This window comes from Lagierella sp. ICN-221743, from assembly GCF_037890055.1.
Taxonomy (GTDB): Bacteria; Bacillota; Clostridia; order Tissierellales; family Peptoniphilaceae; genus Mediannikoviicoccus.
In genome coordinates, this window is record NZ_JBBKBD010000011.1 from 1 (window position 1) to 57,671 (window position 57,671).

Sequence of the window (57,671 nt, forward strand, 5' to 3'; positions counted from 1 at the left end):
AGCAGAGGATATCCTATGCTTTAAATAATTTTATTTCTTTCTCCTTACTAGAAAAGTAAAGCCTAGTATTGTCATGTTGAGCGAGCGACAGTGAGTTCTTGACCTAACAGAAGACGAAGTCTTCGTTGTAGGTCAAATGTCGATCTCGTTTCACTTTTCGACAGAAAAGTGTCAGAAGGCGACCTCAAAAAGCGAAAGCTTTTTTGTTCATCTTTTCTAACTTCTAACTTCTCACTTCTTATCACTTACATAATTCTAATTAAAACCATATACAAAGTCGTCCCCAATATAATACTTAAAATCATATTCTTTTTCCACAAGTGCACACCAAACACAACCGCTGCGGACAACAATTCTGGAACTACATTTCTAAAGGAAGAGTAGTCATAGTCTTTAAAGCAATACACAACTAACATTCCCATAATTGCCGCTGGCAGAACCTTTTCCAAATAAGTTATAACAGGAGGCATTTTGGCTTCATCTCTGAAAATAATAAATGGCATCGCCCTAGTCACTTGAACGGAAATAGCCAGTATAATAATCGCAATTATCATTTCTTTATTATTCATTGTCAAATACCCTCCTTCCTAAAATAAGTGTAAATAAAATTAAAATCATGGATGCAATGGCCATGTTGTCCTTGCCAAACACCAAAAGTGCAAAAACAGAAAGTATTATTCCCGTTATTCCACTCATCTTTCCCGATTTGTTTTTAGATTGCTCTATTAACATCACTATAAAAAGAGCCGTTAGTGCAAAGTCCAGTCCAAAGAGGTCTGCGGTTATTAATTTCCCGCTAACAGCTCCTAAAAAAGTTCCCAAATTCCAATAAAAATATCCAAACATTGTTACATAGATACAATACCTTTTATTTTTTTCAGGATTATTCATATTGGCAGATTGAATTGAAAACACTTCATCAGTTAGACCAAAGATTAAAAACCGCCTTGCCTTCCCCATGTTTTGATACCTTCTTAGTAGTGGTATGCCATAGAATAAATGCCTTGCATTTAGCATAACTCCAATAAAAAATAATCCTAAAGGATCAAAGGGAAGTAATAGTAGTGGCACCGCCGCAAACTCAAGCACCGCAGAATAAATTAAAATACTCATAACAATTGGACACCATATTGGGTAGCCCTCTTCAATCATCAAAATCCCAAATGCAAATCCAATAAAAACATATCCCGCCATTATGGGAATAGTGTCCCTAAAGGCCAGGTTAAACTCATGTCTATTAAATCCAGAATCTTTTTTCCTGCTATTCATATGTATCCCCTCACTTAATCTATCTTATAAAAAAGCCCCTGAAAAATTTCAAGGCAAGATTAAAAAAATAATTTAAATATATTCTATCATATTTTTGATGTGTTACTGCATTAAAATATGCAAGCTGCACAAGCTTTACAAATTAAAAAATTATAATACACTTAATTAAATTTCATAAAGTATTCGAGTTTAAGTTTATAATTAAGGTAGTACTTGGAGGAAATTATGAGTAGAGAAATGGATAATAATAAAAATCAAAATAAAAAAGAGCTTCAAATTAGGTCATCCACTGCTGAATACTTGACCTTTATTGCAGCTAACGGTGATGAAAAAGAAGCTATTGAAATTAGATATGAAGATGAAAATATTTGGCTAACTCAAAAGATGATGGCAGCACCTTTTGATGTAAGTGTGGCTATAATAAATGAACATCTAAAAAAAATCTATGCCGACAGTGAATTACAAGAAAAAGCAACTATTAGGAAATTCCTAATAGTTCAAAAAGAAGGTTCCAGAAATGTTTCAAGACAAACAAAGCACTATAACCTACAAGCAATTATTGCAGTAGGCTTTAAAGTAAATAACGAAAGAGCCGTCCAATTTAGAAAGTGGGCAAACCAAATTGTAAAAGATTTTTTAAATGCTTACAAAATAAATTGCACTAAAACAAAACGCATACTAAGTTGTGCTTAATATGCGCTGTTATATTATTTTAATTCCAAATCAATCTAATCTCAATTCAAGGTATTCATACTTATTTTCTTTCAACAACTTGTTTTGTCGCTTCGATTTTTTTATCTGCCCATATTACTACATCTTTTATAACAAGTTTCTTAACAACTTTTATAAACTTTTTCATAAATTTATAATCCACAACTGTATTGAAAAATGGTATTTCTACTTCGGTATTCTTTAATCCTATCTTAGTAGCTTTTGCATTATAATCAAATCTTTCTGTTATTGATTTTCTAATACATGACATTATATATAATGCAACATCTAAGTCCATATTCTCATTTTGTAATACACTAGTAGCTCCATGACCATCTTTTAAATAAAATGGTGTTTGTAGATAAACAACATTTTGATTGTTTGAATGAACCAATATAGTTGGCAAAGCATTTTTATTATTTAAAACTTCTGCCTTTAATGATTCATAACTTATTATTCCGTTGTTATCAGTAGCTTGACCATAAAATGGATATTTTTCAGATGTTTTATCGTATAATTCATTTAATTTCAACGGATCTATCTCTGAAATACCAGTTTGCCATATTAATAAATCTTCTAATCTAATCCGGTCTGTCTGTCTTTCTGTCTGTCTATCTAAAGAATTATCTGACATTTTTTCAAAGTAATCAAGTATTTTCTGATCTTCTTTTGTCAATTTATAATCTTTAAGTCCAGTTACCATTAAATACGCTTCGAGTTCCTCGATGCGTTCCGCTTCGAGTTCCTCGATAAATTTTTCCATATAGGAAAAATTTATCTTGCCATTTAAAAATGGCAAATCTAGTTTTAAATTATTCAACTTTTTTGCAGAAACTGTGTTTGTATATCCATATATAACCATATGTTTCTTCATTAAACTACAAATAAATAATCCTATTCGTTTATTTTTTATTAGTGGAATTTTTTCTTCTAATATAAGTACTCCATCGGTTGTTATGAATTCTTCTGGCTGATAATAAATAACCCCTGTCTGTCTGCCGATAATTATAGAATTACCTTTAAATTTCCTATAATTATTATTGCTAACTTTATATACATAGCCATTATTTATATCGTTTTGTGCAACAAACGAAACTCCAACATCATTTCTTTTAAGAGCTTTTTGATTTTGAATATCTCCTCGTGCAACATTAAAGAGTTTATCAAAATCAAATTCTCTCCATTCGCCCCCGTTTTCTAAAAACCCTCTTTCTAATTTTTCCAAACGAGGGCTTAGGCTTTTTTTGATGATTTGTCCTCACTTTTTAAGATATTAGATACTTCCCAAGCTAGATAATCAGCAACTGTATTTTTAAAATCTTCTATCTTAGGTTTAGTATCTATTATCTTGTGTTGTTCAAAATTCCAGTCATTCCCAGCATCTGTAATAAAATCTTCTATATAAATTTCATCAATATCCCAAAGATTTTCATTTACTTTTGCACTTTTTCCTGCTTTATAAAGTTTTATTATATCTTGATATCTTTCAGTAGGACTATCAATTTCATTTAATCCTCTTTTAGTTCTTTTGTATCCGTCATTTCTAAAGTCTATAAATTTTACTGTTTTTTCATAGTCATGTGGTGTTCCTGCTTCAAATACATAGATACTTGTTTGAACACCTGCCATTGGAATAAATAAATCTACTGGCATCTTTATACTTGCAAGTAGAGTATTGTTTTTTAAAATTTCTTGATTACTGGATACAGCTCTTCCACTTCCTGCACTATCTTGTATGATTATTGCTGCCAGACCTCCTTTTTCCATTTTTGATAAACCAAATCTTATAAATGGCATACCATTTTCTTCAAATGAAAAAGGTGGGTTTAAAAGAAGTCTATTTGCCTTAAAGTTTGTATATAATTCCTCTGGAGTTCTAAATGTGTTCCCTTTTCTAATATTACTTGAACCATCTCCTCTAAGAATCATATTTGTTGCAGCTAGTGTAAACATTTCAGCATTAAGTTCAACTCCTAAAAGTTGTTCTTTTTTTATTTCTTCTATTTTTTTATTTGCCTTGCTAGTATCTTTTCCAAAAGTTTTATTAGCATCGTCAATCATTATTTCCATAGAACTTATTAAAAATCCTGCCGAGCCTGTAGCTAAATCCATGGTTCTTGAATCTTTATTTACATTTAAAATTTCAGCCATCATTTTTGTTACATATGGAGGAGTAAGAACTATTCCTATTTCTTTTCCATCACCTAAAGCATATTTTAAAAATTCAGAATACATTTCCCCCATAATATCTAAGTGTCCAGCCATACCATCAATAGACATATAAATATTATTAAAAATATAAGAAAAGATTTGTTTATTTGTACTCGCTTCTTTTTCTAAAAGTTTTCCAACTAGCTTGTCTAAATCTGTTGGTTCATCTCTTTGATTATCCTTTGAAATTTCAGTAAAAGACGAAAGCATTAACTCTACTTTCTCTTGTCTTATTTGTTTTTGCTTTAAATATTCTTTTATCTGATTTGTAATTATTATACCATCTCTTTTAGTATCAGTTTTTGCTCCTAAGAGGTCTTCTGGTATAAGTCCTCTTTGCACTAAATTTCCATCTTCATCTACTATATCCTGCATAGATAAAAGCATACCCGATACATAAAGGACCCTTTGTGGTGCTGTTATATTATGATTATGCATAAGTTTGTTAAGTTCGCGTGCATATTTTTGCAAAAGTGTTCTGCTAGTAATTAATATTTCATGTTTTTCTTCTTCTGTTAAAACACAATCATTATAAAAATTAGAGAAAGTCTTTTCATTTTCTAAAAAATCAATACTTGTGTAATTTTCCATCTTTTTAATTGATTTAAACGATGAACCAAAAACATAATAAATATCAAATACTACATTTCCCTTATGATCTCCTGCAACACCAATAGCTACTGCCTCTTTATACTTACCACTAGCTATTATTTGAGTAGCATAATGTATTGCACCATTAGTTGCAAAATTTTGAATTGATTTCTCATCATCTTTTATACCATCTTTATTTTTAGCAATTAACTTTTTAATACCTAACTTATCTTCAAATATTACTGGTATATCATATTTTTCGACATGAAAATCAGGTTTCCCAAAATTTGTTTTTGTCTTTGTTTTTGCAGAACCTTTTAAAGCATCTTTCATGTATTCAGACATAGAAGATTCCACATTATAATCTTTTAATTTTTTGAAACCTATTTCTGAAAATTTATTTTTTACATAATCATTTACATCGTCTTCAAGTTTCCACTTTTCAATCATATACTAATCCTCGTCTTCAAACTTTTCATCAAAATTAATAATATCACTACAGGTACAAGATAAAGCCTTACATATTCTTTCTAAATTCTTAAATATGATTAGTTTATCTTTTTCCCATTTGTGCCATAACATTTGTTGTAAGTCTTGTCATGGCTATTACATCTGCTTTTTAATCCCTTTTTGTTAGCTTTATCTATAATGGTTTATCATTAATATCCATAATAACGCTCTCTTTATCCTTATTAGATTTATTTAATTATAGCATTAATATTGATTCCATCAAAATCTTACATATTTACACACAAACCCCTAGTCAAATCAAATCCAACTAGGGGTGCTCTAATTTTTTTACATATCTTGTCAACAAATCGCAACTAAACTCATCATCTTTCCCATAACTCACAATTTAAAGATTTCAACTGCCAAGTTTTGACCTTTTCAACTGCAAAGTTTTGTTACAGTAATAACAGCCCTCTCTAAGTGCTAAATTAAATCATTTTTCTCTCTCCTACTTCTCCAGATCTTCAATCTCATCTTCCAGTCTTATATATAATTTCTCTATTCCATTTCTAAATTCTCGCAGCTCTCTCATGGTACTTTTTATTTCTCCTTGGACTCTAAGGTCGGTAAAGATATTGTCGAACCAAATGTCGAAGAACCTATCGCCCACGGTGTCGCTGATTTCTCCTGGTAGGACCATGTCCACGTCTTTTAGTTCTCTTTCCAGGTCTTTTACTGAATCTGTAACGTCCTTGATGTATTCGTTAGCTTCTTCTATTTTATTTCTCTTTTTCCAGCTTGAGAAAAACTCTCCTCCGAACATGTCCCACATTCCCCAAAATTCTGCACTGTCTAGGGTGTCCAGCGCTCTGTCTATTTTTTCTATAACTATGACTGCTTGGTCTTTTGCTTCTTTAAGTTCTTTTAGTCTATCCATATCTGTCTCCTTGATTTTTTATAGCTTTGAGTCTTTCTTCTAGTATATAAAAAAGACCACGGTGCTACCATGGTCTTTTGATATTATTTCTTTTTTCTTAATGTTATTGCATCTTGTGCGTCGTCTTGAAGAATTTGTTCGTTGTAGAACGTTGAGTTTTTCTTTAATTCATCGTTAAACTGTTTGTAACCCATTTTTTCTGAAAGTGTCTTCTTTCCTGAGTATAGGTTTGTTCCTAGTCCCATTCTGTCTCCTTCTATCTGAATGCCTAGGCTTGCTAAGATAGTTGGATACATGTCCATTGTTGTGGAAATTCTATTTTTATTGTGTGCTGCTGGTAATGCAGAGTTTATAAATGTGTTATAAACTGATCTGTCATAACCTTTAACCATATTGTCGTAATACCATTTGTCTTGCATTCCCAAGTGGTCTCCAACTATTACTATGGTCGTGTTGTCATAGAAATCCTGTTGTTTTACCCAGTCTACAAATTCTCCAATTTGTTTTGATGATTGGGCGTGAACATTTTCGTATTGTGTTGGGAACTTTTGTACGTCCCCTGGTTCTAGGTAACCATCTGTAAAGTGTGTATTTACTGTTTCAATTACAAAGTTAAATGGTTCGTTTTTTTCTGCGAGTTTTGTAATTTCTTCTTTTGACCACTTAAATAGCTTGCTGTCTTGGTAGCCCCACCAAACTCTGTCTTCGTAGGTCATATATCCATTTGCAATTGCGTGGTAAAGGTCGAAGATATCATAGTCTCCGTGGTTTTTGAAGAATTCTCTCTTACCACCAAATTCTGATTTACTTCCCATTATTACTTCGTTGTTGTAGCCTTCTTTTTTTAGGATTTCTCCCAGTGAGTAGGCTCCATTCAAGAAGTTTGTTGATTTGTATTGGTTGTTTACAAAGCCTTTTATTGGAAGTCCTGTTTGGCTTGCTGTTATTCCTGCAATACTCCATGAAGCTCCTTCTGTTTGGTAGAAGCCTCCCATTTTGTCTGTGTTTGAAAAGTATGTGTTATCTTGTGCAAGTTTTTCAAGTTCTGGCATTATGGAGTATTCCCATCCACCGCCTATGTTCTTGTTCATAACTGTACTTTCTATGGACTCTGCATAGATTAGGATAAGATTTCTCTTCTTTTCTGGAAATGTTAATTTTACATTTTCAGGTCTAACATAGTTTTCTTCTATCATTGTGGAATCTTGAAACACTGCTTTTAGATAGTCTGGTCCATCTAGGAAGATGTAAAATGCCAAGCATGAAACTATAAATACTCCTGCTGGGTAAAATGCTTTTATTCTTCTAGATCTTTTTGTATTGAATCCTGTCTTCTTCCAAACTATCCATATTGGTACAAGTAGCGCTGCCATAATACCTATAAATGGTAATATGTTTGCAAGTATTACGCCCCATACCACTCCGGGAGCAGTTCCGCCAACTCCACCTTTAATTTGAAATATTAAGTCTTTAATTCCTTTGTTCCTAAAGTTTAAGGTCAAATAAAGAGTTGTAAGTATAAGTAAGGTGGACAGCATCATAATAATAACCACAAATGTCAAATTTGCTTTTTTACTTTTATTGTCTTTCATTCTTTCCCCTCATTTCATATCTAACGAAAATATATTTTAACACAATTTTGATGTTTTTTTAATATTTTCAAGAAAATTTTTACAAATTTTTCCTTTTAATTTAACATTTAATCGTTAGTACTATTATACACCAAATTCCGGGATAAAATATTACAAAATTCTTACAAAATCAACTTTTTATTAGTTAATTTTCTCTATTTGACGATATTTTTTGTTTTTCTTCTTGTTCTATCTCTTTAATTCTCTTTTCTGCATGCTTTATAAATTCTTTTAAGACTTTTATTCTTGCATACTTTTTGTCGTTTCCTGCAACTACAATCCATGGTGCATAGTCCACGTCGGTTCTGTCTAGCATTTCGTTCATGGCGGTTATATATTCATCCCATTTATTTCTATTTCGCCAGTCTTCCTCTGTAATCTTATATTGTTTGTCCGGTTCTTCTTCCCTTGCTTTAAACCTTTCTAGTTGGGTGTCTTTGTCTATAACCACAAAGTATTTTAATATTAGTCCGTTTGAGTCATAGAATTGTTTTTCCATGTCCAACATTTCATAAAAGGCTCTTTCCCATTCATTGTCCTGTGCAAAGCCTTCTACTCTTTCCACCATAACACGTCCATACCAAGATCTGGAAAATATTCCCATGTAGCCTTTGGCTGGTATCTTGTTGTAAAATCTCCAAAGGTAGTTATAGGAGTTTTCTGTTTCGTCTGGCGCAGAGATGGCGTGAACTGTGTAGAGTCTAGGATCCATTCTCTTAACAAGTCGTTTTATGGCTCCGTCTTTTCCTGCAGCGTCCACTCCTTCAAACACCAGCATTGTAGGGATGCCTTTAACATACATCTCGGCAGATAGTGAGCTTGCCTGTTTTTGTAAGTCTTTTAAAACTTCGTCATATTCTTCTTCACTTAGTGACTTGTCCATGTCCAGGTCGTCCAGTGGTTTATTTTTTGCTTCGTAACTTCTTTTAAGTCTTACGCCTTCTTCTCTCTTGGTTGAAACTCTTTCTATTCCTTTTTCTAGTTCTTCTATTACTAGTCCCAACACATCTTTTGAGGCAAGTTTTCTATCGGTGGAGTCTACGATATTCCATGGGGCAAAGTCAAAGTTTGTCTGTTCTAGAACATATTTAATATGTTCTTTGTACTTGTCGTAGTTTTTGTTTTGTTCAAGGTCAATTTTGTCAACGTAAAAAGCGTTATATTCTGAGTCTAAATATTTTTCTATTGTTTCTTTTTGAGTCTCTTGAGAAATGTTTAAAAATACTTTTACAATAACCGTATAGTCGTCATAGAGATTTTTTTCTATGCCACTAATGCTTTCTAGTATTTGTCTAGTCTTTTTCTTAGACATGTTTGGGTCACTCATAACGTCAAAGTAGAAGGACCTGTCGAAGACTTTTGTGTGGCCCTTTTGTGGAATCTTCTTCCAAAATCTTGTTATAAATGGATAAAGATTTTCTTCTTCTGACGCTTTGTCAAACACGTCCACATCATAGAACTTTGGGTTTAACTCTTTTACTAAGTCGTTAATTACATAGCCTTTTCCTGAGGACTCAAAGCCGTCAATGATTACTAGTACGGGAATCTTTTCTGTTTCTGCTATTCTCATTAACCTTGCCAGTCTTTGGCCCAGTTCTTTTTTGCTAAAATCTTTATATTTTTTTAAATCTCTAACATTAAGTCCGTCCATTATTTCATGTTCTCCTCAAATAGTTTCTTGTATATATTGAAATCGCCTTCGCTAAATGTAACAAATATTACTTTTATGTCTGTTGTGCTGTTCTTTAGAAAAGATAATACCGATTCTATTGCAATTTGAGCTGCGTCTTCCTTTGGATATCCATATACTCCCGTGGAAATTCCTGGAAACGCAATTGAGCTTAAATTGTTTTCTATGGCAAGCTTAAGGCTATTGGTATAACAATCGGAAAGTAACTTTTCTACATTTCTATCGGTGTTGTAGATTGGCCCAACGGTATGAATAACATTTTTTGCCGGCAAGTTATATCCCTTTGTAATCTTTGCCTCTCCCGTTCTACAGCCTCCCAAGGTCTTACACTCCGCAAGTAGCTCTGGACCGGAAGCTTCATGAATTGCTCCGTCAACTCCACCTCCACCAAGGAGTGTTTCGTTGGCGGCATTAACAATGGCGTCCACTTCTACTTTCGTAATGTCTACAAGGTTTAAAATAATATTTCCCTTTGCATACTCTCTCTTTAATATTTCTTTTAACTCTTTGGATAAAAAGTTTTCCATACTTACCTCCATTCTAAAAAAAGAGCCCTTAGGCTCTCATTGACTTAAGTATTTATTCTAATTTACCCGAAGTTTTAAAAAATTAAACTTGCTTCTTTGCTTTTTTTCTATACTTGTCAGCATTTTTATTTGAAAAAATAACTAAAACTAGATAGTCGAATAGAAATATGGCAAGGAGTATTAATGCAATTCCTGCAAGTAGTCTAAATCCATCTTTATATATAGACCTTAAAACCAAAAATATTCCAAGCAAAACAAATAGCAGTGATGCAATGTATTTTTTATTTATTGACTTATACTCATCGCTTAGATGCTTATAATTATTTTCTGGATTTTCTGGCTTAGACTTTGGCGACTCAATTATTAAAACTTCTCTATTTTTTGTGGAGAATGTGCTTTCTAGTTTCTCCGCCTGTTTACTAAAAGGTCGTAAGAAACCTAGGTCGCCAGTTATTAAACCACCTTGGTCCAGTGGAATGTGAAAATATCTCTTGCCTTGACTCTGTAAATACTTTTTATAACCGTCAAGCTGTTTTATTTCATAATCTCCCACATATATGGTTTCGTATAAAACTTCTCTATCTTCTTCTTTAAAAATATATGAATACTTATCTACATTGGCTAAGGTGTACCCTATGCTTTCCCATTTATTTAACCAGGGGGCTACTTGACTTATTGGATCTAAAAAAAACTTTAACTTTCTCATATAACCTCCAAATTTTATGATTTTGCTATTTCCATTATAAATAAAAAGTTTCTAAATTACAAAAGAAACAGAAAAAGGCCTACGTAAATAGACCTATATGTAACATCACTAAGTTTAAATATCGTTTATAAAAGTTATAAGGCAGTCGAGAGCGTCTACTTCGTCATGTCCTTCGCATGAAATAACGATTTCATCTCCTTTAAAACCTGCCATACTAAGTATTGATAAAATACTTTTGCCGTCATATGATTTTCCGTCTTTTGTTAAAGTTATTTGGGATTTAAATTTAACTGCATTTTGCAAAAACTTTGCAGCCGTTCTTGCGTATAAACCTTCGTCATTTTTCAAGATAACCTTTTCCTTAACCAACTTCTCCCCTCCTATAAATAAATTCAGAGGGAAGCTAAGCTTCCCTAGAATTTAGTACTCAACAAATGCTGCTTTCTTTGTGCCACAGATTGGGCATTTATCTTCTTCACCTGTTAGTGATACGAATCCACATACAGGACATAGGTAAATTTTTCCATCGCCTAAGTCTTTTCCAGAATCAACTACTTCTTTAGCTTCTCCGAATAACTTAGCGTGAACTTTTTCTGCTGCTACTGCAAATCTCATTGCTCTAACAGCTGCTTCTTCGCCTTGCATTTCTGCTACTTCAATATAAGCTGGATACATTTCTGTATATTCAAAAACTTCTCCACCTTTAGCAGCTTCTAAGTTTTCAGAAGTTGTTCCGATACCGAATCCTGCCATGCTTGCTACTAGGAAGTCCCCTTTTACATCCTTCATAGCTTTGAAGTGTAGGTTTGCGTGAACCTTTTCCGCATCAGCAGTACAGTGGAATAATCTTCCTACATTTGGAAAACCATCTTTAGTTGCAACATCTCCCCAGATGTCGTATCTATTTCTCGCTTGTGATTCTCCGCCAAATGCTGATCTTAAATTAGCTTGAGTCATCTCTTTCATTTACAAAACACCCCTTATTAAATTTTTGTACAATTATATACTAGCATAAAAATTTTTATAATACTAGTATTTAGTCCAACTTTGTAATGATTACATACTTCTGTACTTTATTGCTCTATACTGCTAATTTCATTCTATCACTAAAGAATGGAAATATCTATGTTTAAAAGAATCTTTTTATTATTCTGTTTAATTAGCTGTCCCTTTTAAGCCTTTCTTCAATGGCTTTCTTTCTCATAGACTCTTCGCCCATTTCGCTGGAGTCTAACTTTTCAATCCAGTTAAGTGACTTGCCCGTTCCCCTTACAACGGCAAGTATAGGGTTTTCTGCTATTTGAACCTTTATTCCAATTCTATCTTCAATCCTCTTGTCCAGTCCATTTATTAGTGAGCTGCCTCCAGTCATTATGGCTCCTCTTTCAAATAGGTCTGCTGCAAGTTCTGGCGGTGTCTGTTCAAGCACCGAATGAACTGTTTCCACAATTTGAGTAAGTGGTTTGTTTAAAGCTTCTGCAATGTCGCTTGATGTTACAAACACATGCATTGGAAGTCCATTAATAAGGTTTCTACCCTTTACTTCAAACAAGTCGTTGTCGTTTGGGGAGTTTGCCTTTGCCACATTTATCTTAATGTCTTCGGCGGTTCTTTCGCCAATAATCATATTGTATTTTTTCTTTATATAGTTTGAAATTGCCTTGTCGCATTCGTCTCCTGCAACTGGGATGGATTTATTTATTATAATTCCACCAAGGGCAATAACTGCAACGTCAGTGGTTCCTCCACCAATGTCGATAATCATATTACCACCGGAGTCAGATATATCGACCCCTGCACCAATAGCAGCTGCCAGTGGCTCTTCTATAAGGTAGGTGTTGTTGGCGCCGGCAAATCTTGAAGCTTGAATAACGGCACGCCTTTGCACCTGGGTTATCTGTGAAGGCACACATATGACCACATTGGGTTTAAAGAAAGTTTTTCCAATGGCCTTCTCGATAAAATATTTTAGCATCTTTTCAGTTGTGTTGAAGTCAGCAATAACACCGTCCTTCATAGGCCTTGTGGCTATGATGTTACCTGGAGTTCTTCCAAGCATCTTCTTGGCTTCTCTGCCTACAGATATAACCTTGCCAGTGTAGCTGTCCATTGCAACAACTGAAGGCTCGTTTATTACGACTCCCTTTCCCCTCATAAAGACTAAAACGGAAGCCGTGCCAAGGTCTATTGCTATATTTTTTCTTAAATCTGCCATTCTTTTTTTCCCTTTCTAAATACTAGTTTAAATATATCATAAAATGGCCATTAGTTTAAGAGGATATTTCTTTTTACAAAAGAAAAACACTTCATCACTTGGACGAAGTGTTATTTTTAATTCATTTCCAAATCTACATTTACACTATTAATGACAAATCGATGTTCCCCTGTACCAAACTTTCTATTCATATCACCCATGCCGTCGCTTGATCCCTGTGGACTTTCAAAATCAAATTGAACTGCATTGATGTTGACATCAAAGTTATTATTTTTAACATTGATTTCAGCATCAACATTTGTGCCATCTATGTCTATGTCAAAGGAATTTTCAGAACTACTTTCAACATCAATTTCCATACCAGCTATATCTAATGATCTTAAGTCTATGTTGTTACTTAGGCTGATATTGGTTCCATTTAAAGTAAGATTAACTTTGCCTGGGTTATTAGTGTAGATTTCAACTTCCATAAGGTCATTGTTCTTTGTGCTTAATGAAATGGAATTGTTACTAATATTTTCCTTAAAATTTTCATTTTTTGCCACTAATTTCATATTGTTTTTATCCGACTTTATAACTTCCACATCAATGGAATTTCCATCAAGGGCTATGTTTTCAATTCCAGTTAGGTCATAATCTTTTTCAATTCTATTATCGTCATGGGATGAACCTACAGATGTATTAATAGAAAATTCTCCATCTTTATACTTAATCTTTCCATTGTTATTTTTTAAGTTTATATAAAAACCATCTCCATCTTTATACTTATAACTTTCTGCCATTACATTTTGAAAGTCAAAAATAAAGAAGGATATTATTGAAAGGCCTAGCAATACAAAAAATATAATGGCTAATTTCGCATTTGAGCCTAAATTTTTAAATTTTTTCATTGTCTGCTCCTTTTCCATTTATATGTTTGGTATTTGTCTCCTATCTTGCCACCTAAAAATGCAATTAGACTTATGGTTAGTTTTATTACAAGCACACCTAACACAAGGGCTGTCAGTGAAGAAAGCGTTCTTGTAATAGGACTTAACACCGTAAAGCTCGGTCCCACATCTACAAATGGCAAAAATGGAAATAGTGTTGCAACTAAAACTGCAACTCCCGCCGCTATGGCAGAAATCCCAATTGCACCTACAGTAACAATAATCGCAAAAATTGTAGCAGCAAGGGCAATTACAATTGAGCCCCAAAATGGTGATAGAACAATTAAAAGTAGTATCAGTGCCCAGTTTAAATTGCCCGCACCGTCTCTAAAAAATCCCTTTGACTTTTTTGAAGTACTAGAGCTTGAAACCTTTGGTTTTCTGCTTTCATAATTTAAATACTCATGGGCAATAGTCTTTGGCGAACCGAGATCTTTAGAAATTTCCTCTTCAGTCTTGCCATGTGCCATGCCCTCTTGAAAATGTAAATTGTATTCTTCTAAAATTTCATCCACCACCGTTTTAGGCAGTTCTGATAAATAATACCTTAATAGGTCCATAAATTCGACCCTTTTCATACTAACCTCCCTAATAATTCTTCTACGCCTTTTATAAAATCATTCCACTGATTAATCTGTACTTTGAAATTTTCCTTGCCCTCTTCCGTAAGCCTATAATACTTTCTCGGTGGTCCCGACTCCGACTCTCTCAAGTAGGACTCCACCAATCCACCATTACTAAAACGTCTTAGAAGGGGGTATATGGTACCTTCAGAAATATCCACATACTTGGAAATCTCTTCCACTAGCTCATAACCATAACAGTCCCTGTCGTTGAGGAGAGCAAGTACTAAAAGTTCAAGTACACCTTTTTTGAATTGTATATTCATCCCTACCTCCTATGTACATTATAATGCATGCTACTATGTAATGCAAGATAGCGTGTAAGAAATTATAGTTAAAATTCAAAAACTTTCAATTAAAAGTTTATTTTTGTCTTGTAGGGATATGTACTGCGAGGCATTATGTCTCTATTTAATGTTATGCTTAGTATGTCGAAGCATTCTTGACCTAACAGAATATGAAGTCTTTGTTGCAGTTTATATGTCGATATCGTTTCACTTTTCAAAAAAAAGAGTCATAAGGTGACCCGTTAGATAGAGGTTAGATATTAGTTGAATGAGGTTAGTAAAGATGGAATAAAAAAAGGAGTGCAGTGCACTCCCTATACTATAAATATTTTTTTAATTCTTCTGCCTTGTCTACTTCTTCCCATGGGAAGCCTTCGTCATTTCTACCGAAGTGACCGTAGCTTGCAGTCTTTTTGTAAATTGGTCTTCTTAGGTTTAAGTTTTCTATTATTGCCGCTGGTCTTGTATCAAAGTTATCTCTAATTATTTCTGCTAGTTTTTCATCTGATACCTTTCCTGTTTCGAAACTATCTACGAAGATTGAAACTGGTTTTGCAACTCCAATTGCATATGCAAGGCCCACTTCTACTTTGTCACATAGTCCTGATGCAACAAGGTTTTTTGCGATGTATCTTGCCATGTAAGCACCAGATCTATCTACCTTTGTTGGGTCTTTGCCAGAGAATGCTCCGCCGCCATGTTTTGAAAAACCACCGTATGTGTCAACGATAATCTTTCTTCCTGTTAGTCCTGCATCTCCCATTGGTCCACCAATTTCAAATCTGCCTGTTGGGTTGATGTAGAATTTTGTGTTTTCGTCTATAAGTTCCTGTGGAATTGTCTTTAGGATTAATTTTTCCTTAATGTCTTTTCTTAAGTCCTCTGTTGTTACATTTGGGTCGTGTTGTGATGATACTACCACTGCGTCTACTCTAGTTGGCTTTCCATTTTCGTATTCAACTGTCACTTGTGACTTGCCATCTGGTCTTAAATAGTCTAATACTTTATCTTTTCTAAGTTTTGTAAGGTTTTTACAAAGCTTGTGTGAAAGTGAAAGTGGAAGTGGAATTAATTCTTTTGTTTCGTTACAAGCATAACCAAACACCATTCCTTGGTCCCCTGCTCCAATTTTATCGAATTTATCTTCGTCTCCCTCTTTTGCTTCCATGGAGTTGTCAACGCCAAGGGCAATGTCCTTTGACTGTTCATTTATTGAAGTGAATACTGCACATGTGTCGCAGTCGAATCCATACTTACCTCTATCGTATCCTATTTCTCTAACGGTTTCTCTAACTATTGTCGGTATGTCCACATATGTGTTTGTGGAAATTTCTCCAGCTACTATTACTGCGCCTGTTGTTGTTAGGGTTTCACATGCAACACGAGCGTTTTTGTCATTTTCTAATATTGAATCCAGTATTGCGTCTGAAATTTGATCACAAATTTTATCTGGATGACCTTCTGTTACTGATTCTGATGTGAATAATTTTTTTGTCATTTTTCCTCCTTCATAAAAAAAACCTCGCTGAAAAGCAAGGTTCTAAAATCTTATTTTTCAGATAAACTGCAGGACTTAGCACCTAATTTAATAGGTTGCCGGGTTTCATAGGGCCTTTCCCTCCACCACTCTTAATAAGTAAGTATTCAATTCGTAATTTCATTGTAGCATTTTATATCTTACAATTCAACTATTTTTCTTCTAAAAGTACCACCGCATAGCAAGTTATGCCTTCGCCTCTTCCTTCGAAGCCCATCTTTTCTGTAGTGCTTGCCTTTATGGAAATATTTTTTACATCTGTTTTTAAAACTTTTGCAATATTTTCTCTCATGTCCATAGTATGTGGAGATATCTTTGGCATTTCACAAGCAATGGTGGAGTCGATATTTCCAATTTTGTATCCCTCTTTGTCCATAACTTGAACGACTCTCTCTAAAAGCACCATGGAGTCTATGTCTTTGTACTGCATGTCAGTGTCTGGAAATAATTTTCCAATGTCTCCCATGGCAAGGGCCCCAAGTACTCCGTCCATAATGGCGTGCACCAACACATCTGCATCGGAGTGGCCAAGAAGTCCTTTTTCAAATTCTATTTTCTTTCCTCCAAGGATTAAGTCTCTTCCTTCCACAAGTTTATGCACATCGTATCCAAATCCAATTCTCAATTTTCGTCCTCCATCTTTGCAAGAATTTCTCCAATGATTAAATCTTCTTTAGTTGTGATCTTAATATTGTCGTATTCGCCAATATATATTTTTACCTTTTGTCCAATAACTTCCATTAGTGACGAGTCGTCGGTAACTTTTATATTTTCTTTAAAGGCTTTTTCATATCCCTTTACTAGGGCGTCCTTGTAAAAAATCTGTGGTGTTTGGGCGTTGTAAAGCTCTTCCCTGTTGGGAGTGTAAGCTATGTAGCCCGCCTTTGCATTTTTTATGGTGTCCTTCATAGGAACGCATACTACCACAGCTTCGTTTTCCCTCACTTCTTTTAATGCGCCAATAATGGTGTCTTTCTTTACAAATGGCCTTACGCCGTCATGTGTAATTACGATTTCTGAATCCTTAGACACCTGGCTTAACCCATTAAAGGTAGACTCTTCCCTTGTGGCACCGCCCTTTGCAAATTTTAGTTTCGATGAATAGTCCTTTAATATTTCAGAACATCTATCAATTTCCGTTTCTGAAACCACAATAATTATTTCACGTACAAAGGGAAGGTGGAAAAATTTTCCAACGGTTCTGTGAATTATCTCTCGATTATTAAGTTTTAAAAATTGTTTTGGCAATTCTGTCCCCATTCTAGTTCCACTGCCTGCTGCAGTAATAATAACGGAGATGCCTTTATTTAAAATCTTATCGTCCATATGAAAATTATACCATATAACTACCTATGCTCCTGCAATCATGTATCCAATTGACATAATTATAAAAAATGAAATTATAAGTAGAAAATTTAGAAACATAAATACATAGTCCCTTTGACTCCTTGCACATAGTAGTCCTATTATTCCAATGGTTGGACAAATAAATACAGTAGCAAGTCCTATGGGTCTTACGCCTCCCAGAAAGGAAAGTTTTGCGTCTTTAAATACAAATGCAATAATTAAAATCAAAATTCCAACTAGAAATATAAATCTTGAAATGTTTTTTTCTGTTAACATGTCTCCTCCTAATATTAAAAAGGACCCAAAAGGTCCTAGTTAATTCTTACAAATATCATTTTGCCCGCCGCAGTTTGAAGAACTGATGTAACTGTTGCATCAACAGTTTGGCCAATGTATTTCTTACCATCTTCCACGACTACCATGGTGCCGTCTATTAGGTATGCAATACCTTGGTTGGACTCCTTGCCGTCTTTGATTATGGTAACTGTCATCTGTTCGCCAGGTATAACTATGGACTTCATTGCATTTGCCAGTTCGTTTATGTTTAACACTTCAACATTCCTAACTGCTGCAACCTTGTTTAAGTTGTAGTCGTTGGTTACAAGTTTTCCACCAACGTCCAGCGCCATCTGTAGAAGTTTTGAATCAACTTCCTTAATTTCACGATATCTCTTATGGGACACTTCCACCGGTAGACTTGAATCGTTTTGGATCATACGAAGAATGTCTAAGCCTCTTCGTCCCTTCTTTCTTCTCAAGTCGTTGTCAGAATCTGCAATATGTTGTAACTCTTCCAATACAAATATTGGTATTACAATCTTTCCGTCTAAAAATCCAGTGTCTATTATGTCTTTGATTCTACCGTCAATGATTACCGAGGTATCAAGTATTTTTATAAGGCCGTCTGCAGTTTCCTTTGCAGGTCTATCGATGCCCGCTCTTATCTTTTCTAAAATACTTCCAGTCTCTTTAAACCACTGCATACCAAGTCTCATTCCAATGTAGCCCAGGGTAATGTAAATTATTATTGAAAGTATAATAAATGGAACATTGCCAACAACAGGTAATTTGATTTGGATAATTAACATGGAGATTAAAAACGCCACGAAAATTCCTAAAATCGTTCCCACTGCTGTGCTAATAAGTTCCTGAACGGAGAGTTTCTTCATATATGTTGAAGCTCTTTCCGCAGATTTTTCCAATCCATTTAACATCTTTGGAAAGAAATTATAAAAAATAATAGCAAAAAGAATAATTCCTATAGCATATATGCCTATTCTCCAATATGTGGGTAACCCTGAAACAACCTTTGTCTTGTCAATTAAGTAGACTATGGTAAAACCAAAAATTGCCCCTAAGAGAGTCATTAGTACATTGACTACTCTTTTAGCCAAAGTAGCACCTCCTTCTATTTGTTTTCATTTTTAAATAGGTTCTCTAAATTGTTTTCAACTTCCGCAACTTTCTTTCCTTCCACAACTGAAAGTTCTGAAATTAGCATCTTCTTTGAACTGTGTAAAAGTTTCTTTTCTGCCATTGATAGTCCTCTGTCCAAATCGAGAGTGTATAAATCTCTAAACACTTCTGCAATGCCTTGGAGCTCGCCTAGACGAAGTTTTTCTAAGTTTTCTCTATATCTTTCATTCCAATTAGAATTGATTTCAACATCTTTTAACTTCAATGTACTTAGAATGTCGTCGATTTTAGACTCGTCTACAATTGTTCGTATTCCCATGTCGTTAATCTTGTCTATTGGTACAGATATTTTAATTTCTCCAACGGGAATTGAAAGAATATAGTATTCCTTTTCCACGCCCAGTATGGTCTTAAGTGTCTTTTCAACTATGACTCCAGCACCATGCATTGGATAGACTATTTTGTCACCTATTTCAAACATTTTTTCACCTCTACTATCATTATAATATATAAATCAAGTTTGGTAAACATATTATTACATCAAATTTTTCAGCATATGTCAAGTATTTTTATAAAAAATAGGGAAGTATTTCACTTCCCCATGTTTATTTTATTGATGAAACATCAAAGCCAATGTCTTCCACTGCCTCTTTTAGTTTCTCATTTGATACATCATTATGAGTTACTTTAACTTCTTTTGTGGAAAGATCCACATCTACCTTCTCCACACCTTTAACTTCTTCCAGTGCCTTTCTCACTGAAGCTTCACAGTGTGAACAAGTCATTCCATCAACGATTAATAATGTTTCCATATGTTCCTCCTATTTAAATGATTTTAATCTAAGTGAATTGGTTACAACTGAAACAGAACTAAATGCCATTGCCGCCCCTGCAATCATTGGATTTAAAAATCCCAGTGCTGCAATTGGTATTCCGATTACATTGTAAAAGAATGCCCAAAATAGATTTTGTTTTATTGTCCTCATGGTCCTCTTTGAAAGTTCTATTGCCTTAACAACGGATTTTATATCTCCATTTATTATGGTTATGTCTGACGCCTCAATGGCAACGTCGGTCCCTGTGCCAATGGCAAAACCGATGTCCGCCTGTGCCAGTGCTGGTGCGTCGTTTATTCCATCTCCAACCATGGCAACAACTTTGCCTTCATTCTTTATTTCCTTTATCTTATCGGACTTGTCCTGTGGCAGAACTTCCGCATAGACCTTTTCAATGTGTAGGCTCTTTGCAATTGCATTTGCCGCCCTCTTGCTGTCTCCTGTAATCATATAGGTTTCTATACCCATTTCATGAATCCTATCTATAGCATCTTTGGAGCTTTCCTTAACTTCGTCTGCAACGGAGATTATTCCAAGAAGACTCTTTTCGTCAAAGAGCATTAGTGGTGTCTCGCCCTTTCCTTGCAATTTTTCTATATCCTCAATAGAGTAGGAAATATTTTTTTCATCCATTAGCTTTCTATTTCCAATAAAGTAATTAACTCCATCAATACTTCCAGAAACTCCCTTTCCGGTTAGTGAATCAAAATTTGAAACTTCAACCATTTCGATTTTATTTTCTTTACAATAGTTCACCACAGCTTCTCCCAGTGGATGTTGTGATGCATTTTCTAATGATGAAAATATTTTAAGCATGTCTTCTTCACTAATGTCCGAATAATTTTCCACAGACTTTACTACAGGCTTTCCTTCAGTTAGTGTTCCAGTCTTGTCGAATACCACAGAGTCAATTTTACATGCCCTCTCTAGGTACTCGCCAGACTTTATTAATATACCTAAGTTTGCTCCTCGCCCTGTTCCAACCATAATTGCCGTTGGTGTGGCAAGGCCCAGTGAACATGGACATGCGATTACTAGTACTGCCACTGCGTGCATTATGGCAGGGTCAATTGATTTTTTTACAAACCATGTAATGGCAAAGGTGAAGATTGCAATTACAATTACGGATGGCACGAAAACTCCCGCAATTTTGTCTGCCAGTCTTTGCACCGGCGCCTTGTGTTCTTGCGCCTCTTCCACTAGCTTAACAATTTGTGAAAGCATGGTGTCCTTGCCAACCTTAGTGGCTTCAAACTTTATAAATCCATTTTTATTTATGGTTCCGCCGATAACTTCGTCGCCAACTGTCTTTTCCCTTGGAATGGACTCTCCTGTTACCATGGCTTCATCAATGGAGGTTTCTCCAAAAATAATCTTCCCATCTACAGCAACTTTTTCTCCCGGCCTGACGTCAATTATATCGCCGACCACAACTTCTTCTATGGGTATCTCTATAACTTCTCCATCTCTTTCTACCACTGCAGTCTTTGCTTGTAGTTCCATAAGCTTATTTATGGCATCGGTGGTTCTAGTTTTTGCCCTCTTTTCAAAATACTTTCCTAGCAGTATTAAGGTTATAATCACCGCTGAGGATTCATAATAGAGCTCGCTTGATCCAATTATGGTGTGATATAGTGAAAAGAAAAACGCCGCGGAAGTACCCATGACTATTAAAACGTCCATGTTGGCTCCCCCACCTCTTATGGAGTTGAAGGCACCTTTATAAAATCTCCTTCCAATGTAAAACTGTACTGGAATTGCAAGGGCAAGTTGCACCCATCCATTTAATAAAAATATATGCATGCCTGCCATGTGGAAAAACATGGCAGAAAAAAGTGGTATGGTGAAGATTAAAGATATAATTAAATCTCTCTTTAATCCCTTTAGCTCCCTGTCATCACGATTTATTACATTGTCTTCATCTTTATCTACAGTGGCACCATAACCCGCCTTTTCAACCTGCTTTATTATTTCATCTTCCGTTACAAGGCCATTTTTAAAACGTACCACTCCCGAGTTAGTAATTGAATTTATAACGGCTTCTTCAATGGGAAGCTTGTTTAGTAATTTTGTTATTCTTGCTGCACATGCCTCACAGCTCATACCTGTAATGTCTAGCTTTACGGTTTGCAAAGGCACTTTAAATCCTGCCTTTTCAATTTTTTGTGGAATTTCATTTATATTTTCTTCCGAATTTAATTCCACAGCGGCAAGTCCTGTGACAGAATTTACATTTACACTTTCAACCTCTTCCATCTTTGAAAGCACCTTTTCAATTCTCGCTGAACATGCCTCACATGTCATTCCCTCTACTCTTATACTTAACTTTTTCAAAGCATCACCCTTCCTTCCATTGATAATTGTTACTACTTATATTATACCCCTTACAGCTTTTAATAAAAGGGGTATAATATAACTATACCCATAAGGAGGACAAAATGATTAACTGGAAAGATGAGCGTAACCTGTCACTACTTGCAGACTTCTACGAGTTTACAATGGCAAATGGTTACCTAAAAGAAAAAGTACATGAGCATATAACCTATTTCGATTTATACTTTAGATCCGTTCCCGACAAGGGAGGCTTTGCAATCTTCGCAGGCCTTGAGCAGTTTGTACATTATATTGAAAACTTACATTTTGAAGATGACGACATTGAATATTTTAAGAGCAAGGGCATCTTCTCCGATGAATTTATTGACTATTTGAAAAATTTTAAATTCGAATGTGATGTGTGGGCAATGGAAGAGGGAACTGTAGTATTCCCAAATGAACCACTGCTTATTGTTAGAGGGCCTGCAATTCAAGCACAGATGATTGAAACCATGTCACTAATACTTATAAACCACCAAACTCTAATTGCCACAAAGACAAATCGTATTGTCAAGTCCGCCGATGGACGTGCTGTTATGGAGTTTGGTTCAAGAAGGGCGCAAGGTGCAGATGCTGCCACAATTGGTGCCAGAGCCGCATATATCGGTGGCGTTGTAGGAAGCGCCAATGCATACGCCGACAAGCTATATGGAGTGCCAGCCCTTGGTACAATGGCACACTCTTGGGTTATGATGTTTGAAAATGAATTTGAAGCCTTTAGAGCCTATGCTGAAACCTTCCCTGATGACACCACATTACTTGTGGACACATACGACACTTTGAAGTCTGGCATACCAAATGCAATAAAGGTGTTTGACGAAGTTTTAAAACCAATGGGCAAGAGACCTGTGGGAATAAGACTGGACAGTGGAGATATCGCATACCTATCTAAGAAGGCAAGAAAGATGCTTGACGAAGCGGGATATGAAGACTGTAAAATAGTTGCATCTTCTGCACTAGACGAATTTAAAATAAAGGATATGCTTGACCAAGGCGCAATAGTTGACTCCTTCGGCGTTGGAGAAAGACTTATTACATCAATGTCCAATCCAGTATTTGGTGGCGTTTATAAACTTGTTGCAACGGAAGAAAACGGCAACATAACTCCAAAGATAAAAATTAGTGAAAATGTTGAAAAGATTACAACACCTGGTTTTAAACAGGTTTATAGATTTTACGACAATGACGACAACAAGGCCATAGCAGACCTAGTATGTCTTCATGATGAAGAAATAAATAAAGATGAAATTGAAATATTTCATCCGGTGCACACATGGAAGAGAAAAACTTTAACAAATTTCCATTCAAAAAAACTTTTAGTTCCAATCTTTGAAAATGGAAAAAGAGTTTATAATCTACCTTCCCTTGAAGATATTAAAAAGAAAAAGGAAAGTGAAGTTTCAATGCTTTGGGAAGAAGTTCAACGTTTTGAATTTCCACACATCTACATCGTAGACCTATCTCAAAAGCTTTGGGAAATGAAAAACGAAATGATAAATAAGACAAAAATATTTTAAAAAATAGGGGCTACCAATTGGTAACCCCTTTTTATTATCCAAAAATCTTTGGTGCAAGTAATTTTATTAAGAATATTATGGCAAGAACTACCATTAGAGGAGAAACGTCTTTCTTCTTTCCTCCTGCAAGTTTTAAGATTACATATGATATCATACCGAAGCAGATACCTTCAGCTATTGAATATCCAAAAGGCATCATTATGATTGTTATAAATGATGGAATTGCTTCTGAATAGTCATTTAAGTCCACATCCAAAATTGGACTCATCATAAACACTCCAACTATTACAAGCGCCGCTGATGTTGCTGCCGGTGGCACAATTGAAAATAGCGGGAAGAAGAATAGTGAAACTAGGAATAGTGCCCCTGCAGATAGTGATGTAAGGCCTGTTCTTCCTCCTTCTGCAACTCCCGATGCAGATTCAACAAATGTTGTTACTGTAGATGTTCCAAGTAATGCACCACATGTTGTTCCAATGGCATCTGCCATTAGTGCCCTTGACACTCCCGGTAGGTCTCCGTTTTCATCAAGCATATCTGCCTTTGCCGCAACCCCAGTAAGTGTTCCAACTGTGTCGAATATATCTACAAATAGGAATGTAAACACAACCATTAACATCTCCCATGTAAATATATTGTGCATTTCAAGTTTAAATGCAATTGGACTTAAGCTTGGTGGTAGTGAAAAGATACTTCCAGTTTCAGGAAGCTTTGTTACTCCAAGTATAAGGGCAAGCACCGTTGATGAAACAATACCGATTAATAGTGACCCCTTTACATTTCTTGTTGAAAGTATTCCCATAACTAAAAATGCAAAGAAGAATACTATGGCCTCTTTGGAATAGATATCTCCAAGGGCAAGTATAACTCCATCCCCTTGAACAATAAGGTTTGCTGAAGTAAGACCTACTAGGGCAATAAACATACCAATACCTACTGACACCGACTTCTTTAGTGAAAGTGGTATGGAACTGAAGATTGCTTCTCTAACTTTAAAAAATGATAGTAGTATAAATATTAATCCTTCTAAAAACACTGCTGTTAGAGCAAACTGCCAGCTCTTGCCCATCTTAAGTACAACGGAATAAGTAAAGAATGCATTTAGTCCCATGCCCGGCGCCAATACAAATGGCATGTTGGCATATAGCCCCATAAGTAAAATTGCAATTACTGACGCAATTATGGTAGCTGTGAAAACTGCACCTCTGTCCATTCCAGCCTCTGAAAGTATGGATGGATTTACAACAAGTATGTATGACACAGTCATAAATGTAGTAATACCTGCCATGATTTCAGTACGAACATCTGTCTTTTTTTCATTAAGCTTAAAAAACTTAGTTAATTTTTCAGACATTTTTCCCCTCCTTAATATTGATTACATAAGAAATTATACAAGATTTTTAAACTTCTTGCATTATTTTTTATTCTCTTTTGGAAATTATTATAAGCACGTCTTTTGGCTTTAAAACATTGTCACCATTTGGAATCAATATTTTATTTTTCCTTGAGACAAATGCAATAAGTTTCTCCTTCGGAATGGAAATATCGGAAATTAATCGGTTTACATATTCACTGTCCTTTTCCACAACCACCTCTTCTATTTTTATCTTCGACTTAGAGATATTTTTTAATGTGTCTATGGTTAAATCTTCCATGCTTTGGCTAGTCTCAATAAAGTTTTTAATTATATTTAGAACAACATCCTGTTCCGAAAAGGCCAAGTCAATATAGTTTTGTGAGATGTCCTCTAATATTTTTTTGCTGTAGATATTTGCATAGACTCTCTTAACCCCAATATTTTTTGCAATTTGTGAAAGGGTCATGTTGACTTCATCCATCTTTGAAAGTAGGACGAGATTTTCATAGTCTGTAATATCTTCCTTTTCCAGCACATTGATGTCAAAGCCTTCGTCATAAACTGCTTCGCAATTTGGAAAGTCACGTCTTAAAAGGTTTAATAATCTTTTATTTTTCTCTAAAACCTTCACTTGGTGGTCAAACCTTTCAAGCCTTTCCACAAGGAAGTAGGTCAAAAGCCCTCCACCGATTATAAAAAAGGTCTCTCCTGGTTCAATTCCATTTCTCCTACCGAAGAACTTAATGAAGTTGTCGTTACTCGAAATAAGATGAATAATATCCCCTTCAAGAATTACATCATCACCCCTAGGAATAATAACTTTTGACTCCCTGGATATACCTGCCACAAGCATTGGTTTTGGTAATACGTTTGATAGCTCCAAAAGACTATGGGACGCCATCTCGTCATCTTTCAAAACCTTCATCTCAACCATACGCAACTTACCGTGGTCTATTGTATCCACCCTTATAACTTCAGGGGAATAGATTTCACGAAGAATATACCTAGCTGTTTCAAGTTTTGGATTTATAATCAAATCTATGTTTAAGATTTCTCCCATAAACTCCACATGTTCCAGGTATCTGTCATTGTCGCAAATACAAATGGTCTTCTTTGCGCCAAGTTTTTTCGCCATAAGACAAAGTATCATGTTCATTTCCCCATTGGCAGTTGTACTTATAAACACATCTGTATCTTTAATATTGGACTCTTCAAGCACATTGGTGTCCGTTGCATCACCAAGGCTTATGTTAAATGTATCGTATTTTAAAACACGATTTAATCTATCTTTGTCATTTTCGATTATACCTACTTCATGACCCTTTTCTTCAAGAAAGCTCGCAAGGTAAACTCCAAGCTTTCCTGCACCGACAATTAATATTTTCATTTAATTCCCGCACCTTTTTTCGCTAATTTATCTGCCAGTTCATTATATTTTATTCCCCTATGGGCCTCTACCTTTATAAATTTTACATCTATATTCTTACTAAGCCTTTGAAACTCTCTGCTATATGACGCAGTTAGTTCGTTGTTGGTCTTCCAATTTCCAAGGGCCCATGCACTGATGCCCTCGTAATCGTAGTGGATGTGAATTTTTTTAAATCCCATGTCAATAGCCTTTTTTATGGCGTAAATAGTTCCATAAATTTCTCCAGTAACATTTCTATACTGTGCATACTCTGGCCTTTGCACAGTTCCAAAATGTTCCTTAACTCCACTCCTTAGTAAAATCACCACCCCATAGCCACATACACCAGTCTTAACATTGTATGAACCATCAACGTATGAAACCAATTCGTCCTCAGGCACATCGTGTTGTTCAACTTCTTTATTTAAAGGCTTTTCACCACTAATAAAGTTCTCTGCCTCTTCCCTGGTCTTAAACTTTTTATACACGGCGCCACTAAAGCCTTGAGTCTCATTTTTACATTCATCCCAAGTTCTATATACGCCTGGGTTTCTACCAACCTTTACGGCGTAAAAATTATTTCCTGCCATGGGCAAGCCTACTTGCTGCAGCAGCCGCCACCGCCGCCACAATGTCGTCCATAAAGGTATTTACTTCCGTCTTAGGATTTTTATTTTCGTCCAAGTCCCTTATGATTCCAATTTTTTCCTTGTCAAGGTAACCAAAGTTCGTTAGGCCAATAGATCCATATATATTTACAATTGACAGTGGGATTATTTCGTCAATTCCATAAAGTCCCTCATCATTTTTTATAATTGTAAGAAGGGGATCTTCCAGTAAATTCTTCTCCGCCATTTCATCTAGGGCAATGCCCGTTAATATGGCATGGCAAACTTCCCTCTTTGAAAGCACTGCCATAACATTTTCCCTACAAGCTTCCGGCGTTAGGTCTTCAAAGTAATCCTTTTGTAATTCATACACAATGTCTGCAATGTCCTGCACATGAACATCCCTGTCATGAAGCTTCTTATGTGTTGCCTCACGAAGCTCCTCCATGGTGTAATGCGTAATATTTCTAGTTTTATTTTTATTCATCTTTTTCACTCCAACAAGTTATAGTTCCCGGGCCAACTTCAAATTCACCAAAGCCTTCGTCGTCAATGGTTATTTCATTTAAGTTGTTCCCAGTATATTCCTTATAAATTTTTCCGGCTTCCTCTTCTCCAACAAACATCCTTAAGGTTGCCATGTCTCCAGTGGATATTAGTACTGCAAGTTTCTTATTGTGATTTTCGTCCCCTCGTCTTACAAACCCAATTAACTTGTCTGACTCATAGTACATATCTTGCTCTCCATATGCAAACTCACGTCTAATATACATAAGATTTTCAATCATATCCCTATGTCCTTGTGAATTTACAGGTTCTCCCATGCCCATGTAGTCGCCCCAAAACACAGTTGGGTAACCGTCCTTTTGTAGTAAAATTATTCCATAGGCAATCTTTTTAAACCAGTCTTCCACAAAGGACTCCAGCGCCTGTCCCGGCTGTGAGTCGTGGTTGTCTACAAATGTAACGGCAATAGTTGGATGTTCCTTAACCAAGGTGTTGTCAAAGATTTGCCTTATATCGTAATCTCCATTTTTTGATGCCTCGGACATATTGTAATGAAGTCCCACATCAAATAAATCTATATCGTACTTTGTGTCATATAGATACCCATTCACCGTGCCTGGGTCACTTAGCCAATACTCACCAAAAAGATAAAAACCTTCCTTTAAATCTTCCTTTGCCTTAATGTGATTACAAAAATCTAAAATAAACTTATCACCAATATGTTTTAAGGCGTCAAACCTCATTCCATCAAGGGCAAGTTCATCAATAATCCAATAGCCCCAATTGAAAAGTTCTTCCCTGACGTCTGGGTGATTGTGGTCGATGTCTGCAAACATTAGATAGTCGAAGTTGCCCTTTTCATTGGACACTCCCCAGTCCCATCCCTTACCATCACCAACAATTTTAAAAACTCCCTTAACATCATTTAAAGAGTCGTAGTCCACGCCGGAAAAGTGTTCAAAAAACCATGTGAACTCAGAATACTTTCCCTTTCGTCCAGGAAATGTAAACTTGGTCCATGCTTTAATGTCATGAACTTCGCCAATTTCTTTATTTCTATCGTTTTCGTCAACTTGTATCGCCTTAAATACTTCCTCTTCATCCGCCGCTGCCTTGTGATTTAAAATAATATCTCCATACACCGCAATGCCTTTTTCATGAAGAGTGTTTATTAAAGACTTTAATTCTTCCTTAGTGCCATACTTGGTCCTAACACTGCCCTTTTGGTCGAACTCACCAAGGTCATATAAATCGTAGATTCCATAGCCTACGTCATTTGTTCCAGTGGCCTTGCAAAATGGTGGAAGCCATATGGCACTAAAGCCCACTTCAGAAAGATGTTCCGCCATTTCTTTTAATTTATTATAATGGTTGCCATCATCCGGCAAGTACCATTCAAATCCTTGTAAAATAACTGCGTTTTCCATAATTACCTCCAACATAATTGTATAATATCCCTTAAAATATTAAAAGAATGATATAATAGGATGTATTAGGAGGTAGAAATGAAAGTTTGGATGGATTTTACATGCCCTTTTTGTTTAATCGGGCTCAAGAGAATGAAAGAAGCTTTAAAGGACAGTAAATTAGAAAGTTTTAAACTTTCAGCCTTTAGATTAAGCCCTGAATTGAAAGACAATGTTAACTACGTTGAAAATTTAAGTAAAAAATACAACGTCAGCATGGAAAAGGCACTTCAAATGACCATGGGACCAACAAATACATTAAAGAGTGAAGGCCTGGATGTAGATTTTTCAAAAATAGATGAATTAAACACCACAAAGGCACATATGCTTTTGAAAAATTTTGAAAATGACAAAAAATATCTAGACCTTGCATACGAAATATTTACAGCTTACTTTGTAGAAGCTAAAAATATAAATGATGAAAAGGTACTACAAGAAGTTTTAAATAAATTGAAATTAAACGGCGACGTGGAAAATATTTTAAATGACGATACACTTTTAGAAAAAGTTTTAAAAGATAGCGAAATTGCAAAATCAGAAGGAATAAATCTTATTCCAACAATAGTTCTTAGTTCGGGAGAAAAAATTGAAGGTTCACAAAGTACCAAAAACTATTTAGAAATAATGAATCGTGAGGCTAAGTAAGGTAAGGAAAAAATGGACGAATTAATATATGGAAGAAACGCCTGTTTGGAGGCTTTAAACACAGGAAAAGTTGAAGAGCTATACATCCAAAAAGGCAATTTAAAAGGCTCAATAGAAAAAGTCATCGGCAGAGCAAAAAACAAAAATGTAATAATAAAGACCGTAGATAAGAAGACTTTGGACAATATGGCAAATGGCCAAGTTCACCAAGGGGTTATCGCTTCAATATCTTCATTTGAATACTCATCAGTTGACGATATTTTAAACGAAGCGAAAAATAGAAATGAAGATCCTTTTATAGTCATACTAGACGAAATCGAAGACCCACATAATCTTGGTGCAATAATAAGAAGCTGCGAAACAGCAGGAGTGCATGGCGTTATTATTCCAAAGAGGAGATCCGCCAGCATCAACTCTACGGTTTATAAATCCTCAGCAGGAGCATGCAACTACTTAAAAGTTGCCAAAGTGACAAATATAAATAGAACCATTGATGAACTAAAAGAAAAAAATATATTTGTCTACGGCACAGATGGCGATGCGAAAAGTTATTACAATAAAATCAATTTAACAGGACCAATTGCAATAGTTATTGGAAACGAAGGCAAGGGAATTTCAATGCAGATAAAGAAAAACTGCGACGATTTAATCAAAATACCTATGCGTGGAAAAATAACTTCACTTAATGCATCAAATGCATGTGCAGTGGTTTGCTACGAAGTCCTAAGGCAAAGAGATGTCTAAAAAGAAAATCATCTTTGTGGATGGATACAATATTATAAACGCATGGCCAAAACTAATTGCTATAAAAGACAATATTAGCCTTGACGCTTCCAGAGAAGAGCTTATAAATATACTTTCAGAATATCAGTCCTTAGGGGAAGAAAAAGTATATCTCGTGTTCGACGCCTACCTTGCCACAGGAGAGAGAACAATCGGCGAAAGAATTTGTAAAAACATTACAGTATACTTTACAAAACAAAAAGAAACCGCCGACCAATACATAGAAAGAGTATTGGACCTTACAGGAAAAAGAGATGTTATTAGAGTTGCCACCGACGACAGTCTTATACAACAGACCATACTAAGTCGAGGTGGAACAAGACTTTCATCAAGAGAGCTGTTAGTAGAATACCATAATTTAAAAAAACAAATGAGCAGAATGAAAGTAAAAGAACCAGAGTACCATCAAAAGAACCTGGTAACAATAGATGAAAAAACGAAAAATATCCTAGACGAAATAGCAAAGAAATTAAAGAAGTGAGGGAATGCCCTCACTTTTTAATTGTGAAAGTTTAACTTTCAATTTTTAGTTTTAACTTTGGTTTGTAGGGTGAAATCCCTACAACTTTTTTATTACTAGGTTGATTTTTTGTTTAACCAAGAGGAAAGCTAAGAAACCTTTTCGTATGGTTTCTATAGCTTTCCCCTTGAAATCCCCTTTTTCTTACCTTCCAAACGATTCAGGACTGGCCGTCCTGAAAACCTGCTTAGTAAGAAGTAGAAAATCTTGTTGGATTTCCTTTTAGTGCCTTTCGGCACATAATGCATTTTGTACATCTTCTTCTTAGGAACGTTAGACCGCATACTGTCATCCTGAACGGAAAATTTGCGTAGCAAATTTGTAGCTGAAGGACCTCGAGATTTTCTTTTAGAAAATCTCGCTACTCCACGACACTAATCACCCCCCTACCACCATAGGAATGTAACTCTCCGTCGTCTCCATACAAAAACATAACAATTTGCCAGACACTGTCTAGCAAATTGAAAACAAAATTTTTATTTCTTAAAAATATTCCTTATAACGTATCGCTCAACATTTCTATAACAAAAAAAAACGAAGGACCCCTCCCTCGCTTAATTTCTTCACGAATTTTATATCATATCCATAATAAAATGCTTTTTTCTTAATAATATCGCCAAATACTGGAATGAATTATGTCCAAATACTGGAATGAATTATGTCCAAATACTGGAATGAAACATAGCCAAATACTGGAATGAAACATAGCCAAATACTGGAATAAATGATATAATATCCTTAAGAAAACCAGGAGGATACAATGAAAACTTACTTACCAAGAATAACAGATCAGTTACTTAAAGATAGACTAGAAGCAAAAGGCGCCGTATTAATCCAAGGACCTAAGTGGTGTGGAAAAACTACAACAGGAAAAATCCATGCAAAAAGTTTTATCGAAATAGACCAGCCCGAATTAACAAAACAATATCAAACTATGGCAGAAGTCTCTCCCAGACAATTATTAGAAGGGGAAACTCCAAGACTTATTGACGAATGGCAACTGGCACCAAACATATGGAATGCAGTGAGATATGAAGTGGATCAAAGGGATGAGTTTGGACAATTTATATTAACAGGATCAGCCGTTCCAGCACAATTGGATGAATCTATGCATACAGGAACAGGAAGAATTTCACGATTGAATATGCGAACCATGAGCCTATACGAATCAAAAGATTCAACTGGAAATGTGTCTTTATCCGACCTATTTGAAGATAAAGATATAAGAGCTACTAACAATACAACTCTAGAAGACATTGCTTTTTTAATATGTAGAGGTGGCTGGCCAACGTCAGTAGGCTTAGAAAAAAAACCTGCCCTATTCCAAGCCATAGATTATTATGATGCAGTTGTTTCAACTGATATAAGCAGAGTTGACTTCGTAGAAAGAGACAAAGAAAAAGCGAAAAGATTACTTAAGTCCTATGCTCGCCACGTTGGAACACAAGCTTCACTAGAAACAATAAGGCAAGATGTACTAGCCAACAACATTGATAGCTTAGATGAAAAAACTATGTACTCTTATCTAGATTCCCTGCAAAAAATATTCGTTATTGAAGACTCAAAAGCTTGGAATCCCAACCTAAGATCAAAAACCTCTATAAGAACAACCGATACAAGATATTTTCTTGACCAATCAATTGCAGCCGCTGCCCTTGGAGTTGGACCAAAAGATTTAATAAACGATTTAAACACAATGGGATTTTTGTTTGAAAATATGTGCATTAGAGATTTAAGAGTTTATGCAGACTATTTAGATGGAACAATCTATCACTACAGAGATAAAAACGGCTTAGAATGTGATGCTGTAATTCATCTAAGGAATGGATTATATGGTCTTATTGAAATTAAATTAGGAGGAGATAGTCTAATAGAAGAAGGAGCCACAAACCTTAAAAAATTAGCAGAAAAAATTGATACAAAAATAATGAAAAAACCTTCTTTTATGTTAGTTTTATGCGGAAAAGCTCCATTTGCCTACAAAAGACCTGATGGAGTTTATGTTGCACCAATAACATCATTAAAGCCATAATAAAAAAGAAGTGGGATGTTAGCGATTAGAATATAAGATTGTTTTTTGTCTTGGAATGAATAACATTACGAGGTGTAATATTTCTAGGTCGGAATAAAACCTATGAAATGCAACTATAAAAATACAAGAAAATCAACAAGATTTTCAACTACTTCCTTTGGGGTTTGGGGAACCCTGTTTTAGACGTGAGATGTGAGAAGTTGGAAGTTAGAGAAATTAAACGATATACATCATGTGCCGATAGGCACAGTGTAGAAAGCCTTAGCTTTCCTACAGCTTTCAATACGGGGTCTTGGAGCTGGCCCCAAGTCGTTGGGAGATAAAGGGGGTGCAAGGGGGAAATGGCCCGATAGAAAGCGGTTCCTTTTTCCCCCTTGGTGGAATAAAAAATGACATTGAACAGAAACAAAAATGGTGGTAGGGCAAAACCCTACAAAACATATTTCGAAATTTTGCCGAGATTTTCAATGAAAATCTCGAGATACTTCGACTCGCTACGCTCGCTCAGTATGACAAAGGGGGGACTTCACTTCGTAGGGCAAAACCTACATAACATATAAATAAACCTCGAGCTTTTTTATAAGCTCGTAAAAAAAGGATGTGTCAGATTAACCCTGACACACCCTCTTTTTTACTGTAAACCCTCAATGACTATGGCAAGTTCCTTTATGCTCTCCGATAGCGTTTCCAACTTCGACTCAATTCTGGTAATTAAAAACCACGAAAGAACTATTGGAAAACCTATATTGGATACATATTCTAATAACTCAGTCATATCTTCTCCTTTCCATAGTTAAAATCCGGCATTACGCCGGACTAACTAAAATATATTAAAATCTTGATAAGTTGTTTCAACAACCCTCGCTTGAACGGCCTGGTCAAGAACTCCTCTTTTGCCCTCAAGCACCTTGCTACTTGCAATCGCCACAACAGCAGCCTTTACCTTTTCATCAGTTAAACCTTCCTTTATATAGTCAAGTCTAACAATACCACTGTCATTATGATCATTTTTAAACTTCATAGAAAGATACTTTGCCATCTAATTCACCTCCTTTTTTCATTCACTCAAAACTACTCAATAGTTGATTCAACAACTTTAGTAGTTTCTACCTTAGTTCCATCAATCAGTTCATATAGACTTGATGCAACTAACTTTAAATTGTCGTCACTAGCTTCTTTAGAAATATTAGAGATAGTCTTTGACTTCATTCTAGTCTTGCCGTCTCTGTCCACTTCAAAGCCAAGTTTCATCTTTACGCTCTTTAGCATTGCTTTCACCTCCTAATTGTATATTCCAAAATTATAAATTTTTACCATTCAATAAATATTTTTTCATTTTTTCAAGTGCCATAGTCTTAGTATTAACCACAGTCCTATACTTAACACCATAGTTTTTAGCAATATCAGAAATGGATTCCTTCTTTATATAGAAGTCCAAAAGCACATTCCTCTGCCTATCAGTTAAAGTTTTAATACTTTCATAAAGAGCCCTATACTCTTCCCTCACTTCAAAATCCTCTTCAATATTTGAAGGATCCATTAAAGTGTCCATCAAAGTTAAATCATCCTCACCAATAGGCTCATCCAAAGACAAACTTTCCTTCACCTTATTCTTGCTAATATAAAAGAAATAAAGTCTCGACTTCAAATAGCCACCAAAAGAATCATTCCTTTTAACATCATAGTCCCTTAAAGCTTCACAAACCTCCAACACACCCTCATCATATAACTCCTCAAACTCATGGGGCTTGTTATAGTACCTGTTTATAGAAGAAACTATAAGAGGATGGTACTTCCTTACAATTGCATCAACATTTTCCATGTCCTTGTTTTCAATAATCTTTTCAATCTGCATATCAGTTTTCAAAACAAAACCTTTCTTGCAGCTGCGTTAAATTCCCGGGTGCTTACATAATAAAGCCAACAACAAAAATTAAAAAAACAGGAATAAAAGAAAAATAAAAGGAATATTGACTAAGAACATATGTTCTGCTATACTTTCCTTAAGGAGGTTTTATATGCTTTTTAAAGAAAATATAGTAGCAGTCGAACCAATATATGAAAAAGGATTTGGAGATGCCACAAAAATATACCTTGAAAATGGCGAGACTATAATCGACAAAAGAAAGATAAATACAGTGTTAAAAGAAATAGCAAAAACAGAACTAATAGATATGAAACAAGTACACGAACTAATAAAAAAATATTCTTCACTAAAAAAGTCCCTTCCACACGTCTTTGACAAAAACCACATTTACATTGGAATAAAGACAAGAAAACCGATTTGCAAAAATGATGGAACCCTTGCCTTTGTAAACTTGAATAAAATAAAAGAATGTAACGATGGAATATTGTACTTAAAAAATGGCGCAGAAATAAAAGTTTTAGACAATAAAACATTAGTAAGAAAGAAAATAAACGATGGAATACTTTGTGGGATACTAGTCGAGGACCGAAGGCGGTTTACGATGTAGGTTTCACCTACAACCGTTATAGGTTTGTTTTGTAGGGTTACGCCCTACCACCTTTATTATTTCCATTATCATCCTTCCTTTAACCAAGGAGACAGCTAAGAAACCTTTTCGTATGGTTTCTATCGCTTTCTCCTTGAAATCCTCTTTTTCTTACCTTCCAAACGATTCAGGACTGCCGTCCTGAAAACCTGCTTAGTAAGAAGTAGAAAATCTTGTTGGATTTTCAACTTTTTTTAATTATGTTTTGGAAATTTTCGTCCTACCTAGAAACGAAACCCCCTTCGCTATGTCATTCTGAGCGGAAATTTTTACGAAGTAAAAATTGAAGTCGAAGAATCTCGAACACTTTTTTTCAAAAAAGTGTTCGCTAATGTCTCATAATATGTTATGTACGGTTACGCACTATAACTTCACCTAACCCCATAACATATTACCCATGATATAATAAAACCACAAACCACCAGGAGCGACACATGAAAAACTACTACATTTACATAATGGCAAATAAAACAAACACAACCATTTACATTGGAGTCACTGGCAATCTAATCAAAAGAGTGTGGGAACACAAAAACAAATTAATCAAAGGTTTTACAACACGTTACAATGTAGAAAAGCTTGTTTACTACGAAGAAACAACAGACGTTAACTCTGCAATAGCAAGGGAAAAACAACTCAAAGGCTGGACAAGGAAAAAGAAAAATCAGTTAATTGAAAGTATGAATCCAAATTGGGATGACTTATATGATGATATTTTATAGGGGGTAAGCCTCGCTGCGCTCGGAGATGTTTCGACTCGCTGCGCTCGCTCAACATGACAGGGCAAGAGTAAAACGAGATCCTTCGAATCGCTGACGCTCCCTCAGGATGACATTTATAATAGTTTCTCCCCAGAACGAAGTCAATACACCCCCGTATTGTCATTCTGAGCGGAAAAATTTCGAAGAAATTTTGAAGTCGAAGAATTCTTGACCTAATAGAAGACGAAGTCTTCGTTGTAGGTCAAATGTCGATCTCGTTTCACTTTCTGAAAGAAAGTGTCAGAAGGCGACCTCGTCTTTCTCCCCTCGACATAAAACCAATACCATACCACCATAGGAATGTAACATCCCCGCTCTGTCATTCTGAGCGTAAATTTTTACGAAGTAAAAATTGAAGTCGAAGGATCTCAAAAAGCGTTAGCTTTTTGCTACATCTTCTACAACATCTCACCTCATACCTCTTTCAATCACTAATCACCCTCTACCAAGTACAAAGTCAATACACCCCCGCTCTGTCATTCTGAGCGGAAAAATTTCGAAGAAATTTTGTAGTCGAAGCATTCTTGACCTAACAGAAGACAAAGTCTTCGTCGTAGGTCAAATGTCGATCTCGTTTCACTTTCTGAAAGAAAGTGTCAGAAGGCGACCTCGAACACTTTTTCTAAAAAAGTGTTCGCTAAACCCCATAATATATTTTCTAGGTCTATACATTACATCTCTATCACCAGGTTTTAACATGAACTTTCTTAAGAAAGTTCATGAGATGTTTCGACTCGCTACGCTCGCTCAACATGACAGGGAGAGAGTAAAACGATATCTTTAGAGTCGCAGACGCTCCCTCAGGATAACAGGGGGTTTTTTGTTGCACACAAAAAAGAGAGCCTTTCGACTCTCTTAATCATTTAATATTAACTATTAAATTTCTTCAGCTTCTCTTTTCTTCATAGCAACTACTGCGCTAACCATTAGTGCAATACCAACTGCTGCGAAGATTATAGTACCGATACCACCAGTTTGTGGGATTTCAAGTTTTTTATTCTTGATTTCTGTGTGTGTACCATTTGTTGTATCATCAACAGCTTTGTTGTTTTCAATTTTTACTGCACCTGTTTTATAAGAATCTGGTGTAATTTCAAAACCTATTGGTTGGTCAAGTTTTGCATATCCCTTTGGAGCTTGAATTTCCACTAATTGATATTCATTCAATTTAGTATTTTTATCAAGTTCAACTTGATCTATATTTTGAGGTTTACCTTTTACTTCATAAGTAAATTGTAATTTACCAACTTCAAATACACCATTAGATGGTTCGAATACTGTTGCATCTTTTTCTTCTTTTACCCAAGAAATTGCACCTGTTGTGTCATCTTTCTTTAGATATTGTCCTTGTTCTTCTGTTCTCTTTGTATTTTTAACTACGAATTTTGCTCCATCAAGAACTGATCTATCAGCAGAGTCAGTCTTAACGAATTTTCTTTCTCCTGTGAATACTTTTGGTTCATCAGATTTCTTTTCTTTGTCTTCTCCGTTACCATTATTCCATTTTAAAGTATATTCGTTAGGGTTTCCTGTGTCTACTTTTGCTTTATCATTTAAAGTTGTGTCAAATTTAACAGAAATTTTTGGATTTGTAATTCCTTCGATATTAGCTGCTATCTTAGCAATACCAGCTTTAGTAAGTTTTACTCCAAATGTTCTTGTAGCAGTATTATAATTTTCTATTGTATAATCTGTATTAACATCTAGAGTTTTTTCTAAATCTTTAAATTCAGTTTTATCTCCACTACCATATTTAACTTCGATATTTCCTACATAGTCTAACATTTCTTTTAAAGTATCTGAAAATTCAAATTTTGTGTAGTCTTTTATGTTTGATGGAATAGTAGAGTTCATATACCATGTTACTGGATCACCAACATTGTGAGTGGCATGTTTATTTACAAGGTTTCCAACTGTCTTGTCTGGACCTGGTTCATTACCAGTAACGTTCTTTGGATATGTGTGAACATTCTTTAACCATACTGTACCCGGTTCATATGATTCATTATCAACTATAATCTTGCTTATATTTGTAAGTGGTAATGTGATACCAAAAGGTACTGCAATGTAAGATGAAATATTATCTGGTGCATCTGGATCAGTTGTGTCTTTTTCATATCCAGTTTCTATAAACCAGTAGTTTCCTTCTGGAAGATCAAGAACTTGTCCATTTACAGATAAAATACCTTTTTCTCCGTTTACTGTAGCTGTTTTTGCGTCAGTTCCAGTAACACCTGTAACGTGAGCAGTTACTTGAGCATCAGTTTTGAAGTTTCCAGGATTTTTAACCATTTCAGCAAATTTTGCATCGTTATCAATTTTGTAGTATTTAAATTTAACTCCATTAAGTGGCTTTGGTGTTTTACCAAGCTCAGCAAGTGCATCATTATCTAGTTTACTACCGTCATGCTTTTTACCTGTATTTGGAACAGTAAATGAGCTTGATTGTAACTTGTGTACATATAGTTTTGTGCTTGTAGGTTTAGTTTTAGAAATGTCTTCTTTTTTAAATTCCCCTATTGTTGCGTCGTTATTTGCCGGTTTGTCGTCGCCTTCAGCAAACACTGGTGCTGCCACTGCAAACACCATTACTAATGCTAATAGCATTGATAATAATTTTTTCGTTTTTTGCATTTTTTCTCTCCTTAATTTTGAGTTTAGTAAGTAATAAGATCATTACTTTCGGTCTTTGTGGGGAAGATGGTAAGAGCATCTTCCCTCCTTAAGGCCTTTGACTGTTTTCACAGTCCATAGAAATTAATTATTTTGCAATTGTCTCCCATAACAGTCCGTAGACTGTTACTTATCTTCCCTTTGGTCTTTCGACCCCTCGGTGATAGTCTTTTATTCTATCACCTTCTTTCTTTTATATCCTATATAGGCTGCAGTCATTAATCCTGCTCCTATTATAGCAAATATCAGTGCGCCTATTCCACCGGTTAGTGGGTATTCGGCTTTTCGGTTTTCAACCTCAATAGGTTTTGATAAGTCTACAGTTCCCTTAGTTGTAAATGAGTAAGAGTGATCCTCGTAGGCATCTCCTTTAGTACCTATATGGAAGCTTCTGTCTTCGTTAACCTTATCTCCTATAACTACCTTTGATCCAATATCTAATTGTGTATTTAAATACAATGTAGATGACATTCTAAATACAATAGCCTTATCTGACTCTATAGAATCTGTAGTTGTAGTATTATCACCTTTCAATAAATCGTATAGATTTATTTCTTGACTGCCCTTTTTACTATCGTAATTTTTGCCTAAGTCATAGGTTTTTAGAAGTTTTTCTGCACCGTTTTTGTTATCTATGGAATATACTTCAATTTTTAGGCCTTGCTTTGGACTAAATCTATTATCCCAGAATTCAGATCCTAGAGGTAATCCAGATAATGTTATCTTGGAATTATCTTTTGGATAAGATATATTTTGATGGTCTGAATTAAACTTCATAACAATACTTGTGGAATATGCATTTTGTAGAGTATCATTACTAAATCCGTAACCTTTTTTCTTTGAAACTTCCATTGAAGTCAAGTACTTTTCTTCTTGGATTTTACCATTTACTACTTCGAATTCTTTTACATAATCCCTTGGTGCAATATATCCCTTAGGTGCTTTTACCTCTTTTAATGCATAGTATCCTGAGTCGCAGACGTTAAATTCTACTAGACCGTCTTTTCCTGTGGTGAACTTATCTGTTGTTGCTTCTTTGTAACCATCTGGAACATTAGCTCCTTCTTTTATGACAATTCTTTCAGTTATACCATTGTCTGTTTTTTCGTAAATTTTTAGCTTGATATACTGTTTATCATCTTTATTGGCTTTATACCAAACTTCAAATTCTGCACCTTCTAAAACAGTCTTCTTTGTTTCGTCAACTTTCTTGAATTTAATTTTTTGTAACTTTTTATTGACTATGTTGATTGGAATAGTTCCTTCAACTTCTTGGAAGATATCTTCTGTTCCCTTTCCATCTGCTTTTGGTACGGTAACTTTATGATAAATCTTTCCTGATTCGTCAACTTTGAAGTAGGAAACTGCCTCATTCGGTTTGATATAACCTTCAGGAGCTGTAGTTTCTAATAACTTGTAGTAACCTTTTTCAAGCTTTTCGTAAGATACAATACCATCTTTATCAACAGGTTTTGCATTTCCAATAGGAGTCCACGAAGCATCTGGTTTTTCTGCTGTACCACCATTTTTGAAAAGCGAGAAGTAAGCGGCATCTTTTATGCTATTATTTTCTCCCATTACAGGTTTTATAACTTGACCTTCTTCATCCACCTTCTTAAATTGAATCTTATTTGATGGATTTACTGCACTTATAGTTAGTTCTGCTGATGCTGTATTTGTACTTTCAAATTCGAAAATCCAATCCGTTCTAGATACACCTGGGTACTTTTCTGTAATATATCTTCCATATCTATAACTATAGAAAGTATTGTAGTTGTATATGTCTGATATACCTCTATAAGATAATAGGTTTTTAGTATCCATAGTACCTGTGACTTTAATAATCATTGGACCATATACATCAAGCTTGCCAATTTCTTGTTCTTCTGTTGATTGATTAGCTTTTATAGTTGTTGGTGGCATACCTCCAACTCTTCTTAAGTTTGGACCATTTTCATTAACTGCGAAAGACTCTGGCATACTTCGAGCTATTGCTTCATTACTATTATCCCATAGTTTATAATAGGTGAATTGTAAGTCTTTTACATCTATACTTGGTGTGTATTTGAAGTATAAGTCTTTACCATTGTATTTTCTATCTCTATTTACATAGAAGTAGTGGACAAACTCACCTGTTTTTGGATTGTAGTGGTAAAGCTTAGATGCCATATTGATAGAGTTAGTGTTATCTGATCTTTCAATTGTATCCACAACATATTTTACATATATGTTTTTATAGTTGTCTTTGTTATTTTCAAGTCCAATTCCAACATTTTGATTGCCTGATTTTGTAACCTTGTCTAAGGTTATATGTGCAGTAATCTTATTTTCAAAGTTCAATAACTTATATTGTTCAGCATATTTTGTAAATGTGTAAGTTATTGTTCCTGCTTGCTTGTTATAGTCTGCCTTGGCTATTGTACCAACGCCATCGGCAAATAGGTCTAAGTTATTTGAGACATTTTCTCTGATACCGTCTAGGTCGATGTTATCAGATAGTTTTAGCACAAAGTAGTCTCCTGGTTTTATCTCAATATTTGAATCAAGGTTAAATTCGTTATCAAATTCTAAACTTTGTCCAATGTGAGGTCTGATTACTCTATTTTTTTCTGATGATGTTGCTTTTGCATCATCTGGGTCTGGCCTTAAAACTTTTAGTTCAGATTTACTTATGTTAATCTTACTTGTCAAGTCATTACCAGTTCTTGCTATGTCGCCAGCGTATGGATCTAGTGTTTTACCACCAACTGTGAAGTGCCATACTTGACCAGGGTTAATATAACCTTTTGGAGCTTCTACTTCTCTTAGTTCGTAGTTACCAATTGGTAGACCGTCTATTACAAGAACACCATCTTTATTTACAGTTCTTTTATATACTGCATCTTTTACAGGTTTTCCATCTGCATCTTTCTTTGCACTTATTCTGATAGCTTCGAATTCTGCACCAGGTAATAAGTCTGTTGCTTTTAATGCCTGACCACCGTCGTCAAACTTCTTGATAGTAACTTTACCTTTACCAGGTTTCTCGTTTAATATCTTACCCATGTTCTTAGCTGTTGCTGAAGTTACATAGTCGACTAATGATCCACCTGATGATCCAGCATTACCATATTCTGCTACATAGCCGCCTGGTTTATATTCAAGTGAGATATAACCTTGGGCTCCTGAAATAATTCTTCCCATTGGTTCTTTTGTTTCTGGATCCAAATAATTGGCTTCCTTTAGTGGAATTTCTTTTGGCTGTCCAGTTGTTTCATTTTTAACCTCACTTAGAATTATACAAGTGTCGATGTTGAATTTATTTTCATCCTTAACTAAGTCTTTGAAATCGTAGACTTTGTTTGTAGTATCGCCTTTGATTTTAGCCTTTGCTGTATTAAGAGCTATCTTTTCTTGGTTATATGGGTCTACTATTGTTAAGTCAACCAAGTCTACTTCTTTTTTAGTTCTAGGGTTGATAATCTTACCAGATCTTGTGTCAATTTGTTTAATTGTAAACTCTAGTAGCGGTCCTTCTATTGGCTTGTAGCCTTCTGGAGGAGTAACTTCTAGTAGTCTATAACGACCTGGTTCTAGTCGTCTGAAACCAAAGTAACCGTTGAAGGCTGACGCTACATATGAGTCATCAAGGTCATACCAGAATGAACCTTCCTTCTTTTGTAGTTTAAATACTGCACCTTCAAGTCTGTTAGCATTAAAGTCCTCTTGTTTGTTAGGATCTGTTTGTTGCTTAGCATGCTTTGAGAAGGTAATGTTGTAAGTTTCATCTTCGTTGGTTATTGTCATTCCTTCTTGAGGTACTGTCTTAATTACATTTGAAGAATACAAATCTTTGATGTTTGCCTTAGTATATGAAGTTTGAATTGGTGTAGTATTAGCAGTGTTTTTTGGGTTGGTTGGATCAGATGCTAGTACAATTTGTCCTGCTGGATAATATTGTCCATTAATTGTAGCACCTTTTCTTAACCACACAGCGTACTTTTTATTATCACTATTACCATAGAACCATTCTTTAGCTTTTGCTTCTCCGTAATAGTATGTGTAGTATGCATATAATGCTTCCATACCTTGTTGGTAAGCTGCATCCCTCTTTATTTGATTACCTTGTTCGTCAACGCCAATATCTTTATCATATTTCCATCCAAGACGTCCGTTTTTAAATGTTCTTTGCGCGAAAATCCTTTCTCCACCATAGAAATCTATCTTTAGTTCTATTTCTCCAGGATCTTTGATGTTGTCATCATAGAATCCTTCGATATCTATGAAGTAAACTCCATCTTTATCTAAGTTGATTTGGTCTTCGTCAAAGCCCCAGTCAAATGGTCTCCACCTTGCAGTGTTAACAACTGATACATTGGATTTTCTTAAGTCGTAATCCTTTAGGATTTCATTTATATTTGGATTTTCTCCTGGATTTGAAACTTTGTAAGTTGTTCTGTATGCAGTCTTTACACCACCACTTGTTGTCTTTGGAGGTTGTGAAGGTGTATCAATTTCCTCTCTCTTAGTAGTAGGAGTTATTTGAACGTTGACCTTGCCATCGTATCCTCTAGTATCAACATAAATTCTTTGGACGAATGTCTTGTTTACTGGGTCAATGTTTTTGATTATTGATTTGTACTTAATTGTTTCACCAGGTTTAGTTTCTCCTGCCTTTGCTCCATCGGATGATAGATATGAAGTAGATGAATGTTTTGGACCACTTTGTGTAATAACAAGTTTACCACCTTCTTCTTTTACTTCAAGCTTCCAAGGAGCTGCTGGCTTCTTGTAACCTGCTGGAGATTTTGTTTCTGTCAACAAGTATTTGCCAACTTGTAGCTTGACAGGTTTTCCATCTTGACCTACAAATGTTACGTTACCATCTTTATCAGATTCTGCTGTAACTTTTTTAAAAGTACCATCATCTTGAGTGTAGTCTTCATTTGTCTTTTTAAGCTCAAATTGCGCACCAATTAATGGTGAATCTGCTGTACTTTTCTTATAGATTTTAAGTTCGATACCCGTTTGTTCATTGGTAATTTGTGCAAATTTACCTTCTGGAATTTCCATTTCATTTTCTCCAGGAGTTATCGGTCCTACTGAAACAAAGTTTGCAGATACATTTACTGCAGAATTTGGCATTGTAAACTTGTTGTCTGTAACTGGTATAGTGTTACCATTTGCATCAGTAACGGTGTATGAGTCGAACTTATATCCATCGTTAGGTCTTGGAGTTAATGTAACTATTTCATTTGGTCTTGCAATTACCTTATTAGCTTCTACAAAACCATTATTCGATTTAAGAATATTTACTGCATTAGTTCCATTTAATATAAATTGAGTTTCTGCAGAAACAGTTACATCAGCATCTGGCATTATGAAATATCCAGTTGTTGGACCAGTTTTAGTAAATTGTAAATCTTTTAGCGTTGTTAAATTTCTAGCGTATATGTGACTTAGTACATATTTGTTGCTATTCATAGTTACGCTTACATCGACTCTTTCTCCTACTTCGACCGAATTAATAGAAGCACTCTTTGTTGGTTTAACAGTTATTGTTCTTAGTGGATCATAGTTAATGGATATTTCATGGGTTTTTGGTTGAGGTTGACTATCTGGTTCAAATTCTGCATTAATCCAAACGTCATAACTTGGCATTATAAATGTATTATTTGCGTCAACATTTACTGGGTTCTTACCGTATTGGTCTGTAACCTTAATAGATTTTAACTTATAGTTAGGGTTTGGAGTTGCAGTTATTTTAACAGGTTTTCCAGCTTCTGACTCGTCTTGTACAGTTATACTACCATTATTAATATTTGCAACCTTATTAATTTTATAAATTTTTGGTTGAGGCTTTGTAATATTTACATAGTAAGTTGTTGTTTTACCTTGGTACGTAATTGTTAGAGGCTTGTTGCTTGCAGGATTTGATGAGTCAAAGCCTGAAACCATTGCAGGACTTACATTAATTGTCTTTTTGCTTCCGTTAGACATTGTCGCTTCAATAGTTAGGTTGCTAGTGTCAAGAGGGTCTCCTACCATATAGTTTGTCTTATGGTTTGTACTATTAACCCTTATGCTTGTAAGAGTTACTGACGCTTCCTTCCATTGAGCTGTAAATGTGTAGTCGTTATCTATTGTCACATAAGTTCCTGGATTATATTTATATTCATATCCATTTTCATATATAGTCCAAGTTCTAAATATTTTTCCTGGTGGAGGTGTGAATGAACAATCTGGTATCTGATATTGTCCTTTATTAACAACTTGCTTGTCCATTGTCCCGCTACCACCATTTGGATCAAAGCTTATTATGGCTTTGTTTGGATCCTTTTCAAATATTGCATAGACTTCTGCCCTAAAGTTACCCATTGGGAAAGTCATTTGTCCATTACCTGCATAAATGGCTTGTGTATAGTCAGATCCCGGTCTGTTTATATAAAGTTGTTTTAGTCTATAACCTGGATCTGCTTTTACAGTTATAGTAACATCTTCATACTGTCTTGCTTTGTCCTTATCGCTTGTAACCTTACCATTTTTAATATCAGGATCTATTATTATAGGATAAGTTTGGACTGGCTTAAAGGTAGCAGTAACGTTGATATCTTGATTAGCCATTTTAACTGTAACTTTGCCTTTTTTACCAGCTTCTGTAGCATCTATTCCTGCAACATTCAAGCTTTCAAGTTCGTATCCTTGATTTGGCGTTACTGTTAATGTAACTATTTCATCATTTGCTGCTTCATATATATCAGCTGTAACTTTACCATTTTGAATATTAGGGTCAATGTTTACCTTATGCTTAACTTGAATGTTTTTATTAACTCCATCTTCGTTTGCATAGGAGTCCCCTGCCCATGATTTATTTGAGTTATCGTATGGACCTGATTTATTACGAAATTCATAATCTGCTCCTAAACCGATAGAACCATCATCTGCATAGGAAGACTCAACTTCAACCAATATTGCTTTGTTAGCTTGGAGTGTTGCCTTAATCCTCATTGGGCCAGTACCGTTTCTTTCTTGTCTAGGAGTTATTTTAATTTCTTTTTTACCAGTAATATTATCTATTGTTGAACTTTCATCAACTTCATAGAATTTTACATTCGATATTTCTTTGGTTCCTAGTTTTAAATACAGATCATTTCCTGGTTCTGGCTCTCTATGGATTTCAATTTTACCAGCAAAGCCTCTGCTTCCTGGTTTAAACAAGAATATCTGTCTGAATCTATCATCTTGTTTATTTATCTCAGTGATTTTTGTTTCCATGTTATTTGCAGTATGAGTTTTGTTAGTTCTACCTTCAGACTTACTTGGATCAACAGCTTCCCATACTCCAGCTCCAACTTGTTGTCCTACTAATTCATCGCCTATTTCTAGTCCACCCATTGCCATACTAAGTGTGTCAAGATGAGCTGATCTTAATGCTACTGCAAATCTGCTAGATTGTTTTAGATTTAATTGAGATACTGACACATTTGCGTTACGACTTGTTCCTGAAGATGTTTGATTTTGCTTTATAAATACTTTACCTTCATCTGTTATCCTAACTGTCCAGTCTACATTTGACTTTTCATAACCTGGCGCTGGATTATTTTCTTCTAATTTGTAGGTCCCTGGTTTAAGTTTGTCAAATGATATCAATCCTTCAGAACCTGTTGTCATGAATCTTTCTTCTTTACTAGGGTCTGGCCCTGTTAGTTTAAATTCTGCACCTTGAATTACAGTCTTTGGATCATTGTTTTTAATTTTCTTAAGTTTAAATCCAAAAGTCTTTGATTCGTTGGTAACGTCTAGTGAGCCATCAGCTATATAAGAACCTTGGATTCCAGTAGATTGTTCTATTACTGGTCCTGATTCTTTTATTATATTAACTCTTTCATAGTAGTCGGACTTCCAGTAGATTGTTCCATTTTCAGTCCAGTCCATACCAGTACCAATGCCACCAGATTCTGATTTATATGGTACTTTAATGTCCACAACTATTGGTTTGTCAGTTGCTGGGAAATCAAGACTTAATCTGTCCGGTTCTCCATACCTACCTTTTACTGCTTTTGCAGAGTCCATAACAGAATCCGTTATATTTTCTGCTCCGTATTCAGCAAGTCTGATGTCAGAGATTTCACCTGTGACAGCTTTGTTGAGTTTAAATACTTGGTAATCTGTTCCAGCTACTGCCTTTCCGTTGTACCAATCCATGTTTTGATATTCTATTTTCTCTCTGTGGATTGTTCCATTTGTCTTTCCTATACTTTTTGCTTCTGGGTTTAGTACATATCTTTGGATAACATAGCCGTTTTGTTTGTCTTTCTTTATGGCTACAATTCTTGTTCCCATCTTAAATGGTGTTGGGAAGTTTCCTGTCCAGTCGGTACGTCTATTGTCATAGAGGTTCCAACCGTCTAGGCTTCTTCCTGATACGTTTACCCAGTTAACTCCTTCTTTTTCTATAATAGAATTTAGGCTAGATGGGTTGTCAGATTTTTCTCTATAGTTGTAAACTTTCTTATTGCCATCAGCATCAATTACAAGAACCCATTTCTTGTCAAGCTTCTTGTATCCTGCTGGTGCTTCAGTTTCTTTTATAACATAAGTCTGATTTCTTTCTAAAGCAGGTTTAAATGTTACAATACCTTTTTCATCAGATGTTCCGCTTGAAACTTCTTTTGTCTCGTCTTTATCCATTATTACAAACTTAGCATCTTTAAGTGGTGTTCCGTCAGATTTTTTCTTGTAAACTTTGAATTCTTCTCCAACTGGCTTGTTGGTTACAGGAATTACAATAGTATCTTTACCTATCAGTTCTGTTCCTGTTCCACCAACTTCTCTTATAACCACATTTCCATTATCATAGACAACTACTTGCCATCTTCTATTTGATTTAACGAAGTCTTTTGGAGCTTCAACTTCTTGAAGAGCATATATTCCTGGTTCTAGGTTATTAAATTCTACTATACCATCTGAACCACTATATCTATTAATGGTTTTGCCCTCTGAATCTCTTAGTTCAAAAATAGCGCCTTGTAAATCTTTACCGTCAGCTTCATTTGTCTTTTTGATTTTAAATGAACCTGGTACATACTTTTTATTAATAAGCTTGATTTTTTGTGTGTAGAATTTAGGAATTTCTTTTCCCGTTTCTGAACCTAGAGCCCAGTTGTAGTTACCCTTTTGGTATGAACCTGTATGTCTACTACCATTTGATAGGTAGTATCCAGTCCATAGGTCTTTAAATCTCTGTTCATCTGTAACCTTAAAGGTTTGTACTATTACATAACCTTCTTTACCGTTAACTCTTGGAACGTTAATTTCTAGAGGGTGCTGTTCATGACCATGGTCCAATAGACCTTCATAAGATTTTAAATATTCAGGTCTATAGGTAACCCTAACGTCCCCATCAGACTCTGAAAATCCATTTTTAGAATTCACATTTGTCTTTGAATAAACTCTAATGTAGTTTGATGGATCTTGTTCTGGTCTTATACCATAGGATAATGGCATTAGACTTTTCTTAGTTCCTTCATCTCCATATACCTTATATACTTTTAAGTCGTTAAATTCAAAGGCAGGACGTCCTTCCGCTTTGTAATATTCTAAACCTGGTCTAGGTTTCTTCATTGACAACCAGTCAAGTCTGATAGTTCTTTGTCCACTAGACATATTTGTTGGATTGTAATAAGAAACAGCTTTCATGTAGATGTTTCCATCGTTTCCCTTATAAATGTCTGTTATATATTCACTTGTTAAAGGTCCGCCTCCTCCTTGGGAGTCATAAGAATAGTAGTCGGTCTTAACATTAAAATCTATGACTTTTTTGTTTGACGCGCTAGCTTGTGAATCGTCTGGGTCTACTGTTATTCTAAAATTATATCCAGTATCTTTATTAGTTTGAGTAGCAAAGTACTTGTCTGGAATTATACCTACTATTTGAATTGATGCGTTTACATTTTTTGCATCATTTTCAAAAACATAGGTTAGGAGATTAGTGTCATAGTTAAAGTATGGCTTTGCTATTAAATTTCCATCTCCATCTTTTAAATCTGGTATTTCATAGACATATCTCTTGAAGTCAAGGTTGCGGTCAAATTGAATCTTAAAGTTACCACCTTTAACAGCATTTGCAATATTATAAGTTCCGCTATATCTGTAGGACTCTATACCATAGGCTTCCCAAACGCCCCCTTGCCAACCTATACGACCATCGTCTGGTTGTGTTTGTTTTTCTTGAAGCGTTATACCTTGGTCAACGACAGTTACTTTCAATTCTCCTCTATTTTGTCCTACTTCAACGTCTTCAACGATATAGTCAATACCATTTATCGGTGTACCATCGCCATCTTTGAATCTAGCTTTGTAAGTTACCTTGCCATCTTCAGAAACATTTACATCAAATACAACATTTGATTTCTTATAGCCTTCTGGCGCTTTCTTTTCTTCTATAATATACTTTCCTGGAGCTTGCTCATGAAAAGATGCAAGGCCCTTTTTTTGTCCTTCTTTATCAGATTGTGACTGTACATCAATTATAGGATTACCTTTTGAGTCTTTAAGGGTAAATGTTGCACCACTTAGACCATCAATTCCATTTTCAGCAACTTTAGTAAGTTCTACTGGTGATTTTTTAAAAGCTTCGTTTGTAATGTTTAGTGTTACTTCATCACTTGTAGGATTAGTTCCTGAGGTATCTGATGATTTAGTTGATAAACCAATGGTTTCTTGAATTTTCGCTTCATTTGCAACACTTGTATTGTCTGTTAACCAGTCGTAAGATACTGTACTTGTGTTAGTTCCACCTGTTGCACTTACTTTTACTAAAAATCCCCAGTCATTTTTAAATCTTGTTGCTGGAAATTTTATTTGGTATCCAGTTTTTCCTGTGAATGAGTCTTTAACATTACCTTCACCTGTAATAGTTTCTGTCCCTTGACTTGAAACATTTATTACATTGTTTCCCGTAACTTTACTTGCGGTTTGATTTTGCATTTGGCTTCTAACGTCGTATCTCTTTGATGGTGATATGTCGATAACTTGCACATCATTAATTTGTCCGCCACCTGCTAGATTTAGATTTAGTCTAGTATTTTTATTTGTACTTCCATTAGATACGTTAGCTTCTGGTTTTAGGTAGATGTAAAATTCTACATTTCCATTTTGGTCAATGCTGCCATAGTGCATTGCATTCATATAGGATGGATAGGAGTAGTGTCTAGTAGTAACTGTTGGAACTTTACCACCTTGCATGGAAATATTATTTCCTGACACCGAAACTTTACCATCATATGACACAGTGATTAGTTTAACATCTTGATCTAATTTGTATCCTGCCGGAGCCTTGTTTTCTGTTAAACTATAGGTTCCTGGGCTAATGTTTTTAAAACTTGCTCGTCCGTTGGAATCTGTTTCTAGAGTTATAGTTTCCTTTGAGCTTTGTAAAGTAAATTTCGCTCCAGAAAGTTTCTTTTTAGGGTCCTTGCTATCTGTTTTTATAATTGTAAAGTCAGCGTCCTTTCCGTAAGTGGATTCTGCTGTCATTATGTTATAAATATGATATGACTTATCTTCTAAAGAAAAGTAGTTATACTTTTCCTTGTAAGTGTATTTTTTTCCATCAATAGTTGGTCCTTCAGGAAAAGTTTGAACTATATTTGGAGAAATTTTAGTTTCCGATCCATCATTCCCAATTTTCCAAGTTTTAACAGCTGGAAAGTTAAATATTCTATCAGTTTTACCAGTTTGGCCTTCACCAACTTCAATCGGACTTGATAAAGTATTTCCATTAGCATCTTTAACTTCTATGGTTTGATTAGGCATTTTTTTAGTGCTATCTATACCAGACCATGTTTGTTTTATTTTTATTGGTTGGTATTTATTGATATTTACACCTGAAAGTGAATATCCTGCTTCTGAATCTGTTATGTCTGTATTAAATTCATAAACTGCAATTCTACCTGGAAGTTGTTGACCTGACGGGTTGCTTTCTTTATCAGGAATTTCATTAATGCTTATGCTTCCATCAATACCAGGATTTTCAGTTTTAATAACCATTTTACCAGTGTCATAATCCAGACCATAGACTGCCATCTTAGAAGATGTTAAGGTTTGATCTCCTGTTAACTCTCTCTTAGCAATTGGTAGACCTTTGTTTTTATCCTCTGTAGACACTTGATCTGTTACCGTCCATCTAGCTGTGGTATCTGATGAAAATTCACCTAAGATTGTTGTTCTGTTGTTAATACCAGCACGTTTAGAAGTTGTATCTTCCATATAAGACTTGTTATCTGCTGCGTCATAGATTAATCTTACTGCACCTGTTTTCTTTATGTTATTAAGAGCAACAGATAGGTCTAGAGCATATTTTTCTTGAGGATTTGTTGTGTTTGTTTGAAATGTGTAAAGAACGTCTTTTGTAGAATATTGTAAGGTGTGATTTTTTGATGCTACTATACCAAACTTTCCTTCAATCACATTTCTTGACAAACCATCAGCTGATGATGTTAGTTCTTTACCATTTAATAATAGATCTTTAAGTTCTCCTAAGCCTGATCCCTTTACCAATGTTGCGTTTGAAGATAGGCCTAAGTCTTTTAAATCTTTTGTTGATGTAAATTTAACTGACCATTTTACTGCTACAAGTTTTCCGTCTTTTACTATTGGATAACCATGAGCATCCATATAAACTTTGTAATTGCTACCTGGTTCTACTATTTGTAAAACTTGGTGGCCGTCTGGCTCTGTAATTCCATTAACTACATCACCATTATTATTAACTATTACTTCTGGAAGTTTAACAGGTCTTACTACACCTAGTCCAGATATAGAGTTATTAATAGGGTGAGTTTCCTTTATTCCATCTAGTTCATTTATCTTGTCGACATTGTAGTCAACATCTATAGCTAAAGGAATTTGTAGGTTTTTAGCTATTTGATTTTTAACTGTATATTTAATTGTATTTTTGCCTTCAATATACTCTGGAGCTGCTAAAGTTGTTCCATCGTTTACTATATTTGGAAGAGTTGTTCCTTGCTTTACGGTAAGTCTTTGGTCTAGCTTAATTTCGAAGAATTGTCCCGGTTGAATTGCCCCAGTTATAGTTGAGGTATCAAGTCTAGTCCTTATTGTGAACTTCTTATTAGCTAAGTTTTGTGGACTCGCTCCAACAGGGTTGTTCATAAAGATTTGTGGTCTAAAGTTTTCATCGGCATCTTTTGCTATAAGGGCTTTTATGGCGTCGCCATTGTCGTCCATTAGCTTAAGTTGTTCTTCTCTTGAAAGTTCATATTTTTCTCCAAAACTATCTAGAAGGTTTTGAATTTCTACTAGTCCGTTCTTTTCGTCTTTTAGTGCAGCTTTTAATTCTTTGTCTGCTTTTTGTAGGTCTGTAAGTCCGAAAAGTTTTTTAATTCCTTCTACTAAACCCTTTTTCTCTTCTTTATTATTAGGGTCTTGTTGGGTTTCTTCTTTTGCTTCTTCAACTGCTTTTTCAAATTCTTGAACTTTTTCGTTTTCTTTTGTAGCAGCTTCTGTTTCTTCTTTATTTATTTTATTTTCTTGAGGAGAGTTTTCTTTTTCTGTTTCTATTACAGTTTCTGTTTCTTTGTTTTCTTTTGATTCTTCTGTAGCATCTTTCGCTTCTGTTTCTGTTACAGTTTCTGTTTCTTCTTCTACTATAGTCTTACCAAGTTCTTCTACTTCTGTTTTGTCTTGGTCTTTTTCTAGTGAAGTTATTTCTGTTAAAACCTTATTGCCGTCTTTAACTTGTTTTGATGCAAGTGTAAAGATGTATTTGTATCCTGGGTCTAGTTCCTCTAGATTTAGTGAAGTCACTTTGTTTTTGTCTTTGTGCGCTTCTTCTAGAACTTCTTCAAAAACTTTTTCCACTGTGATAGCGTCTTCGTCTTCTTCTCCAGAATATACTTTTTCTACTTTCTTAATGTCTAAGTCTTTTAATTCTTCTTCGCCTTTGAAGTTTAGTAGAAGTTTTTCAAGGTCTTTTAAACTGTTTACAAAGATTTCTTTTGTTAGTTCTTCTGCGTCTCTTTTAAGTGTAAGGTTTTCATTCTTTGTGCTTTCGTATTTATTTTCTAAGTCGTTTATAACTAGTGGTACTGAAAGCTCATCATGGTCCTTGTAGTTTATTTTAAGTAGTGCTTCTACGGGTTCTAGTTCTTGGAGTTTTTCTTCTTTGTATAACTCGTAGTTTTCTCTATACTCTTTTATGATTTTGTTTAGTTCGTCTATATTGGAGAATTTTTCTAAATCTTCTCCTTTTATAATAGAAACTTTTCCTTTTTCATCTTTTTCTACAAATGTGTAGTTTTTGATGTCAAAGTCGTCTTTTGAACTAATCACAAAAGGTCCTCTTAGAAATGCAAAGCTATCGTCTTCAAGTCTGTTGACGTAGTTAAGCTCTAGGGGACTGAGTTTCTTTTTTATTGCAGGGGAAATTATGGTTTCCGAAGAGCGGTCTTCTTTCGTTTCCTCTGTCTTTGTCTCTGTTGGCAAGTCGTTGGTGTTTTGAATTGCCAGTACCGGTTGTACAAATACTTGTAGAACAAGTATCAAACTTAGTAGGCCCGATGATATTCGCCTAAATGTTTTACTGTTCATGTCTCCTCCTGAAATGTTTTCTATTTTAATAGGACTTGTTTTATCTTATTAAAGCTGTAAGATATGTCTTGCATTAAAAATTCTTTTTAGCTGCAATGAATTAAATAAATTTAGGTAAAAAAAATTACAAGAATTGCTAGATGAATTCTTTTTTTAATCCGCTTTTTTTGATTTTAAATTTTTGTTGAATAATATAGAAGTAAAATTTTAAGATTAAAAATTATGTATGTGTTAATTGGAAATCTTAAAACTTATCTAAGTCACTCCAATTATTATTCATATTTTATTTATAATTCTAGTATAAACTACTGAGTGAAAAAATCAAGTTTTTGCATGGATATTTAACAATTTCTTGTTGTTTTGTGACTTTTTTGTAATATTTTTATTTTATATGTTATTTTTTTAATTTTATGATTTTTGTTTTAATATTGCTTGTTATTTTTTTCAATTTTACCTCTGCACTTCTTTATCTAACTAAACATTTGTGTCTAGAAGTTTGTCTTAGTTTAAATATTGATATGATTCACATTTTGCACGAGTTTCATTTTTTAGTTTTATTGTAATTTTTCTTTAGAAATATTGTCTTTTTTTGTTTTAAGCAAAAAAATTTTAAGGTTAAATTCAAATTTTGAAGATTTTTTAATAGAGATTTGAGTGATGTTGATTATGGTTATCAAGAGAATTTTTATACTTTATTTTTGATTTTATTGCATCCCCGGGGTAAAGTCGATTGAAGGAAGGGCGAAAAGTGGAACGAGATTGACATTTGACTGATGAGAGGTAAGGAATTGGAAATACAATCTCATGACGAGAATTAACGGGAGTTTCTAAAAGAAACTCCCGAGATGTTTCGACTCGCCTTGCTCGCTCAACATGACAGTACGAGGTATTGCATTCCTAGGATGGTATGGGGTTATTTCATGTCGAGGGAAGAAAAACGAGATTCTTCGACTTCAATTTTTGCTTTGCAAAAATTTACGCTCAGAATGACATGGCGAGGGTGTAATTACTTCGTAATGGAGAGAAAAGCGTCATAATTGTCATCCTGAGGGAGCGTGAGCGATTCGAAGGATCTCAAAAAAGCATGGCTTTTTTGCTTCATCCTACCCCTATAAAATATCATCATATAAATCATTCCAATTAGGATTTATACTTTCAATCAATTTATTTTTCTTTGCTCTATTCCAGCCTTTTAGTTGTTTTTCCCTTGCGATTGCAGAATTAACGTCTGTTGTTTCTTCATAATAAACAAGCTTATTTACCTTGTAACGTTTTGTAAAACCTTCGACTAGTTTGTTTTTGTGTTCCCATACTCTTTTGATTAGGTTACCGGTTACTCCAATGTAAATGGTTGTGTTTGTTTTGTTTGCCATTATGTAGATATAGTAGTTTTTCATGTGTTGCTCCTGGTGGTGGTTTGTGGTTTTATTATACCATGGCAATATGTTATGAGACTTTTGCGAGATTTTCAAAGAAAATCTCGAGATCTTTCGACTTCAAAATTTCTTACAGAAATTTTTTCGCTCAAGATGACAGAGCGGAGGGTCGACACACTTCGTAGGGTTTAACCCTGCAAAACAATCCAGGCTACTTTGACGGACAGTTTCTTTAGAAACTGTCCGAGATTCTTCGACTACAAAATTCTTTTCAAGAATTTTTCCGCTCAGAATGACATGGCCGAGGAAGACATTTCTAGGGAGAAGGTATCCATAATACATTATGTGCCGAAGGCACAAACAGGAAAACCTTAGCTTTCCTACCACTTTACACAAGGAGTCTTGGGGATATCCCCAAGTCGTTGGGAGGTAAAGGGGGTTTCCAAGGGGGATAGGAACCGTACGAAACGGTGCCTTTTCCCCCTTGTTGGAATAAAAAGAATGACCATACTAGAAATAAATAGGTGGTAGGGTGAAAACCCTACAAAATACCCAGGAAAGGTTAAAGGAGAACCTTCCGGTTCTCCTTATAATTTCATGCTTAGTCCTACTTTTCCTGTTTCTCTATCTATATTTATTATTTTTACTTCCACTATGTCTGAAACCTCTACCACGTCTGATGGATGTTTTATAAAGCTATGGGACATTTGTGAAATATGCACAAGTCCATCATTTTTTATTCCAATGTCTACGAAGCAACCGAAGTCTACCACGTTTCTCACTGTGCCTTTTAGTATCATCCCCTCTTCTAGGTCGTCTATTGAAAGCACGTCGGAGCGAAGGATTGGTTTTGGCATTTCGTCTCTTGGGTCTCTTCCTGGTTTTTTAAGTTCTTTTAGTATGTCTGCCAGTGTTGGAATTCCTATTCCCAGTTCTTTTGAAACTTTTGACACTTGCACTTTGTTAAGGTCTCTTTCTAAAAGTTTTTCTGCAATTTCGTAGCTCTCTGGATGAACCGCCGTATTGTCTAGAATATTTTCTGACTCCGGTATTCTTAAGAATCCGGCACATTGTGTAAATGCTTTTGGTCCAAGGCCTTTTACTTTATTTAGTTCTTTTCTATTTTTAAATGGACCATTTTCTTCTTTGTATTCCACAATATTTTTTGCAACTGATTTGGAAATTCCTGAAACGTAGTTTAGTAGTGAAGGTGATGCAGTGTTCACATTTACTCCAACGGAGTTTACGCAGTCTTCTACTACATTTGAAAGGGTTTCTTTCAATTCTTTTTGGTTTACGTCGTGTTGGTATTGTCCAACTCCAAGATGTTCCGGTTCTATCTTTACCAGTTCTGCCAGTGGATCTTGAATTCTTCTTGCGATTGAAATGGCTCCTCTTATGGTTACGTCAAGGTCTGGAAACTCCTCTTGTCCAAGTTTTGATGCTGAATAGATGGAAGCGCCTGCTTCGTTTACGATGGTGTAGAATAAATCTTTTCTATTTAGTTCTTCTATTAGGCTTGATGCAAGGTTTTCTGTTTCCCTTGACGCCGTTCCATTTCCTATGGCTATAAGGTTTACTCCATGTTTTTCAATTAGCTCTTTTAGAACTTTCTTTGATCCTGCAATGTCTTCTCTCGGCTTTGTTGGGTAGATTGTGGTGTAGTCCAACACTTTGCCGTGGCTTGAAATTACTGCAACCTTACATCCCGTTCTATAGCCTGGGTCAAGTCCTATTACAACTGATTCTTTAATTGGTGGTTGCATTAGGTATGGCTTTAAGTTTTTCCCGAATACTTTTATAGACTCCTTGTCCGCCTTTTCTTTTAATTCGTTTTTTACTTCTGTTTCGATTGATGGAAGTAATAATCTTTTGTATCCGTCAGTCACTGCTTCTTCAATGTATTTATAATAGTCTTTGTCACTAAGGTAGGAGTAAGACTGTAAAATCTTTTGGATATTGTACTCGTCGTTTAGGTCAAACTTTAACTTTAATACTCCCTCTTTTTCTCCTCTAAACAGCGCAAGGATTCTGTGGGGTTTTAGATGTTTAAGTCTTTCTAAAAAGTTATAGTACATCTCATATGTCTTGTTTTCGTCTTCGCCATTTTGTGTGGACTCTATTCCTCCACTTTCTTTGGCAGAATGTCTTAGTATATCTCTAAACTCTATGGACTCTGAAACCATTTCTGCAATTATGTCCATGGCTCCCTTTATTGCATCTTCTTCTGTTAGAACTTCTTTTTCTTCATCTATAAGTTCTTTTGCCATAGCGTTAAAGTCGTCGTCTGTTGAGTTTTCCTCTAGCATTAAGTTTGCAAGAGGTTCAAGGCCACGTTCACGGGCCTGTGTTGCTCTTGTTCTCTTCTTTTGTTTATATGGAAGGTATAGGTCTTCAACTTCCTTAAGTAATTCTGCAGCTTCAATCTTTTCTTTTAATTCTTTTGTAAGCTTGCCCTGTTCGTCAATAAGTCTGATTACATCTTCTTTTCTCTCTTCCAATGACCTTTGGTACTTCAAAAGCTCTTCCAGTTGACGAAGCTGTTCGTCTGTTAAGTTTCCCGTAACTTCTTTTCTATAACGGGATATAAATGGAATTGTATTTCCCTCGTCAATTAATTTTACTGT

At 35.1% G+C, this 57,671-nt stretch carries 45 protein-coding genes and 1 riboswitch (1 of these 46 running past the window's edge); of the genes, 8 read left to right on the forward strand and 37 right to left on the reverse strand.

Annotated elements, in window-relative coordinates; genetic code table 11:
• Positions 1 to 245: 245 nt before the first annotated feature.
• Positions 246 to 569 carry a branched-chain amino acid transporter permease gene (locus WKS98_RS06180; RefSeq protein ID WP_498917820.1) on the reverse strand — a complete coding sequence of 108 codons (324 nt, stop codon included), beginning with the start codon at positions 567 to 569 and terminating at the stop codon, positions 246 to 248.
• Positions 562 to 1,269, reverse strand: coding sequence for an AzlC family ABC transporter permease (locus WKS98_RS06185; RefSeq protein WP_498917822.1), 708 nt, complete (start codon positions 1,267 to 1,269; stop codon positions 562 to 564). Before WKS98_RS06185 ends, WKS98_RS06180 begins: the two co-directional genes overlap by 8 nt.
• A 225-nt stretch (positions 1,270 to 1,494) precedes the next feature.
• Between WKS98_RS06185 and WKS98_RS06190 the strand changes: the two genes are divergently transcribed.
• Positions 1,495 to 1,962 (forward strand): virulence RhuM family protein, encoded by a 468-nt coding sequence (locus tag WKS98_RS06190; RefSeq protein ID WP_498917824.1) that lies wholly within the window; start codon positions 1,495 to 1,497, stop codon positions 1,960 to 1,962.
• Positions 1,963 to 2,023: 61 nt separating this feature from the next.
• On the opposite strand, the gene WKS98_RS06195 is transcribed toward WKS98_RS06190, so the two are convergent.
• From WKS98_RS06195 to WKS98_RS06300, 22 genes are all read right to left on the reverse strand, one after another.
• Positions 2,024 to 3,205 (reverse strand): restriction endonuclease subunit S, encoded by a 1,182-nt coding sequence (locus WKS98_RS06195; protein WP_498917826.1) that lies wholly within the window; start codon positions 3,203 to 3,205, stop codon positions 2,024 to 2,026.
• An 8-nt stretch (positions 3,206 to 3,213) separates the two neighbouring features.
• On the reverse strand, positions 3,214 to 5,232 hold the full coding sequence (locus WKS98_RS06200) for an HsdM family class I SAM-dependent methyltransferase (RefSeq protein ID WP_498917828.1): 2,019 nt from the start codon (positions 5,230 to 5,232) through the stop codon (positions 3,214 to 3,216).
• Between the two features lie 3 nt (positions 5,233 to 5,235).
• Positions 5,236 to 5,364, reverse strand: coding sequence for a helix-turn-helix domain-containing protein (locus WKS98_RS06205; RefSeq protein ID WP_498917829.1), 129 nt, complete (start codon positions 5,362 to 5,364; stop codon positions 5,236 to 5,238).
• 376 nt (positions 5,365 to 5,740) lie between these two features.
• Complete coding sequence (locus tag WKS98_RS06210; protein WP_498917830.1) at positions 5,741 to 6,169, reverse strand: hypothetical protein; 429 nt, start codon at positions 6,167 to 6,169, stop codon at positions 5,741 to 5,743.
• Positions 6,170 to 6,252: 83 nt separating this feature from the next.
• Positions 6,253 to 7,761 (reverse strand): LTA synthase family protein, encoded by a 1,509-nt coding sequence (locus WKS98_RS06215; protein ID WP_498917832.1) that lies wholly within the window; start codon positions 7,759 to 7,761, stop codon positions 6,253 to 6,255.
• A gap of 184 nt (positions 7,762 to 7,945) precedes the next feature.
• A complete protein-coding gene (locus WKS98_RS06220) occupies positions 7,946 to 9,451 on the reverse strand; it encodes a hypothetical protein (protein ID WP_498917834.1) in 1,506 nt (501 codons plus the stop codon).
• The gene (locus WKS98_RS06225; RefSeq protein WP_498917835.1) at positions 9,451 to 10,017 is read right to left on the reverse strand and encodes an O-acetyl-ADP-ribose deacetylase; all 567 of its coding nucleotides are present in this window, start codon (positions 10,015 to 10,017) and stop codon (positions 9,451 to 9,453) included. Before WKS98_RS06225 ends, WKS98_RS06220 begins: the two co-directional genes overlap by 1 nt.
• Before the next feature lie 82 nt (positions 10,018 to 10,099).
• Complete coding sequence (locus WKS98_RS06230; protein WP_498917836.1) at positions 10,100 to 10,723, reverse strand: hypothetical protein; 624 nt, start codon at positions 10,721 to 10,723, stop codon at positions 10,100 to 10,102.
• A gap of 114 nt (positions 10,724 to 10,837) precedes the next feature.
• Positions 10,838 to 11,092, reverse strand: coding sequence for an HPr family phosphocarrier protein (locus WKS98_RS06235; protein ID WP_498917838.1), 255 nt, complete (start codon positions 11,090 to 11,092; stop codon positions 10,838 to 10,840).
• 51 nt (positions 11,093 to 11,143) lie between these two features.
• Positions 11,144 to 11,689 (reverse strand): rubrerythrin family protein, encoded by a 546-nt coding sequence (locus WKS98_RS06240; RefSeq protein ID WP_498917839.1) that lies wholly within the window; start codon positions 11,687 to 11,689, stop codon positions 11,144 to 11,146.
• Between the two features lie 193 nt (positions 11,690 to 11,882).
• Positions 11,883 to 12,938, reverse strand: coding sequence for a rod shape-determining protein (locus WKS98_RS06245; protein WP_498917840.1), 1,056 nt, complete (start codon positions 12,936 to 12,938; stop codon positions 11,883 to 11,885).
• A gap of 116 nt (positions 12,939 to 13,054) precedes the next feature.
• Complete coding sequence (locus WKS98_RS06250) at positions 13,055 to 13,828, reverse strand: hypothetical protein (protein WP_498917841.1); 774 nt, start codon at positions 13,826 to 13,828, stop codon at positions 13,055 to 13,057.
• Positions 13,825 to 14,445 (reverse strand): DUF1700 domain-containing protein, encoded by a 621-nt coding sequence (locus tag WKS98_RS06255; protein WP_498917843.1) that lies wholly within the window; start codon positions 14,443 to 14,445, stop codon positions 13,825 to 13,827. Before WKS98_RS06255 ends, WKS98_RS06250 begins: the two co-directional genes overlap by 4 nt.
• Entirely contained in the window at positions 14,442 to 14,756 is a 315-nt protein-coding gene (locus WKS98_RS06260) for a PadR family transcriptional regulator (protein WP_498917844.1), read from the reverse strand. The genes WKS98_RS06255 and WKS98_RS06260 overlap by 4 nt, the downstream gene beginning before the upstream one ends.
• A gap of 340 nt (positions 14,757 to 15,096) precedes the next feature.
• Positions 15,097 to 16,275 carry a methionine adenosyltransferase gene (metK, locus tag WKS98_RS06265; protein ID WP_498917846.1) on the reverse strand — a complete coding sequence of 393 codons (1,179 nt, stop codon included), beginning with the start codon at positions 16,273 to 16,275 and terminating at the stop codon, positions 15,097 to 15,099.
• 47 nt (positions 16,276 to 16,322) lie between these two features.
• Positions 16,323 to 16,416: riboswitch (SAM riboswitch) on the reverse strand.
• Positions 16,417 to 16,465: 49 nt separating this feature from the next.
• A complete protein-coding gene (gene ispF, locus WKS98_RS06270; protein WP_498917848.1) occupies positions 16,466 to 16,939 on the reverse strand; it encodes a 2-C-methyl-D-erythritol 2,4-cyclodiphosphate synthase in 474 nt (157 codons plus the stop codon).
• On the reverse strand, positions 16,936 to 17,640 hold the full coding sequence (gene ispD, locus WKS98_RS06275) for a 2-C-methyl-D-erythritol 4-phosphate cytidylyltransferase (protein WP_498917849.1): 705 nt from the start codon (positions 17,638 to 17,640) through the stop codon (positions 16,936 to 16,938). Before ispD ends, ispF begins: the two co-directional genes overlap by 4 nt.
• A 24-nt stretch (positions 17,641 to 17,664) precedes the next feature.
• Positions 17,665 to 17,937: a hypothetical protein gene (locus WKS98_RS06280; RefSeq protein WP_498917850.1), complete on the reverse strand. Its 273-nt coding sequence runs from the start codon at positions 17,935 to 17,937 to the stop codon at positions 17,665 to 17,667.
• Positions 17,938 to 17,972: 35 nt separating this feature from the next.
• Positions 17,973 to 19,055, reverse strand: a complete 1,083-nt coding sequence (locus WKS98_RS06285) for a PIN/TRAM domain-containing protein (protein ID WP_498917852.1) — start codon at positions 19,053 to 19,055, stop codon at positions 17,973 to 17,975.
• A gap of 14 nt (positions 19,056 to 19,069) precedes the next feature.
• Positions 19,070 to 19,558: a CarD family transcriptional regulator gene (locus WKS98_RS06290; protein WP_498917854.1), complete on the reverse strand. Its 489-nt coding sequence runs from the start codon at positions 19,556 to 19,558 to the stop codon at positions 19,070 to 19,072.
• Between the two features lie 124 nt (positions 19,559 to 19,682).
• A complete protein-coding gene (locus WKS98_RS06295) occupies positions 19,683 to 19,889 on the reverse strand; it encodes a heavy-metal-associated domain-containing protein (RefSeq protein WP_498917856.1) in 207 nt (68 codons plus the stop codon).
• Between the two features lie 9 nt (positions 19,890 to 19,898).
• Positions 19,899 to 22,247, reverse strand: a complete 2,349-nt coding sequence (locus WKS98_RS06300; protein WP_498917858.1) for a heavy metal translocating P-type ATPase — start codon at positions 22,245 to 22,247, stop codon at positions 19,899 to 19,901.
• A gap of 104 nt (positions 22,248 to 22,351) precedes the next feature.
• On the opposite strand from WKS98_RS06300, the gene WKS98_RS06305 reads away from it, so the two are divergent.
• Positions 22,352 to 23,803 carry a nicotinate phosphoribosyltransferase gene (locus tag WKS98_RS06305; RefSeq protein WP_498917860.1) on the forward strand — a complete coding sequence of 484 codons (1,452 nt, stop codon included), beginning with the start codon at positions 22,352 to 22,354 and terminating at the stop codon, positions 23,801 to 23,803.
• Between the two features lie 34 nt (positions 23,804 to 23,837).
• On the opposite strand, the gene WKS98_RS06310 is transcribed toward WKS98_RS06305, so the two are convergent.
• The 5 genes from WKS98_RS06310 to WKS98_RS06330 form a co-directional block, all read right to left on the reverse strand.
• Entirely contained in the window at positions 23,838 to 25,157 is a 1,320-nt protein-coding gene (locus WKS98_RS06310) for an NCS2 family permease (protein WP_498917862.1), read from the reverse strand.
• A gap of 67 nt (positions 25,158 to 25,224) precedes the next feature.
• Positions 25,225 to 26,547: a Trk system potassium transporter TrkA gene (gene trkA / locus WKS98_RS06315; protein ID WP_498917864.1), complete on the reverse strand. Its 1,323-nt coding sequence runs from the start codon at positions 26,545 to 26,547 to the stop codon at positions 25,225 to 25,227.
• Positions 26,544 to 27,158 carry a ribonuclease H1 domain-containing protein gene (locus WKS98_RS06320; protein WP_498917865.1) on the reverse strand — a complete coding sequence of 205 codons (615 nt, stop codon included), beginning with the start codon at positions 27,156 to 27,158 and terminating at the stop codon, positions 26,544 to 26,546. The genes trkA and WKS98_RS06320 overlap by 4 nt, the downstream gene beginning before the upstream one ends.
• Positions 27,145 to 27,663 carry a phosphatidylglycerophosphatase A family protein gene (locus WKS98_RS06325; RefSeq protein ID WP_498917867.1) on the reverse strand — a complete coding sequence of 173 codons (519 nt, stop codon included), beginning with the start codon at positions 27,661 to 27,663 and terminating at the stop codon, positions 27,145 to 27,147. The genes WKS98_RS06320 and WKS98_RS06325 overlap by 14 nt, the downstream gene beginning before the upstream one ends.
• A complete protein-coding gene (locus WKS98_RS06330; protein WP_498917869.1) occupies positions 27,656 to 29,110 on the reverse strand; it encodes an alpha-amylase in 1,455 nt (484 codons plus the stop codon). Before WKS98_RS06330 ends, WKS98_RS06325 begins: the two co-directional genes overlap by 8 nt.
• A gap of 78 nt (positions 29,111 to 29,188) precedes the next feature.
• On the opposite strand from WKS98_RS06330, the gene WKS98_RS06335 reads away from it, so the two are divergent.
• From WKS98_RS06335 to WKS98_RS06350, 4 genes are all read left to right on the forward strand, one after another.
• On the forward strand, positions 29,189 to 29,794 hold the full coding sequence (locus WKS98_RS06335; RefSeq protein WP_498917870.1) for a DsbA family protein: 606 nt from the start codon (positions 29,189 to 29,191) through the stop codon (positions 29,792 to 29,794).
• A gap of 12 nt (positions 29,795 to 29,806) precedes the next feature.
• Positions 29,807 to 30,538: a 23S rRNA (guanosine(2251)-2'-O)-methyltransferase RlmB gene (rlmB, locus tag WKS98_RS06340; protein ID WP_498917872.1), complete on the forward strand. Its 732-nt coding sequence runs from the start codon at positions 29,807 to 29,809 to the stop codon at positions 30,536 to 30,538.
• Entirely contained in the window at positions 30,531 to 31,058 is a 528-nt protein-coding gene (locus WKS98_RS06345) for an NYN domain-containing protein (protein WP_498917873.1), read from the forward strand. Before rlmB ends, WKS98_RS06345 begins: the two co-directional genes overlap by 8 nt.
• Positions 31,059 to 31,857: 799 nt before the next feature.
• Positions 31,858 to 33,129 (forward strand): ATP-binding protein, encoded by a 1,272-nt coding sequence (locus tag WKS98_RS06350; protein WP_498917875.1) that lies wholly within the window; start codon positions 31,858 to 31,860, stop codon positions 33,127 to 33,129.
• Between the two features lie 631 nt (positions 33,130 to 33,760).
• On the opposite strand, the gene WKS98_RS06355 is transcribed toward WKS98_RS06350, so the two are convergent.
• The 4 genes from WKS98_RS06355 to WKS98_RS06370 are packed head-to-tail and all read right to left on the reverse strand — an operon-like array spanning position 33,761 to position 34,951.
• Entirely contained in the window at positions 33,761 to 33,904 is a 144-nt protein-coding gene (locus WKS98_RS06355; protein ID WP_237036835.1) for a YvrJ family protein, read from the reverse strand.
• 45 nt (positions 33,905 to 33,949) lie between these two features.
• Positions 33,950 to 34,168, reverse strand: a complete 219-nt coding sequence (locus WKS98_RS06360; protein ID WP_498917877.1) for a DUF2922 domain-containing protein — start codon at positions 34,166 to 34,168, stop codon at positions 33,950 to 33,952.
• Between the two features lie 32 nt (positions 34,169 to 34,200).
• On the reverse strand, positions 34,201 to 34,398 hold the full coding sequence (locus tag WKS98_RS06365) for a DUF1659 domain-containing protein (RefSeq protein ID WP_498917878.1): 198 nt from the start codon (positions 34,396 to 34,398) through the stop codon (positions 34,201 to 34,203).
• 31 nt (positions 34,399 to 34,429) lie between these two features.
• Complete coding sequence (locus WKS98_RS06370; protein WP_498917880.1) at positions 34,430 to 34,951, reverse strand: sigma-70 family RNA polymerase sigma factor; 522 nt, start codon at positions 34,949 to 34,951, stop codon at positions 34,430 to 34,432.
• 196 nt (positions 34,952 to 35,147) lie between these two features.
• Here WKS98_RS06370 and WKS98_RS06375 point away from each other — a divergent pair, with 196 nt between their 5' ends.
• Positions 35,148 to 35,603, forward strand: a complete 456-nt coding sequence (locus tag WKS98_RS06375; RefSeq protein ID WP_498917881.1) for a hypothetical protein — start codon at positions 35,148 to 35,150, stop codon at positions 35,601 to 35,603.
• Between the two features lie 473 nt (positions 35,604 to 36,076).
• Positions 36,077 to 36,364, forward strand: a complete 288-nt coding sequence (locus WKS98_RS06380; protein ID WP_498917883.1) for a GIY-YIG nuclease family protein — start codon at positions 36,077 to 36,079, stop codon at positions 36,362 to 36,364.
• A gap of 915 nt (positions 36,365 to 37,279) precedes the next feature.
• On the opposite strand, the gene WKS98_RS06385 is transcribed toward WKS98_RS06380, so the two are convergent.
• From WKS98_RS06385 to WKS98_RS06400, 4 genes are all read right to left on the reverse strand, one after another.
• The gene (locus WKS98_RS06385) at positions 37,280 to 39,037 is read right to left on the reverse strand and encodes a SpaH/EbpB family LPXTG-anchored major pilin (RefSeq protein WP_498917884.1); all 1,758 of its coding nucleotides are present in this window, start codon (positions 39,035 to 39,037) and stop codon (positions 37,280 to 37,282) included.
• A gap of 210 nt (positions 39,038 to 39,247) precedes the next feature.
• Positions 39,248 to 53,668, reverse strand: a complete 14,421-nt coding sequence (locus WKS98_RS06390) for a SpaA isopeptide-forming pilin-related protein (RefSeq protein ID WP_498917885.1) — start codon at positions 53,666 to 53,668, stop codon at positions 39,248 to 39,250.
• 1,109 nt (positions 53,669 to 54,777) lie between these two features.
• Positions 54,778 to 55,065: a GIY-YIG nuclease family protein gene (locus tag WKS98_RS06395; protein ID WP_498917887.1), complete on the reverse strand. Its 288-nt coding sequence runs from the start codon at positions 55,063 to 55,065 to the stop codon at positions 54,778 to 54,780.
• 566 nt (positions 55,066 to 55,631) lie between these two features.
• Positions 55,632 to 57,671, reverse strand: partial view of a Tex family protein gene (locus WKS98_RS06400; protein ID WP_498917889.1) — the 3' portion only. 60 nt of this gene lie beyond the right edge of the window; the window shows 2,040 of its 2,100 coding nt (coding positions 61–2,100); the start codon falls outside the window, past its right edge; the stop codon is at positions 55,632 to 55,634.

Excerpts from the sequence above, each read along its gene's own strand:
- WKS98_RS06260 (WP_498917844.1), bottom strand. The coding sequence starts at position 14,756 with ATGAATATACAATTCAAAAAAGGTGTACTTGAACTTTTAGTACTTGCT.
- WKS98_RS06280 (WP_498917850.1), bottom strand. The coding sequence starts at position 17,937 with ATGTTAACAGAAAAAAACATTTCAAGATTTATATTTCTAGTTGGAATT.
- metK (WP_498917846.1), bottom strand. The coding sequence starts at position 16,275 with ATGACAAAAAAATTATTCACATCAGAATCAGTAACAGAAGGTCATCCA.
- WKS98_RS06295 (WP_498917856.1), bottom strand. The coding sequence starts at position 19,889 with ATGGAAACATTATTAATCGTTGATGGAATGACTTGTTCACACTGTGAA.
- WKS98_RS06310 (WP_498917862.1), bottom strand. The coding sequence starts at position 25,157 with ATGTCTGAAAAATTAACTAAGTTTTTTAAGCTTAATGAAAAAAAGACA.
- WKS98_RS06230 (WP_498917836.1), bottom strand. The coding sequence starts at position 10,723 with ATGAGAAAGTTAAAGTTTTTTTTAGATCCAATAAGTCAAGTAGCCCCC.
- rlmB (WP_498917872.1), top strand. The coding sequence starts at position 29,807 with ATGGACGAATTAATATATGGAAGAAACGCCTGTTTGGAGGCTTTAAAC.
- WKS98_RS06240 (WP_498917839.1), bottom strand. The coding sequence starts at position 11,689 with ATGAAAGAGATGACTCAAGCTAATTTAAGATCAGCATTTGGCGGAGAA.
- WKS98_RS06390 (WP_498917885.1), bottom strand. The coding sequence starts at position 53,668 with ATGAACAGTAAAACATTTAGGCGAATATCATCGGGCCTACTAAGTTTG.
- WKS98_RS06245 (WP_498917840.1), bottom strand. The coding sequence starts at position 12,938 with ATGGCAGATTTAAGAAAAAATATAGCAATAGACCTTGGCACGGCTTCC.
- WKS98_RS06385 (WP_498917884.1), bottom strand. The coding sequence starts at position 39,037 with ATGCAAAAAACGAAAAAATTATTATCAATGCTATTAGCATTAGTAATG.
- WKS98_RS06185 (WP_498917822.1), bottom strand. The coding sequence starts at position 1,269 with ATGAATAGCAGGAAAAAAGATTCTGGATTTAATAGACATGAGTTTAAC.
- WKS98_RS06215 (WP_498917832.1), bottom strand. The coding sequence starts at position 7,761 with ATGAAAGACAATAAAAGTAAAAAAGCAAATTTGACATTTGTGGTTATT.
- WKS98_RS06250 (WP_498917841.1), bottom strand. The coding sequence starts at position 13,828 with ATGAAAAAATTTAAAAATTTAGGCTCAAATGCGAAATTAGCCATTATA.
- WKS98_RS06355 (WP_237036835.1), bottom strand. The coding sequence starts at position 33,904 with ATGACTGAGTTATTAGAATATGTATCCAATATAGGTTTTCCAATAGTT.
- WKS98_RS06180 (WP_498917820.1), bottom strand. The coding sequence starts at position 569 with ATGAATAATAAAGAAATGATAATTGCGATTATTATACTGGCTATTTCC.
- WKS98_RS06190 (WP_498917824.1), top strand. The coding sequence starts at position 1,495 with ATGAGTAGAGAAATGGATAATAATAAAAATCAAAATAAAAAAGAGCTT.
- WKS98_RS06345 (WP_498917873.1), top strand. The coding sequence starts at position 30,531 with ATGTCTAAAAAGAAAATCATCTTTGTGGATGGATACAATATTATAAAC.
- WKS98_RS06225 (WP_498917835.1), bottom strand. The coding sequence starts at position 10,017 with ATGGAAAACTTTTTATCCAAAGAGTTAAAAGAAATATTAAAGAGAGAG.
- WKS98_RS06320 (WP_498917865.1), bottom strand. The coding sequence starts at position 27,158 with ATGGCAGGAAATAATTTTTACGCCGTAAAGGTTGGTAGAAACCCAGGC.
- WKS98_RS06205 (WP_498917829.1), bottom strand. The coding sequence starts at position 5,364 with ATGTTATGGCACAAATGGGAAAAAGATAAACTAATCATATTTAAGAAT.
- WKS98_RS06255 (WP_498917843.1), bottom strand. The coding sequence starts at position 14,445 with ATGAAAAGGGTCGAATTTATGGACCTATTAAGGTATTATTTATCAGAA.
- WKS98_RS06200 (WP_498917828.1), bottom strand. The coding sequence starts at position 5,232 with ATGATTGAAAAGTGGAAACTTGAAGACGATGTAAATGATTATGTAAAA.
- WKS98_RS06370 (WP_498917880.1), bottom strand. The coding sequence starts at position 34,951 with ATGGAAAATGTTGATGCAATTGTAAGGAAGTACCATCCTCTTATAGTT.
- WKS98_RS06210 (WP_498917830.1), bottom strand. The coding sequence starts at position 6,169 with ATGGATAGACTAAAAGAACTTAAAGAAGCAAAAGACCAAGCAGTCATA.
- WKS98_RS06360 (WP_498917877.1), bottom strand. The coding sequence starts at position 34,168 with ATGGCAAAGTATCTTTCTATGAAGTTTAAAAATGATCATAATGACAGT.
- WKS98_RS06375 (WP_498917881.1), top strand. The coding sequence starts at position 35,148 with ATGCTTTTTAAAGAAAATATAGTAGCAGTCGAACCAATATATGAAAAA.
- WKS98_RS06380 (WP_498917883.1), top strand. The coding sequence starts at position 36,077 with ATGAAAAACTACTACATTTACATAATGGCAAATAAAACAAACACAACC.
- WKS98_RS06350 (WP_498917875.1), top strand. The coding sequence starts at position 31,858 with ATGAAAACTTACTTACCAAGAATAACAGATCAGTTACTTAAAGATAGA.
- WKS98_RS06335 (WP_498917870.1), top strand. The coding sequence starts at position 29,189 with ATGAAAGTTTGGATGGATTTTACATGCCCTTTTTGTTTAATCGGGCTC.
- WKS98_RS06330 (WP_498917869.1), bottom strand. The coding sequence starts at position 29,110 with ATGGAAAACGCAGTTATTTTACAAGGATTTGAATGGTACTTGCCGGAT.
- WKS98_RS06220 (WP_498917834.1), bottom strand. The coding sequence starts at position 9,451 with ATGGACGGACTTAATGTTAGAGATTTAAAAAAATATAAAGATTTTAGC.
- ispD (WP_498917849.1), bottom strand. The coding sequence starts at position 17,640 with ATGGACGATAAGATTTTAAATAAAGGCATCTCCGTTATTATTACTGCA.
- WKS98_RS06290 (WP_498917854.1), bottom strand. The coding sequence starts at position 19,558 with ATGTTTGAAATAGGTGACAAAATAGTCTATCCAATGCATGGTGCTGGA.
- trkA (WP_498917864.1), bottom strand. The coding sequence starts at position 26,547 with ATGAAAATATTAATTGTCGGTGCAGGAAAGCTTGGAGTTTACCTTGCG.
- WKS98_RS06325 (WP_498917867.1), bottom strand. The coding sequence starts at position 27,663 with ATGAATAAAAATAAAACTAGAAATATTACGCATTACACCATGGAGGAG.
- WKS98_RS06365 (WP_498917878.1), bottom strand. The coding sequence starts at position 34,398 with ATGCTAAAGAGCGTAAAGATGAAACTTGGCTTTGAAGTGGACAGAGAC.
- WKS98_RS06395 (WP_498917887.1), bottom strand. The coding sequence starts at position 55,065 with ATGAAAAACTACTATATCTACATAATGGCAAACAAAACAAACACAACC.
- WKS98_RS06305 (WP_498917860.1), top strand. The coding sequence starts at position 22,352 with ATGATTAACTGGAAAGATGAGCGTAACCTGTCACTACTTGCAGACTTC.